This is a genomic window from Sutcliffiella horikoshii (assembly GCF_002157855.1).
GTDB classification, from domain to species: domain Bacteria; phylum Bacillota; class Bacilli; order Bacillales; family Bacillaceae_I; genus Sutcliffiella_A; species Sutcliffiella_A horikoshii_C.
The window spans coordinates 3,568,634-3,624,750 of sequence record NZ_CP020880.1; the positions used below are offsets into that span (position 1 = coordinate 3,568,634).

The 56,117-nt window shown below is 41.4% G+C and carries 61 protein-coding genes, 3 pseudogenes and 2 riboswitches (2 of these 66 running past the window's edge); of the genes and pseudogenes, 17 read left to right on the forward strand and 47 right to left on the reverse strand.

From position 1 onward, the window contains the following. From thrC to yutH, 4 genes are all read right to left on the reverse strand, one after another. Positions 1-857, reverse strand: partial view of a threonine synthase gene (thrC, locus tag B4U37_RS18365; protein WP_088020361.1) — the 5' portion only. 199 nt of this gene lie to the left of the window's left edge; 857 of the gene's 1,056 nt are visible here — the first part of the coding sequence; the start codon lies at positions 855-857; its stop codon lies off the left edge, out of view. Next, positions 857-2,155 (reverse strand): homoserine dehydrogenase, encoded by a 1,299-nt coding sequence (locus tag B4U37_RS18370; protein ID WP_088019402.1) that lies wholly within the window; start codon positions 2,153-2,155, stop codon positions 857-859. Before B4U37_RS18370 ends, thrC begins: the two co-directional genes overlap by 1 nt. 305 nt (positions 2,156-2,460) lie before the next feature. After that, on the reverse strand, positions 2,461-3,426 hold the full coding sequence (locus B4U37_RS18375; RefSeq protein WP_088019403.1) for a 2-hydroxyacid dehydrogenase: 966 nt from the start codon (positions 3,424-3,426) through the stop codon (positions 2,461-2,463). A gap of 101 nt (positions 3,427-3,527) precedes the next feature. Next, a complete protein-coding gene (yutH, locus tag B4U37_RS18380) occupies positions 3,528-4,535 on the reverse strand; it encodes a spore coat putative kinase YutH (RefSeq protein ID WP_157663827.1) in 1,008 nt (335 codons plus the stop codon). 299 nt (positions 4,536-4,834) lie between these two features. Between yutH and B4U37_RS18385 the strand changes: the two genes are divergently transcribed. Continuing rightward, a complete protein-coding gene (locus B4U37_RS18385) occupies positions 4,835-5,317 on the forward strand; it encodes a phosphatidylglycerophosphatase A family protein (protein ID WP_088020364.1) in 483 nt (160 codons plus the stop codon). Positions 5,318-5,405: 88 nt separating this feature from the next. On the opposite strand, the gene B4U37_RS18390 is transcribed toward B4U37_RS18385, so the two are convergent. From B4U37_RS18390 to B4U37_RS18400, 3 genes are all read right to left on the reverse strand, one after another. Further along, positions 5,406-6,176 carry a TIGR01457 family HAD-type hydrolase gene (locus B4U37_RS18390; protein ID WP_088019405.1) on the reverse strand — a complete coding sequence of 257 codons (771 nt, stop codon included), beginning with the start codon at positions 6,174-6,176 and terminating at the stop codon, positions 5,406-5,408. Positions 6,177-6,307: 131 nt separating this feature from the next. Next, positions 6,308-6,745 (reverse strand): DUF86 domain-containing protein, encoded by a 438-nt coding sequence (locus B4U37_RS18395; protein ID WP_088019406.1) that lies wholly within the window; start codon positions 6,743-6,745, stop codon positions 6,308-6,310. Positions 6,746-6,780: 35 nt separating this feature from the next. Further along, positions 6,781-7,941 (reverse strand): EAL domain-containing protein, encoded by a 1,161-nt coding sequence (locus B4U37_RS18400; protein WP_157663828.1) that lies wholly within the window; start codon positions 7,939-7,941, stop codon positions 6,781-6,783. 324 nt (positions 7,942-8,265) lie between these two features. Here B4U37_RS18400 and B4U37_RS18405 point away from each other — a divergent pair, with 324 nt between their 5' ends. Both B4U37_RS18405 and B4U37_RS18410 read left to right on the forward strand, forming a co-directional pair. Next, positions 8,266-8,532: a DUF3055 domain-containing protein gene (locus tag B4U37_RS18405; protein ID WP_088019408.1), complete on the forward strand. Its 267-nt coding sequence runs from the start codon at positions 8,266-8,268 to the stop codon at positions 8,530-8,532. A gap of 73 nt (positions 8,533-8,605) precedes the next feature. Beyond that, positions 8,606-8,911 (forward strand): cytosolic protein, encoded by a 306-nt coding sequence (locus B4U37_RS18410; protein ID WP_088019409.1) that lies wholly within the window; start codon positions 8,606-8,608, stop codon positions 8,909-8,911. A gap of 47 nt (positions 8,912-8,958) precedes the next feature. Here B4U37_RS18410 and B4U37_RS18415 read toward each other — a convergent pair whose 3' ends face one another. Then, complete coding sequence (locus tag B4U37_RS18415; RefSeq protein ID WP_088019410.1) at positions 8,959-9,252, reverse strand: YutD family protein; 294 nt, start codon at positions 9,250-9,252, stop codon at positions 8,959-8,961. 109 nt (positions 9,253-9,361) lie between these two features. Between B4U37_RS18415 and B4U37_RS18420 the strand changes: the two genes are divergently transcribed. Further along, on the forward strand, positions 9,362-10,051 hold the full coding sequence (locus tag B4U37_RS18420; protein ID WP_157663829.1) for a YhcN/YlaJ family sporulation lipoprotein: 690 nt from the start codon (positions 9,362-9,364) through the stop codon (positions 10,049-10,051). A 44-nt stretch (positions 10,052-10,095) separates the two neighbouring features. On the opposite strand, the gene lipA is transcribed toward B4U37_RS18420, so the two are convergent. Next, on the reverse strand, positions 10,096-10,992 hold the full coding sequence (lipA, locus tag B4U37_RS18425; RefSeq protein ID WP_060665476.1) for a lipoyl synthase: 897 nt from the start codon (positions 10,990-10,992) through the stop codon (positions 10,096-10,098). A gap of 256 nt (positions 10,993-11,248) precedes the next feature. Here lipA and B4U37_RS18430 point away from each other — a divergent pair, with 256 nt between their 5' ends. Continuing rightward, the gene (locus tag B4U37_RS18430) at positions 11,249-12,235 is read left to right on the forward strand and encodes a M23 family metallopeptidase (RefSeq protein WP_088019412.1); all 987 of its coding nucleotides are present in this window, start codon (positions 11,249-11,251) and stop codon (positions 12,233-12,235) included. Between the two features lie 450 nt (positions 12,236-12,685). On the opposite strand, the gene B4U37_RS18435 is transcribed toward B4U37_RS18430, so the two are convergent. The 4 genes from B4U37_RS18435 to B4U37_RS18455 all read right to left on the reverse strand — a co-directional run bounded on the left by B4U37_RS18435 (position 12,686) and on the right by B4U37_RS18455 (position 17,757). Then, a complete protein-coding gene (locus B4U37_RS18435; protein ID WP_010196622.1) occupies positions 12,686-12,790 on the reverse strand; it encodes a methionine/alanine import family NSS transporter small subunit in 105 nt (34 codons plus the stop codon). Continuing rightward, positions 12,790-14,325: a sodium-dependent transporter gene (locus tag B4U37_RS18440; protein WP_088019413.1), complete on the reverse strand. Its 1,536-nt coding sequence runs from the start codon at positions 14,323-14,325 to the stop codon at positions 12,790-12,792. The genes B4U37_RS18435 and B4U37_RS18440 overlap by 1 nt, the downstream gene beginning before the upstream one ends. 353 nt (positions 14,326-14,678) lie before the next feature. Beyond that, positions 14,679-16,244, reverse strand: coding sequence for a Na+/H+ antiporter NhaC family protein (locus tag B4U37_RS18445; RefSeq protein ID WP_088019414.1), 1,566 nt, complete (start codon positions 16,242-16,244; stop codon positions 14,679-14,681). A 141-nt stretch (positions 16,245-16,385) separates the two neighbouring features. After that, positions 16,386-16,577, reverse strand: a riboswitch (Lysine riboswitch). 97 nt (positions 16,578-16,674) lie between these two features. Beyond that, the gene (locus tag B4U37_RS18455) at positions 16,675-17,757 is read right to left on the reverse strand and encodes an HD-GYP domain-containing protein (RefSeq protein WP_342746486.1); all 1,083 of its coding nucleotides are present in this window, start codon (positions 17,755-17,757) and stop codon (positions 16,675-16,677) included. Between the two features lie 263 nt (positions 17,758-18,020). Here B4U37_RS18455 and B4U37_RS18460 point away from each other — a divergent pair, with 263 nt between their 5' ends. Further along, entirely contained in the window at positions 18,021-18,158 is a 138-nt protein-coding gene (locus B4U37_RS18460) for a hypothetical protein (RefSeq protein ID WP_198317047.1), read from the forward strand. Here B4U37_RS18460 and B4U37_RS18465 read toward each other — a convergent pair. The 3 genes from B4U37_RS18465 to B4U37_RS18475 all read right to left on the reverse strand — a co-directional run bounded on the left by B4U37_RS18465 (position 18,153) and on the right by B4U37_RS18475 (position 20,754). Further along, on the reverse strand, positions 18,153-18,455 hold the full coding sequence (locus B4U37_RS18465; protein ID WP_088019418.1) for a YunC family protein: 303 nt from the start codon (positions 18,453-18,455) through the stop codon (positions 18,153-18,155). The genes B4U37_RS18460 and B4U37_RS18465 overlap by 6 nt on opposite strands. Positions 18,456-18,523: 68 nt before the next feature. Beyond that, positions 18,524-19,891 carry a bifunctional metallophosphatase/5'-nucleotidase gene (locus tag B4U37_RS18470; protein WP_088019419.1) on the reverse strand — a complete coding sequence of 456 codons (1,368 nt, stop codon included), beginning with the start codon at positions 19,889-19,891 and terminating at the stop codon, positions 18,524-18,526. Between the two features lie 14 nt (positions 19,892-19,905). Continuing rightward, complete coding sequence (locus B4U37_RS18475) at positions 19,906-20,754, reverse strand: DUF72 domain-containing protein (protein WP_088019420.1); 849 nt, start codon at positions 20,752-20,754, stop codon at positions 19,906-19,908. A gap of 117 nt (positions 20,755-20,871) precedes the next feature. On the opposite strand from B4U37_RS18475, the gene B4U37_RS18480 reads away from it, so the two are divergent. Beyond that, positions 20,872-21,525 carry a VC0807 family protein gene (locus B4U37_RS18480; RefSeq protein ID WP_088019421.1) on the forward strand — a complete coding sequence of 218 codons (654 nt, stop codon included), beginning with the start codon at positions 20,872-20,874 and terminating at the stop codon, positions 21,523-21,525. 67 nt (positions 21,526-21,592) lie between these two features. On the opposite strand, the gene B4U37_RS18485 is transcribed toward B4U37_RS18480, so the two are convergent. The 4 genes and pseudogenes from B4U37_RS18485 to B4U37_RS18495 all read right to left on the reverse strand — a co-directional run bounded on the left by B4U37_RS18485 (position 21,593) and on the right by B4U37_RS18495 (position 25,065). Beyond that, positions 21,593-22,672 (reverse strand): Ger(x)C family spore germination protein, encoded by a 1,080-nt coding sequence (locus B4U37_RS18485; RefSeq protein ID WP_088019422.1) that lies wholly within the window; start codon positions 22,670-22,672, stop codon positions 21,593-21,595. Next, the gene (locus tag B4U37_RS22470) at positions 22,662-23,159 is read right to left on the reverse strand and encodes a GerAB/ArcD/ProY family transporter (protein WP_245840012.1); all 498 of its coding nucleotides are present in this window, start codon (positions 23,157-23,159) and stop codon (positions 22,662-22,664) included. The genes B4U37_RS18485 and B4U37_RS22470 overlap by 11 nt, the downstream gene beginning before the upstream one ends. Positions 23,160-23,202: 43 nt before the next feature. After that, a pseudogene (locus tag B4U37_RS22620) lies at positions 23,203-23,751 on the reverse strand (GerAB/ArcD/ProY family transporter); the annotation flags it as partial. Then, positions 23,732-25,065, reverse strand: a pseudogene (locus tag B4U37_RS18495) (spore germination protein). The pseudogenes B4U37_RS18495 and B4U37_RS22620, both read right to left, overlap by 20 nt. A 205-nt stretch (positions 25,066-25,270) precedes the next feature. Between B4U37_RS18495 and B4U37_RS18500 the strand changes: the two are divergent. From B4U37_RS18500 to B4U37_RS18510, 3 genes and pseudogenes are all read left to right on the forward strand, one after another. Next, positions 25,271-25,700, forward strand: a pseudogene (locus B4U37_RS18500) (DUF2975 domain-containing protein). 30 nt (positions 25,701-25,730) lie between these two features. Further along, complete coding sequence (locus B4U37_RS18505) at positions 25,731-25,934, forward strand: helix-turn-helix domain-containing protein (protein ID WP_088019423.1); 204 nt, start codon at positions 25,731-25,733, stop codon at positions 25,932-25,934. A gap of 4 nt (positions 25,935-25,938) precedes the next feature. Continuing rightward, on the forward strand, positions 25,939-26,778 hold the full coding sequence (locus B4U37_RS18510) for a DUF817 domain-containing protein (RefSeq protein ID WP_088020366.1): 840 nt from the start codon (positions 25,939-25,941) through the stop codon (positions 26,776-26,778). 45 nt (positions 26,779-26,823) lie between these two features. On the opposite strand, the gene sufB is transcribed toward B4U37_RS18510, so the two are convergent. The 6 genes from sufB to B4U37_RS22085 all read right to left on the reverse strand — a co-directional run bounded on the left by sufB (position 26,824) and on the right by B4U37_RS22085 (position 32,614). Beyond that, positions 26,824-28,221, reverse strand: coding sequence for a Fe-S cluster assembly protein SufB (gene sufB / locus B4U37_RS18515; protein ID WP_010196644.1), 1,398 nt, complete (start codon positions 28,219-28,221; stop codon positions 26,824-26,826). A gap of 75 nt (positions 28,222-28,296) precedes the next feature. After that, the gene (sufU, locus tag B4U37_RS18520) at positions 28,297-28,731 is read right to left on the reverse strand and encodes a Fe-S cluster assembly sulfur transfer protein SufU (protein ID WP_010196645.1); all 435 of its coding nucleotides are present in this window, start codon (positions 28,729-28,731) and stop codon (positions 28,297-28,299) included. Then, positions 28,721-29,941, reverse strand: coding sequence for a cysteine desulfurase (locus tag B4U37_RS18525; protein WP_088019424.1), 1,221 nt, complete (start codon positions 29,939-29,941; stop codon positions 28,721-28,723). The genes sufU and B4U37_RS18525 overlap by 11 nt, the downstream gene beginning before the upstream one ends. Next, positions 29,941-31,233: a Fe-S cluster assembly protein SufD gene (gene sufD / locus B4U37_RS18530; RefSeq protein ID WP_088019425.1), complete on the reverse strand. Its 1,293-nt coding sequence runs from the start codon at positions 31,231-31,233 to the stop codon at positions 29,941-29,943. Before sufD ends, B4U37_RS18525 begins: the two co-directional genes overlap by 1 nt. Before the next feature lie 15 nt (positions 31,234-31,248). Then, positions 31,249-32,031 carry a Fe-S cluster assembly ATPase SufC gene (gene sufC, locus B4U37_RS18535; RefSeq protein WP_088019426.1) on the reverse strand — a complete coding sequence of 261 codons (783 nt, stop codon included), beginning with the start codon at positions 32,029-32,031 and terminating at the stop codon, positions 31,249-31,251. Between the two features lie 442 nt (positions 32,032-32,473). After that, positions 32,474-32,614 carry a YuzK family famiily protein gene (locus B4U37_RS22085; RefSeq protein ID WP_198317048.1) on the reverse strand — a complete coding sequence of 47 codons (141 nt, stop codon included), beginning with the start codon at positions 32,612-32,614 and terminating at the stop codon, positions 32,474-32,476. Between the two features lie 250 nt (positions 32,615-32,864). On the opposite strand from B4U37_RS22085, the gene B4U37_RS22090 reads away from it, so the two are divergent. Beyond that, on the forward strand, positions 32,865-33,023 hold the full coding sequence (locus B4U37_RS22090; RefSeq protein ID WP_157663833.1) for a hypothetical protein: 159 nt from the start codon (positions 32,865-32,867) through the stop codon (positions 33,021-33,023). A 149-nt stretch (positions 33,024-33,172) separates the two neighbouring features. Here B4U37_RS22090 and B4U37_RS18540 read toward each other — a convergent pair whose 3' ends face one another. The 12 genes from B4U37_RS18540 to B4U37_RS18595 form a co-directional block, all read right to left on the reverse strand. Beyond that, entirely contained in the window at positions 33,173-33,544 is a 372-nt protein-coding gene (locus B4U37_RS18540) for a carboxymuconolactone decarboxylase family protein (protein WP_088019427.1), read from the reverse strand. 127 nt (positions 33,545-33,671) lie between these two features. Next, positions 33,672-34,505 (reverse strand): MetQ/NlpA family ABC transporter substrate-binding protein, encoded by an 834-nt coding sequence (locus B4U37_RS18545; RefSeq protein WP_088019428.1) that lies wholly within the window; start codon positions 34,503-34,505, stop codon positions 33,672-33,674. A gap of 18 nt (positions 34,506-34,523) precedes the next feature. Then, complete coding sequence (locus tag B4U37_RS18550) at positions 34,524-35,180, reverse strand: methionine ABC transporter permease (protein ID WP_010196658.1); 657 nt, start codon at positions 35,178-35,180, stop codon at positions 34,524-34,526. Continuing rightward, on the reverse strand, positions 35,173-36,198 hold the full coding sequence (locus B4U37_RS18555; RefSeq protein ID WP_088019429.1) for a methionine ABC transporter ATP-binding protein: 1,026 nt from the start codon (positions 36,196-36,198) through the stop codon (positions 35,173-35,175). Before B4U37_RS18555 ends, B4U37_RS18550 begins: the two co-directional genes overlap by 8 nt. Before the next feature lie 135 nt (positions 36,199-36,333). Beyond that, a riboswitch (SAM riboswitch) is annotated at positions 36,334-36,446 on the reverse strand. 105 nt (positions 36,447-36,551) lie between these two features. Continuing rightward, positions 36,552-37,436: a diacylglycerol/lipid kinase family protein gene (locus B4U37_RS18560; protein WP_088019430.1), complete on the reverse strand. Its 885-nt coding sequence runs from the start codon at positions 37,434-37,436 to the stop codon at positions 36,552-36,554. Between the two features lie 68 nt (positions 37,437-37,504). Further along, the gene (locus B4U37_RS18565) at positions 37,505-37,840 is read right to left on the reverse strand and encodes a hypothetical protein (protein ID WP_088019431.1); all 336 of its coding nucleotides are present in this window, start codon (positions 37,838-37,840) and stop codon (positions 37,505-37,507) included. Positions 37,841-37,961: 121 nt separating this feature from the next. Further along, entirely contained in the window at positions 37,962-39,233 is a 1,272-nt protein-coding gene (locus B4U37_RS18570; RefSeq protein WP_088019432.1) for an MFS transporter, read from the reverse strand. Between the two features lie 392 nt (positions 39,234-39,625). Next, positions 39,626-39,949: a thioredoxin family protein gene (locus tag B4U37_RS18575; RefSeq protein ID WP_088019433.1), complete on the reverse strand. Its 324-nt coding sequence runs from the start codon at positions 39,947-39,949 to the stop codon at positions 39,626-39,628. Between the two features lie 23 nt (positions 39,950-39,972). Beyond that, positions 39,973-40,320 carry a toprim domain-containing protein gene (locus B4U37_RS18580; RefSeq protein ID WP_010196671.1) on the reverse strand — a complete coding sequence of 116 codons (348 nt, stop codon included), beginning with the start codon at positions 40,318-40,320 and terminating at the stop codon, positions 39,973-39,975. A 153-nt stretch (positions 40,321-40,473) separates the two neighbouring features. Beyond that, on the reverse strand, positions 40,474-40,719 hold the full coding sequence (locus B4U37_RS18585; protein WP_010196674.1) for a YusG family protein: 246 nt from the start codon (positions 40,717-40,719) through the stop codon (positions 40,474-40,476). Positions 40,720-40,778: 59 nt separating this feature from the next. Then, a complete protein-coding gene (gene gcvH, locus B4U37_RS18590) occupies positions 40,779-41,162 on the reverse strand; it encodes a glycine cleavage system protein GcvH (protein WP_010196676.1) in 384 nt (127 codons plus the stop codon). A gap of 74 nt (positions 41,163-41,236) precedes the next feature. After that, on the reverse strand, positions 41,237-41,593 hold the full coding sequence (locus tag B4U37_RS18595) for an arsenate reductase family protein (protein WP_088019434.1): 357 nt from the start codon (positions 41,591-41,593) through the stop codon (positions 41,237-41,239). Positions 41,594-41,798: 205 nt separating this feature from the next. Between B4U37_RS18595 and B4U37_RS18600 the strand changes: the two genes are divergently transcribed. Beyond that, the gene (locus tag B4U37_RS18600) at positions 41,799-42,500 is read left to right on the forward strand and encodes a Crp/Fnr family transcriptional regulator (protein ID WP_088019435.1); all 702 of its coding nucleotides are present in this window, start codon (positions 41,799-41,801) and stop codon (positions 42,498-42,500) included. Between the two features lie 51 nt (positions 42,501-42,551). Here the strand turns inward: B4U37_RS18600 and B4U37_RS18605 are convergent, their stop codons facing one another. The 3 genes from B4U37_RS18605 to B4U37_RS18615 all read right to left on the reverse strand — a co-directional run bounded on the left by B4U37_RS18605 (position 42,552) and on the right by B4U37_RS18615 (position 48,303). Then, entirely contained in the window at positions 42,552-44,336 is a 1,785-nt protein-coding gene (locus tag B4U37_RS18605; RefSeq protein ID WP_088019436.1) for an acyl-CoA dehydrogenase FadE, read from the reverse strand. 196 nt (positions 44,337-44,532) lie between these two features. After that, a complete protein-coding gene (locus B4U37_RS18610) occupies positions 44,533-45,711 on the reverse strand; it encodes an acetyl-CoA C-acetyltransferase (protein ID WP_010196686.1) in 1,179 nt (392 codons plus the stop codon). Between the two features lie 207 nt (positions 45,712-45,918). Continuing rightward, positions 45,919-48,303, reverse strand: a complete 2,385-nt coding sequence (locus B4U37_RS18615; RefSeq protein WP_088019437.1) for a 3-hydroxyacyl-CoA dehydrogenase/enoyl-CoA hydratase family protein — start codon at positions 48,301-48,303, stop codon at positions 45,919-45,921. Positions 48,304-48,537: 234 nt separating this feature from the next. On the opposite strand from B4U37_RS18615, the gene B4U37_RS18620 reads away from it, so the two are divergent. Then, the gene (locus B4U37_RS18620; protein WP_010196688.1) at positions 48,538-48,684 is read left to right on the forward strand and encodes a YuzL family protein; all 147 of its coding nucleotides are present in this window, start codon (positions 48,538-48,540) and stop codon (positions 48,682-48,684) included. 41 nt (positions 48,685-48,725) lie between these two features. Here the strand turns inward: B4U37_RS18620 and B4U37_RS18625 are convergent, their stop codons facing one another. Then, on the reverse strand, positions 48,726-49,643 hold the full coding sequence (locus tag B4U37_RS18625) for a proline dehydrogenase family protein (protein ID WP_088019438.1): 918 nt from the start codon (positions 49,641-49,643) through the stop codon (positions 48,726-48,728). Positions 49,644-50,043: 400 nt separating this feature from the next. On the opposite strand from B4U37_RS18625, the gene B4U37_RS18630 reads away from it, so the two are divergent. The 3 genes from B4U37_RS18630 (at position 50,044) to B4U37_RS18640 (ending at position 51,521) form a co-directional block, all read left to right on the forward strand. Then, positions 50,044-50,325: a hypothetical protein gene (locus B4U37_RS18630; protein ID WP_088019439.1), complete on the forward strand. Its 282-nt coding sequence runs from the start codon at positions 50,044-50,046 to the stop codon at positions 50,323-50,325. An 18-nt stretch (positions 50,326-50,343) separates the two neighbouring features. Further along, on the forward strand, positions 50,344-50,682 hold the full coding sequence (locus tag B4U37_RS18635) for a spore coat protein (RefSeq protein WP_010196697.1): 339 nt from the start codon (positions 50,344-50,346) through the stop codon (positions 50,680-50,682). A gap of 197 nt (positions 50,683-50,879) precedes the next feature. Then, positions 50,880-51,521 (forward strand): hypothetical protein, encoded by a 642-nt coding sequence (locus tag B4U37_RS18640; RefSeq protein WP_088019440.1) that lies wholly within the window; start codon positions 50,880-50,882, stop codon positions 51,519-51,521. Between the two features lie 48 nt (positions 51,522-51,569). On the opposite strand, the gene B4U37_RS18645 is transcribed toward B4U37_RS18640, so the two are convergent. Genes B4U37_RS18645 through B4U37_RS18665 form a run of 5 tightly spaced genes read right to left on the reverse strand, consistent with a single transcriptional unit; the run spans position 51,570 to position 55,509 of the window. Beyond that, the gene (locus tag B4U37_RS18645) at positions 51,570-51,821 is read right to left on the reverse strand and encodes a YusU family protein (RefSeq protein WP_088019441.1); all 252 of its coding nucleotides are present in this window, start codon (positions 51,819-51,821) and stop codon (positions 51,570-51,572) included. Between the two features lie 46 nt (positions 51,822-51,867). After that, positions 51,868-52,620: an IucA/IucC family C-terminal-domain containing protein gene (locus tag B4U37_RS18650; RefSeq protein ID WP_157663834.1), complete on the reverse strand. Its 753-nt coding sequence runs from the start codon at positions 52,618-52,620 to the stop codon at positions 51,868-51,870. Beyond that, positions 52,617-53,435 carry an ABC transporter ATP-binding protein gene (locus B4U37_RS18655; protein ID WP_088019442.1) on the reverse strand — a complete coding sequence of 273 codons (819 nt, stop codon included), beginning with the start codon at positions 53,433-53,435 and terminating at the stop codon, positions 52,617-52,619. The genes B4U37_RS18650 and B4U37_RS18655 overlap by 4 nt, the downstream gene beginning before the upstream one ends. A gap of 17 nt (positions 53,436-53,452) precedes the next feature. Continuing rightward, on the reverse strand, positions 53,453-54,508 hold the full coding sequence (locus B4U37_RS18660) for a FecCD family ABC transporter permease (protein ID WP_088019443.1): 1,056 nt from the start codon (positions 54,506-54,508) through the stop codon (positions 53,453-53,455). Further along, complete coding sequence (locus tag B4U37_RS18665) at positions 54,505-55,509, reverse strand: FecCD family ABC transporter permease (protein WP_088019444.1); 1,005 nt, start codon at positions 55,507-55,509, stop codon at positions 54,505-54,507. Before B4U37_RS18665 ends, B4U37_RS18660 begins: the two co-directional genes overlap by 4 nt. 178 nt (positions 55,510-55,687) lie before the next feature. Between B4U37_RS18665 and B4U37_RS18670 the strand changes: the two genes are divergently transcribed. Then, on the forward strand, positions 55,688-56,117 hold the 5' portion of the coding sequence (locus B4U37_RS18670) for an ABC transporter substrate-binding protein (RefSeq protein WP_088019445.1). It continues 557 nt past the right edge of the window; only the first 430 of its 987 coding nucleotides appear in the window; the start codon lies at positions 55,688-55,690; the stop codon falls past the right edge of the window.

Consider the following 56,117-nt stretch of genomic DNA (forward strand, 5'->3'; position numbering starts at 1 on the left):
GCAGGTTCTGCAAACACTCCTTCTGTTTGAGCAAGTAGTTTATAGGCATACAGCATTTCCTCATCTGTGACAAAATCAATTTTCCCTTTGGAATCCTCTGCCGCGCGGACCGCATGTTCCCAGCTAGCAGGGTTTCCGATCCGAATGGCTGTCGCGATTGTTTCCGGGTTAGGAATGATTCTGTTCTGTACGATTGCAGCGGCTCCTTCCGCTTCAAAACCACGCATTTCGGGCAATCCCGTTCCGCGGTCTTGATGGTATTCTTGAAACCCGCGCCAATATGCTGTGATGTTCCCTGCATTTCCGACAGGCAGAGCGAGGACATCTGGTGCTTTTCCGAGTTGGTCGCACACTTCAAATGCCGCCGTCTTTTGTCCTTCAATTCTGTATGGATTAAGCGAGTTTACGAGCGTGATAGGAAGTTCTTCTGATAATTGTTTGACCATCTGCAAGGCTTCATCAAAATTTCCGTCCAAGGAATAGATTTCTGCCCCATACATGACAGCCTGAGCAAGCTTTCCTTGCGCGATTTTACCGTCGGGAATAACGACAATGCACTTCATTCCAGCTCTTGCTGCATAGGCAGCCGCAGATGCTGAAGTGTTGCCTGTAGAGGCACAGACAACTGTTGTACTTCCCTCTTCTTTTGCCTTCGCCACTGCCAGAGCCATTCCTCTGTCCTTGAAGGAGCCGGTTGGGTTTGCTCCCTCCACCTTAACATGTAGCTCCACTCCCAACCTTTCAGAAAGGTTCTCGAGGAAAAGCAATGGCGTATGCCCTTCCTGGAGGGAAACGTTTGGTGTTTGTTCAGTGACTGGTAGGTATCTGCTATATTCCTTGACTAGTCCTCTCCACATCATACCGCGACTTCCCCTTCCACCCGATAACTGCTTTTGATTTCTTTCACATATTGCATATCTGCCAGCTCTTGAAGGAGATTGTCATAGCGCTCTAATGAGGCGTGATGTGTCACTACCACCACTTCTGCCAACGCTTCTTCTTTTAATGGCAGCTGGAGAATTTTTTCAAAACTGACTCCTTTTTGCGAAAATAGATTCGTAATATGTGAGAGTACTCCTACTTCATCCTGTACATGTACACGGAGGAAATGCTTTGCCTGAATTTCTTCTTTTTCTTTGAGTGTTGTTTGGAATTGCGGGGAAACCATGCTTTTACCATTCACGCCAAGACGCATGTTTTTCATGACTCCCACAAGGTCGGATACAACCGCTGTTGCTGTAGGCAAGCTGCCTGCGCCTGGACCGTAAAACATCGTTTCTCCTACCGCTTCACCGTACACATACACCGCATTGTATTCGTTTTGCACACTTGCCAATGGGTGTGCTTGCGGGAGAAGTGTAGGCTGAACGCTGACCTCAACCTTTTCCTTTTCACGATGGGCAATGCCAATCAGTTTCATTGTATAGCCAAGTTTTTTGCTATAGTTCAAATCTTCTTCTGAAACGGAACTGATTCCTTTCACTTGAACATCTTTGAGTTCGATATTCATCGAAAACCCTAGCGTGGAGAGGATGGCCATTTTTCTTGCCGCATCTATTCCTTCTACGTCTGCGGTTGGATCGGCTTCGGCAAATCCAAGTTTTTGCGCTTCTTTGAGCACTTCTTCATAAGAGGAACCCTCATTGTTCATTTTTGTCAGGATGAAATTGGTCGTTCCATTTACAATTCCCATCATTTTCGTGATTCTGTCTGAGGCAAGCCCATCAACCAAACCTCTGAGGATCGGAATGCCTCCTGCCACGCTCGCTTCATAAAACAGGTCGCAATTGTTCTGAGCCGCCGCCGCTAACAGTTCTGATCCGTATACGGCCATCAGGTCTTTATTTGCAGTAACAACATGTTTCTTATTATGAAGTGCCCTTAAAATATGATGACGAGTCTCTTCGACTCCCCCCATTACCTCAATGACCACATCAATCTCCGGATCGTCGAGAACCTCCTCCGCATGTAGGGTCAACAACTCAGGATTCAAATCCACCAACCGCTCCTTATGCAAATCCTTCACAAGCGCCTTCTTCACCCGAACCGGACAACCAACCTGATGCATCAACTTATCCTGATGCCCCTCCACAATCTTCACCACACCACAACCAACCGTACCCAACCCCAATAAACCAACCGAAATCACCTTCACTGCGCTCCACTCCCTTGAAGGGGTCTGACCCTCAGCGCGTTAAAGGATTAAAGAGGGGTCTGACCCTCACTCCTCTAAAGCACTAAAGAAATCTCTTCCCCTTATTCTTTTTGTCTTTTCTGCGTGTACATTTGTTTTTATATAATGGACATTATAGTAGGGTTTGACATGGTTGACAAGGGGGGATTTTTGCATTCTTCCGAGTGTAAGCGCTTAACGTATTGGGGGAGTAATCAGAAAAAAATAAAAGGCCGGATCTCTCCTCCACACTTATTTGTGTAGAAGAGATCCGGTCTTCATTTGACTCAGCTGACTATTGTTTTTGCTTTGTTTCCTTGCAGTACCGCAACTATATTATCTTGGCATAGTTTTATCATCATTGTCCTTGTTTCTACACTTGCACTTCCTATGTGAGGGATTGTCACTACCTGTGGAAAATGAAGCAATGGATGGTCCGCTCCAATTGGTTCCTCATAGAAAACGTCCAGACCCGCTCCGGCAATTTCATTTTGATGTAATGCGGCGATGAGTGCTTTCTCATCCACCACTTGCCCTCTTCCTACATTTATAAGGAATGCAGATTCCTTCATGCGCTTGAACGCGTCATCATTGAACAGATGCCTTGTTGCGTCTGTTAAAGGAGTTAAGCAGACAACAAAATCGGATTGCTCTAACAACTGTTCAAAGCTGCGGTACGCCGCCCCAAGCTCCTGTTCAGCTTCTATATGGCGGCTTCTATTATGATAGAGAATCTCCATACCAAACCCCATTGCCCGCCTAGCAACGGCTTGTCCTATTTTACCCATGCCGACAATACCGATTGTTTTATGATGCACATCGGCTCCTGCAAGCAGGTAGGGACTCCAGCTCTGCCAGCGCCCCTCTTTTACAAATTCTTGAGACTCCGTTATTCTTCTTGCCGTGGCAAGCATCAATGCCAAGGTAAGATCTGCGGTTGTTTCGGTCAACACATCAGGTGTGTTGCAAACAGTCACACCTCTATCTGAAGCTGCCTTCACGTCGATATTGTCATATCCTACTGCAAGGTTTGCCACTACCTTCAGGTTCGGGGCGCTCTCTAACAGTTCTTCATTCACTTTATCTGAGAGCATCGTCAAAAGAGCTGTGGCTTTTTGAGCTTCTCTTAACAACATCTCCCTTGGAACCGCCTCGCTTTCACTCTCCCACATCTTTACATCCGCAATTTCCATAAGCGGAGCGAATAATTCTTCTTTAAGTTTTCTTGTAATAAACACGTACGGCCTTGTCATCTGTCTCTCTCCCTACATCTTGTTGTCTGGAATAGTTACTAAGCTACCTGTTATTTTATCACTCATAGCTTTTCCAAAACATACAAATATAGGGCAAGCGCTTATTTTTTCACCCAATCCAATACGGGGATTCCATAACTTTTCGCAGGTACACCTGCAAGGTCATAAAAATTCCCAAGAAGCTGCTCATAGTGAGTGGAGGATTGCAGAATTGTTTTCATCCGGTCTTCATGCCATTTTTTATCGGCAACAGGCCCGCTCGTATAGTAATCTTCTACACATTCAAAATAGTGGATAGGGAAGGTCAATCTCGCATACAAGAGTCGCCATGAAAAGCTTGAAAGTGGCGATACCCGTTCATAGTCTTGTAAAAAAGCTTGGATTTTCGCATGGTTCATGTCTTTGCCTTTTCGGCATTCCACCCGTATCCATTCTGAAAGATCTCTGCTTGCATGATCAAAAATCCAATCTGTAGGGAGCTTCATCCACTGCGCCTGCTGCCATGTGAGATCTGTGAAGCGGTGGTGGCAGAGGGTAGCAGCGTCATTCATCATAGGGCTATCATCAAGCTCTGTATCAACAAGATACTGAATGGCATTTTCGGTCAAACCTAAATAGTAAGGAAAAGATTCGACAAACTGGGTATCAAAAACATCAACAGGATTGCTTCTGACCTTTTCCCTGAAAAAGCTCTCCATTTGGTCAACCCTTTTTACCCATAAGCTTTTCCATTGGCCAATCCGATTTATGGCTGTCACTTTTGCAGGATAGTTTCTAGCATGTGTATGGAAGGCGGCAAGTTCTTTTCCAACCACTAATTGTCTTGAACTATAATCATAAGGCATCCGAAATAGAGCCATTTGACGGCCTTCTATCTCCGTTGTATACGTTTCATTCTTATTTTTCACAAAAGAACTAACATATATATCTTTATGCGTGCGTATCATATAGTCACTTATCTTTTGAAGCTCATCGATTTCCTCTGCTTCCAAGTGAGCAACAGGTACCATGATATACAGTACGCGATTAGACCAAAAAGCATCAAACTGTCGTACCCTTTGCTTCCTTTCCACCCTTAAATCATATTGATCATAAATTATCTGCTTCAACTCTGTTCCCTCCTTCTCCCTAGTACCAACTATATGAAGAAAACAGAGAAAACTTGTTAACAATAGCTATCTTCCTAAACTTTATGCCCAAAAGCTATTAATTCCTCCAAATAAGGGCATAAAGGGTAGATAAAGAAACAAAAAATGAAAGAGAAAGGGGTCTGACCCTCACCGCTCTAAAGTGTTAAAGATCTAAAGAGGGGTCTGACCCTCACCGCTCTAAAGTACTAAAGAGGGGAGCAAATCCGCCTCGACTATATTTTAAAAGATGGGTGAGTTGTATGAAGAATTTTGAGAGTATGGATGATGTGGAGAAGAAGGCGCGGGAGTTGTTGGAGGAGCGTGGGGTGACGATGGATGATATTGCGGAGTTGGTGTATTTCTTGCAGTCGAAGTACCATCCTGCCCTTGAGCGTTCTGAGTGTCTGGAGAATGTGGACCGTGTTCTTTCTAAGCGTGAAGTTCAAAATACCGTTCTTACAGCTATTGAATTAGATATACTGGCTGAACAAGGCAAAATTCAAGAGCCTCTCTTAAGAATACTGCGTGATGATGAAGGATTGTATGGGGTAGATGAGGTTTTGGCATTATCCATTGTAAACGTTTATGGCTCCATCGGCTTCACCAACTACGGGTATATCGACAAACTAAAACCAGGCATACTCGAACATCTTAATGACAAAAGCTCCGGAAAAGTTCATACCTTCCTTGATGATATCGTCGGAGCCATCGCTGCCGCAGCATCAAGCCGTTTAGCACATAGAGCAGCAAATACCGAATGACCTTTTAGACTATAAAAAACCAGGCCTCCGCTAAACTAGCTAGTTGCCTGGTTTTTTCCGTCCCTTAACATTATTGAGATTGCTTTACTTAAATTTTTTCAATCCACTCTTCCAATGAATCCACCGTATAAGTCGGCTGCTCCTCATATGTTTCTAAATGAGCCTTTGTCGTCACACCTGTATGCACAAGCAACGTATCCATGCCGGCATTCATTCCCGCCTTAATATCTGTATGGTAGTTATCCCCCACCATCAGCGTTTCTTCACGAGGTACACCTAATACTTTCAGTGCTTGCTCCATGATTACCTTTTCAGGCTTACCGATGAACGTTGGCTGTGTTTCCGTTGAAACCGTCAGTACGGAAGTTAATGATCCGTTACCAGGAAGAAGTCCTCTTTCAGTCGGAATGGCAATGTCACCGTTAGTGGAAATGAAGCGCGCACCATTACGAATATTAATCGCTCCAAGTGCCAATTTCTCATAACTAATCGAGCGGTCAATTCCGCTTACTACGACATCTGCTCCCTCTTCCACCAATTCAAATCCCTTTTCCAGTAACGCCGTTCTGATTCCTTCCTCTCCAATCACATAGATTTTCGCCTCAGGCTTATAATCATAAATATAATTGGCCGTGGCGTTACTTGTTGTAAAAACTTGTTCATCCAACGTTGGTATTCCAAAGTCCCTTAATTTTTGCGCAACCTGCTGGGGAGTTCTGGAGGAATTATTCGTTACAAAAAGGTACGGTATCTTTTTATCATAAAGTGCTTTTACAAAATGGCTTGCCTCTTCAATCTTTTCTTTTCCTCGGTACATCGTTCCATCCAAATCAATTAAATAACCTTGGTACTTTTTCATCTATCTTCACACTCCACTATAATCATTTCATTAGTTTAGGTTTCTTTTAACCTGTTCATGTTAGCACATTTTACTAGCCCGATAAAAGCAAGAAAGAACGCTCTCCTAAAAGAAAGCGTTCCCAACTGAAATTAATTTCTAAAAGCCGAAACAGGCCCTAATTCATTTTCCAAATAAATGCGGACAGCACCACAGAATCCAACAACGGTTTCCTGCACTTCCGCCAAACACGCTTCTACCTCTTCATGACGGATAAGTAGATAGTCTTGCACTAGTGTTTTACGAAGTCGCACAAGGTTTTTTAACTGTTTAGCCATGTCACCTGTTACTACTTTTTCATCTTCGAGAATGTCTATGATGTCCTCATAGCTGCCAGGGTCCCGCATGATAAAACCGTCAATCATGGCATTTCCGACATCCAATATGCCCTCAATGATTGCTACTGCAACACGTTCAAGAGCCTTCTTTTCAATGGAGGAATTCCATGAGGCATGCTCTTGATACAATGTAATATTTTCTTCAATATAAAGTAAAGTCTGCTCAATTTTTTCTCGATCCACAAAGTACATTCTGCATTCTCCTTTGTATGTCATCTTGGCTGTTGTTATGTTATCGGTTGCAGCAGTTTAGGCCTAGCATAAAAATAACCTTGCGCCATGTCCACTTTATGTTTGGAAAGAATCTGAACCTCTTCTGGACGCTCAATTCCTTCTGCAACCACAAGCGAACCTGTTTCATTTGCTATTAACAAAAGTCCCTGCAGCATCTTTTCTTTGACCGTATTCTTATCTATATCTTGAATAACAGAACGATCAATTTTTATTATATCAGGCATAATTCTATTGATGGTATGAAAACTCGCATAACCGGCACCGGTATCATCGACGGCGATTTGAAATCCCAGTTCCCTGAGCGCGATAATGTTCCGTTCAAAATTCTTCAATCCATCGATAGAATCTTGCTCTGTCACCTCAATAGCGATATTCTGCGGAATAATCTCCGGATACTTTTTCAATAGGACCAGCATCTTCTCAATCAACTCTACCTCGTTTAAAGTCGTAGGAGTAAAATTGATAAAAATCGCTTCCTTCATTTTACATTGATAGATAAGTTGAAAAGCCTTTTCCAATATGAGTAATTCCAACATAAATAACTGGTTGGTCTGTTTGGCGATGGAAAATAACTGCAGTGGATTTTCCATTAATGATCCTTTAGGGCCGCGAGTCAGTAATTCCCACGCCTTGATTCCGCCTTTAGATACATCCATAATCGGCTGAGCCAAAAGAGTGATATCTTTAAAAGCTATGATTTGATTTATTTGAAATTTTAATTGCTGGTACTGTAATTTGTCCTGTTTTTCTGCCATGGCCATCGCTTGTACATGAGCTTTAAGCATGCATTCAGATAACGTATATTTCCCTGACTCTAAGAAAACATAACCAGATTGTACGCACAAATGCTGGTTATCCAGTTGTTTATACTTCCGGCCTTCTATTACAGTCTTTACGCTAGTAAGCTTGTCCTCAAGTTCTGTGGTACTGTGGAACCTTGCATCCACCCTTAACAACAAGGAAATCCCATCACTGTATTGTTCATGTAAGCATACAATTTCTTCTTCTGTGAACGTCTGTCCAATGACTTTTCTAAGCTGGGCCTTTATCACTTCTCGACATGCTATATACTTACGTCTGCCTATTTTTGAGATGATATTCTCCAAATCCGGAAAATAAAAGGAAATCACCGCAACCTGATATCCTTTTTTCAAGGTATGTGTCACCCTTTGTTCAATCGGATTCCTCAGAACATAGATCGGCGGATAATACCGCAGATATTTGGACGGAAGCAATATTTTTACTAGATGTGAGCCATTCTTTTTATAGTATCTCTTTATGCGATTCCAGCTTCGCCCCATGAAGTGGCTCCCTTCTCTCTAGACAAAATCAGCAAGTTGTATTTCTTTTATTTTAGCATAAAAAATAAGAAAATTGTCCCATTTCTTGCACAGCTTAAATATATTTGAAAATATCTAACAACAAGAATGAGGTTGTATTTGTTATACTAGAAAAAGATGCAAGAAGGAGGTTTCAATATGGGAGAAAAATTCTTTTTATATGATGATACAGTCGATACCAAAACCCGTTTTGTTAGCTTTATGGGGGAGAACAGCCGCTTTGATTTGGCAATAGTCAAATCTGATCGCTATTATGGAAAAAGTCTTGTACTTGATATACAGGGCAACCGTTTTGCCATCATCGGCAGTGATGATTTGGACGAGCCAGGCTATCTTGAACATGCATATCAGTTATCTGAAGAAGATGCAGCAGAATTGCGCTCTTTTTTATATGAGGTAGTCTAAACCCTGATATTCATAATAATCCCCTATTGTCTCGGTAAAACTAACTTTACTCTAAGACAAAGGGGATTATTTTATGTTTATTGACGAAAAGGATAAAGAGGAAGGGCAGTATACCGACTTCTCCAATGTAGAAACGCAGCAAGATTATTTAATACCTGAAACATTACCCGAAGGTCCTTATGGCTCTCCCCGCGGCAAAGACACACCCGTGGAGAACAAAAGTACTCCATGGCGTGAAGGTCAGCGTTATTATAGTGCCTTTAATTATGAAAATAAAAACCTTCATCAGGATATCCCAAGACAGCATCCTGGTGCCCATCCGACCCATGATGACAAGACTATGAACGAAGAGCCTCCATATGGGAATGAGAAAGACTAACAAGTAAGACCCCATCATCGCGAATGGGGTCTTTTTAAGGCTAAGCTTCACTTCGCCTCAGCAGTAGGTTTCTTCACTTTTTTTAATACAAAGTAAGCACAACCGAAGTTACAATATTCCAATATGTAGTCAGGCAAGGTGCTTATCTTTGTGTCATGTGTGGATTTATGATTTTGGTCTTCAAAAAATCCTCGTAAACGCAATTGGTTATAGCCCCAATCACCGACAATGTAGTCGTATTTGTTTAAAACATCAATATATCTTGCGCGAAAGGTTTCTTCGTTGAAGCCGTTTCGGTTCTCTTCCAACAGTTCGTAGCAATGGTTTCCAATACAGATCATTTTCCGCTCCTCCATTTCTGCTCTTATTTACATTATAGACCATTCTCCACTAATTTCTAAGTCAAAATTTTTTTCAACGGGCAATCCTATGTGTAAGGAGGTGTTTCCATTGAGGAAAACAATCAAAATTCTTGCAGCATGTAGTTTAGTTACTGCTTTTACTTCTGCCTGTTCCTTTGACCCTACGCCAGAGGAACGACAAGCCAGAAGCGCTATTTATGGGCGTGACGGGCAGCCAATGAATACAAATACAGGTCACCGATACGATATGTATGATGTAAGAGACAGCAATGACCATGATCAAACTCGTTTCGGGTACGTTCGCGACCAAGCAGAGCCAGTGAGGAATTCACAGCGCTACAATGAAAATATCGCTGCCGTGGATTACGGTGAAATTGCCAATATCATCAATAAAATGGTGGTTCAATTACCTGCAATAGAAGATTCCGCTACATTGGTAACGGATGAAGAAGTTCTTATTGCATATGAAACAAACAGTGAAGACCGAAAGCTCACAGCTGACCAGGTAAGTAAAACGGGATTATCCATCGTTCCACGTTACTACCATGTTTACATTTCTGATAACCCAGAAATGATTCATGATATCGAGCGCTTTCGTTCCCTTGGCGTGACAAGCCCTAGAGTGGATGAAATATTAGAAACCACGATAAAAGAAATGCTCAAATCTCCGCAAGGCAAACAGCTGAATTCTGGCGAAAACGGCAATGGAGAAGCAGACGGTGAAATGAACGAAGAATCAGATAAAAGTGAGTTCCGCAAACAAATGAAAAACGATTAACAAAAAAAGGTACAGCCCATACGCGGAGCTGTACCTTTTTTGCATTAAGCCTGTGCTTGTCTTGCTTTAGAAGCTTCGTTTACCTGCTCATCGGCATGATAAGAAGAACGAACAAGCGGACCAGCTTCACAATGACTGAACCCTTTTGTCATCGCAATTTCCTTCAACTCTGCAAACTCATCCGGGTGATAATACTTTTGCACCTTAATGTGTTTCTTAGAAGGCTGCAAGTATTGACCAATCGCCATAATATCCACATTATTGGCACGAAGATCATCCATTGTTTCAATAATCTCTTCTTTCGTTTCCCCTAGTCCAATCATGATGCTTGATTTTGTTGGGATGTCAGGTTGTAATTCTTTCGCACGACGTAATAGTTCTAGAGAACGGTCATATGTTGCTCTTGCACGAACTCGTGGTGTTAAAGAACGAACAGTTTCAATGTTATGGTTAAGAATATCCGGTCTTGCTGCCATAAGCATTTCAATATTTTCATAAACCCCACCCATATCAGATGGTAATACTTCAATAGTCGTAAAAGGATTTTCACGGCGAACGGCTCTAATTGTTTCAGCAAAAATGGCAGCACCGCCATCTTTTAAATCATCACGGGCAACCGCCGTAATTACAGCATGCTTTAAATTCATTAGTCTAACGGATTCTGCTACGCGTTCCGGCTCTTGTGTATCCAGTTCTGTTGGCAATCCTGTCTTGACCGCACAGAAACGGCACGCACGCGTACAGATGGCACCAAGAATCATGAAAGTAGCGGTACGTCTTACTGCCCAGCATTCATGGATGTTCGGACACTTGGCCTCTTCACATACTGTGTTAAGGTTGTGCTCTCTCATCAATTTTTTAAGTCCTGTATAGTTTTCATTCGTATTCAGCTTGATTTTCAGCCAATCTGGTTTACGTATGTACTCCTCTTTTTTAGCCATATGATCAACTCCAACTTGTCTTATTTTCAAGATGACTTCATCAATAATTTATCTGTATATTTTCACTATTCTAACTTATCTAATAGGGAAAACGACATATTCACACCTGTCACTTTATCAAACATCTGGTAAAGAAACAAGTCCAAAACCTTCCACGGACATACTCCTGACAATCTTCCATGAATTAGTATTTATGAAATGAGGAAAACTTACCAAACTAACAGTAGGAAAAGAAAGAAAAGGAAGGAGTGAGGACTTGATACGGCTACTTTTGTGCGTAATTATTCTATTTAGCATAATCCCTGCAGATACTTTTGCTGCCGAAACAAACTTAACTGACGAACAAATCTATGCTAAAAGGCAGGAACTATATAATCGAATGCAATCTGTCACACAGATTCCATGGTACTATTTCGCAGCTGTTGACCAATATGAAAGAAATGTCCGCAGAGTAAGAAAAGATATTCCAAAAGCCAAAGGTGTAATCGGCATTTACTACAAACCTGAGGTATGGGCAGGTCCTTTAAACCCCAATGCCCAAGACAACAATCCTATGAGCATTCAATTCTTCGGCGGAATGGGAATGGATGGGAATGGGGATGGAGTCGCTGATTCCACGAATGATGAAGATGTATTATTTACATTTGCTAATTATCTTCAGCCTTATGGTACTGACAAAGAAAATATCAAAATTGCCTTATGGGAGTATTATCAGCGGGATAAAACGGTCGGGCTTATCATGAACCATATGAAGCTGTACAGTACGTATAATACGCTTAAGCTGGATACACACGCTTTCCCTCTTCCAATCCGTTCTAATTTCAGTTACCGCAATACGTGGGGAGATGCACGGGGGTGGGGTGGGAGAAGAATGCATGAAGGCACAGATATTTTTGCTAGCTATGGTGTTCCCGTCCGTTCCACTTGTTATGGAGTCATTGAGATCAAAGGGTGGAACAAATTCGGCGGGTGGCGTCTTGGCATTCGTGACATTAATAATACCTATCATTATTTTGCTCATTTAAACGGCTTTGCCAAGGACCTTGAAGTAGGTCAAGTCGTGGAGCCGGGGCAGATTATCGGGTCTGTCGGAAGCTCTGGCTATGGACCGCCTGGGACTGCGGGGAAATTCCCTCCGCATCTTCATTATGGCATGTACAAAGACAACGGCTACTCTGAATGGTCCTTTGACCCGTTCCCACACCTAAAATCCTGGGAACGCGGCGATAGAAGGAAGCGTTAAAGTTTTTAGTGAAAAACATTAGTTAGTGGGTAAACGCCGCTGTTCCTTTCCGCAAATGGCTTCGCTTTCCGCGGGACGGTGTTTGAGCCTCCTCACAACGCTTCAGGGGTCTCAATCTACCGTTACTCCCCCGCAGGAGTCTTCGCCATTTGCTCCAATCCACAGCTAGAAATTTCGTTTTAATAAAAAGTTTATGCTAATCCAACTAACTCGTTAAGATACCTTTCTTGAACCTTTTGGTAAGTGAAATTACCTCGTTGATCGGAGTGGGAGGCGTAGACACCCGCGGGAGGAAGGGACAGGTGAGACCCCGCAAGGCGAAGCCTGAGGAGGCTCACGGCCCCGCCCGCAGGCAAGCGAAGCGCCTGGAACGGAGATCAACCGGATTATTTTCTTTCTTATACCTAAAAAAACTGCTGACCGATTTACTCGATCAGCAGCCTTTTTATTTTATGCTTCCTTACTCTTCTTCATAGCCCACAGGATACTTCCAGCCAGGCCACCCCAAATGATGACAATACCGACAACCATCATGATAATCGCACTTGTTTCCATTATTTATTGACCTCCTTCGACGAGGAAACCGGAAGTTCCAACGTGTCTTTTTTCCATTTAATAAGGGAGAAGGCAATACCTACAAGCAATGCAAGCACTGCGACAACCACACCATACTGAATCGTGAAGATACGAGTATACCCGTCAGCCGCTCCGTACACTTCCGCAATATTAGTACGGATCAAGTCAAACATCATATATCCAAGTACAATCGGAGTGATGACTGCCAAGGATAATTTCCACCATGAGCCTAAGAAACCAGTTAATTTAACATCAGAAATCTCATTGGCATGACTCTGCAACGGTTTCAATTGTCTTGCGAACCAGACAACCACGATTACTTGCACAAGCCCTGCTAGCGCCACACCAAATTGGTTGATGAAGTAATCTGCAACATCAAGGAAGTTCAAACCGCCTTTTGTAGCAAACAAGATGGAAACCAAAGCAGATAAACCACCACCGAAGGCAACTGCCTTTGTACGGGATACTTTGAATTTATCTTGCACCCCGGCAATGAACGTCTCTACGATTGAGATTAATGAAGATAATCCAGCAAGTACAAGGGATCCGAAGAACAAGAACCCGAACAATTCCTTAAAGGCCGGGAATTCATTGATGATTTGCGGGAACACAACGAATGCTAATCCGACACCGCCTGCTACCACTTCATCGACTCCAACACCTTGCTGAACTGCCATAAATCCTAGGATACTGAATACCCCAATACCTGCTAATAATTCAAATCCGGAGTTACTGAAACCAGTAATAAATGCGTTATTTGTAATATCCGCTTTTTTAGGCAGATAACTGGAATACGTGATCATGATGGCAAATGCAATAGATAAACTGAAGAAAATCTGTCCATATGCAGCCACCCAAACCTTACCGTCTGCAATCGTGCTCCAGTCAGGCTTGAAGAATGCGTTAAGTCCTGTTCCAGCTCCTTCTAGAGTCAGAGCGCGAACAACGATAATCAAGAACAAAATAACTAGTGCTGGGATAAAAATCTTATTCGCTACCTCTACACCCTTTTTAACACCTTTGAAAAGAATTCCTAGTGTCACTACCCAGACGATTACTAATGGTAGTAATACGGAAGGAACAAGCCCACCAATCTCACCTGGTGCAGCTACCTGAAGGTATTCTCCAATCAGGAATCCGCCTGTATCTTCTCCCCACTTAAGATTCAGTGAGAACACGGAGTAGGACATGGCCCAAGCAATGATGACGGCATAATAAGTAGAAATTACAAATGCAATACCAACTTGCCACCAGCCAAGCCATTCATACTTTTTATTCATTCTTGCATAAGATAGTGGTGCAGATCCACGGTACTTATGACCCATAGTGAATTCAAGGATCAATAGTGGAATACCTGCTGTCAGAAGAGCGAATAAATATGGTACAAAGAATGCTCCTCCTCCATTTTCATAAGCAGTTGCTGGAAAACGCCAAATATTTCCTAACCCGATGGCCGATCCAACCGCCGCTAAAATAAATCCTGCTCTTGTCCCCCATTGCGGTCGATTTTCCATTCTCTTTCTCCCCCTACTCAGACTCTTTTTTTACCAAAAAATAGATGAAAGAGTCCAAATGTTTTATTTTTTCTGATTATTTAATATAATTTATACATAGTATAACTAGACTTTATGACTATGTCAAAACAAACTTTCACACTATATTAATCGACACCATATGACAATCCTCTACAATGTATTTTTATTCTATTAATATGACTAAAAAGGCTGTATATATTGATAGATAAGTGTTATATCATGAATATTCATTCATTTATTTTCCCAAAAGAAAAACACCTCTCTTTTTACCACTTAGTTAAAAGTAGATAAAAAGGAGGTGTTTATTACTTTCTTTGAAAAGTATTATTGGATTATTCTGCTGTTTTTAAAGACTTAAAACTGAATCCAATAATAACAAACGCTACAACCACTACCAATAGACCAAGTAATGTACTTCCTGTCAGACCTAATACGATATAACCTACAATCGAAACAGCGGCACATATGAGCGCATAAGGGAGTTGCGTCATCACGTGATCGATATGGTTACATCCTGCACCAGTGGAAGAAAGGATCGTAGTATCGGAAATTGGTGAGCAGTGATCTCCGAATACTGCTCCAGCTAGAACGGCTGCTAAAGCAGGCAGTAGAATGGAGACATCTGTTGCAGCCGCAATCTGACCTGCTATCGGCAGAAGTAATGTGAAAGTTCCCCATGATGTTCCTGTCGCAAGTGCAGTGAAACCAGCAATGATAAAGATTACAACCGGCAAGAACGCGATGTTCATGTTGGAATTTTGCACCTGTTCCGCAATGTATTCACCTGTTTGAAGTTCTCCAATTAATCCGGCTATCGTCCAAGCAAATAGAAGAATGTAAATAGCTGGAAGCATTGATTTTGAACCTTCCAAAAAGCCACGACCTACTACTTTATTAGATACTCCACCTTTAGAAATTTGACTAAATAATAATACAAGAGATACTATAAGCGCAAATAATCCACCATAGAACAACGCTGCTGATGGGTCTGTATTTTCAAAAATACCTAATAGTGTAACTTCTCCTTCAAGTGCTGAAGCACCTAACCAAAGCATTGCACCGATTACACCGACGAATAAAGCCACAATTGGCCATACTAGGTTTCCAATAGTTCCTTTTGTGCTAGTAGGCAATTCATCAGAAAGTTCCCCTGGCACTTCTTTATTTGGATCATATAATTGACCCGTTTTCATTGCAAGGTCTTCATGTTTTTTCATAGGACCGATATTAAAATTAAAATAACTTACCAGAAAAATCATAATTAAAGCAGAAAAAACGTATAAGTTCATCGGTATGATTTCCATAAATGCCCCAATAGCTGTCATACCACTAATATTTTGCTCAGCAATGACATTTGTGCCGATTATTCCGATAATAACCGCTCCCCAGCTAGACACTGGTGAAATGACGCAAATAGGTGCAGAGGTAGAGTCAATTAGATATGCCAGCTTTGCACGTGATACCTTATAACGATCTGTTAAGGGTCTGCTGATTTGACCTACTGCTAACGCGTTGAAATAATCATCAATAAAAATAATGATACCAAGTATTGCAGTTAAGAATTTGGATCCTCTTCTAGTCTTGATTTTTGTTTGTGCCCAGTCAGCAAAAGCTCTGCTTCCACCAGTAATAGAAATATAAGCAGTAATAATACCTAAAATTAGTAGGAAAGCAAGAATATAAATGTTCCATAAGTTCAGTTCACTGTCGTCTACAGAATAGAATAAACCTAACACTGTGTCCCAAATTAAAGTGACTGTTGCTACCGGATTAAAATTTGCCACAAGTAATGCAGCTGCCAGAATACCTACTCCAAGTGAAAGCAAAACTCTTCTGGTCAAAATAACCATCAAGATCGCAAGCACTGGAGGAATTAAAGAATAAATTGTTCCTTCCATAACAAAAAAACCCCCATTAAGCTGTAATATGTTTGACTGGCATCAAACGGTTTACAACAATGGAAGGCGCTGAAAGAAAACAAAATAAAAAGTAATGATAGAAAATAACTATCATTACCTATGTAATGTGTTATCCTCCATCCGATCAGTAGCCCTCCATTATAAAAACCGTCCGTACCGGTCATAATGGCAGTGTTATCCTTATTCAAGATAACCCCAGCAACATGAGTTCGACCGCTCATATTGCTTCGGCACAGCATCCTTTCTTTCTACCATCTAAGGTGTCAACCTCCAGTAGTTTTACTCTTATGCTATGCAGCCTCTACCTCATCGTATGATAAGGGAAGTATATTATTTTATGATTTCACTATAACATATATCCTGCTATAGGACAAAGGAAATATATTTCTTTTTTCTCTACTCTTTCCTTTTAGCTGACTGCTGCTATTTTCTCAAGGGAATCGCAGTCAACAATCGCTAAACTAAGATGGTCTTTTAAATTTATATCGTAAGGTGTTTCCAACTCTTCCCCTTCTTCTTCGACAACCCTGATGACAGGTCGTTCCGTTAGGTCTTTATTTTGCCCGACAACAAGCCCTTTTCTTCCATCATTCAATGTAACCATCAAGCCGTATGGATAGATGGCAACCGATTTGCGGAACGCTTCAATAATCTCTGGTTCATACAACGAACCAGCACCTGCATATAAAATTTCTAGGCCCTCATGTGGCAGCATGGCACTACGGTATATCCGGTGGGAAGTAACAGCATCAAAAACGTCCGCTACTGCTAGGATTTTTCCAAACAGATGAATATCATCCGACTTAATACCGCGTGGATAGCCACTGCCATTTAGACGCTCATGATGTTGGAATGCACAGTGTGCAACCATTAATGGAATCGTCTGCATGTTGCGGAGGATATCATACCCATAGGTCGCATGCCGCTTCATTTCAGCAAATTCATCACTTGTAAGTTTCCCAGGCTTAAAGAGAATGTCATTTGGAATCAACATTTTGCCGATATCATGAAGAATTCCACCAAGTCCTAATGTTTCTAAGTCTTTTTGTGACAACCCTAATTTTAACCCTATGGAGAGGGAATAGAGGGTCACATTTAACGAGTGGGTAAACACGTAATTATCGTGAACATACACATCTGTTAACAGGGCGGACACTTCTTCGTTTGATTTCATGTCTGTTAGCAGGTTTTGGATAAGTGACTTGATGCTTTTGGATGATTTGTCCATCACAAACCACTTACTTAATTCTTTTTCATGTTCGATGGATTTGAAGGTATCAGTAATTGTCTTTACTGCTTCCTTACGGGTTTTGTCCGAAATAATAGTCGGCACTTCCATCCCGCTTGTCCGTGCATCTTCTATATATACATAGGTTACATTCAATTGTTGCAAACGAGTAATCATGCGTGAAGTCACAGAGATCCCTTCACTCAACAGTACTCTACCAGAATCATTGTAGATTGACCTGGCCAACACCATTCCCGGTTTCATTGATTTTGTAGGTAATAGTCTCATAACTTCTCCTATCTTCACATTTCGACAAAATCTATATATTTCCTATTATAGTAAAAATTCCGGGATAAAGCTTGCTAATATAGAAAAAAGTTTTGAAAAGTTTATCGCAACAATAAATAGTTAGGAATACAACCAGTTGATTGAAGTGGAAGGCGCTTGACTCCTCGAAAATGCTAACGCATTTTCTTCGTGCGGTGAATAGCTGCCGTAGCCTTCCTTGTCCTGCGGGAGGAAGGGACATGGAAGACCCCACAGGCGCAAGCCGAGGCGGCTTCCGGACCGCCCGCGGAAAGCAAGCGCCTGCAACGGAAATCAACCGCAATTTAAAAATACCACCGGATGAGCACGATGGTATTATATATTGGTGTAAACTATAGCATTTTTAATAAAGCCTCTTTGCCCGGCATCCCAACCGTAATGCCCACATTCTCTGCCTCATACGTAATGGATTCCAAAGGGGCCTCTATTAATTGCTCGATGGTACGTACTCCAACTGCCCGGCCCGCAATGATCTTTCGGTCCTTCAGCTTGGCATTCAATAAGCCGACATCCAACGCTCCGCACATGATATACCCTTTATCACTAGTTACCGCCAAGAAATTAGTCTTTGGCAATCGCACCGTAATCGCCGTAAACGTATGGCCTTCGATTGTAATTGGTGTCATTTCAATCATAGATAATTGTCACGCTCCCTTCCCATATCAATTTATGGTTTGCGCGTGGAAAGGGTGTAAAAAATAGGTCAATTATCAGAAAATGAATGTGCTAATACATCCCGAAGCAGTTCCGGCAGAAAAAACTTCTTTTCTTTTGCCCGGATGATGCTTGGATACATTCTACCAAAAGTAAACATATCAATGGTCCCGACCGTTACACTGTCTGTTGCATTTAACCGTTTACCTCCAATATAAATATCTGTCACCTGAACGCTACCGTCTTTAATCGGCTCTGTGTCGAACCTGACACCGCTGAATGCCATACGCCCCATCACCTCACCACGGAACCCAAGACCTTTCACTCTCAAGTTTTCCATATCAGGGTGCAGAGCTTGTTGGACGACTTCCCTTAACTCCTCACCAGTCAACGTCACCCTGCAAGGATTAATAGGATGAGGACAAATACGATGGAGCATTCCAAGTGTGACCTCTCCTTTTTCAAGTCCATCAAGCAATACACCCGAATTGACCATCCCGATATCAGCCTCACACCATTCTCTTAACTTATCTGCAAGCAAATCTGGAAAAATAGAAGATGCAAACCACTCTACCTGTAGCGATGCTTCCAAACTTCCTACCTTTTTATTCAAATGCTTCTCCGCTACTTGTTCCATGTCTTTAATCCGCTCTGTTACTTGTTGATCCGGTTTATAGAGTTCCAACTTATGAAGTGTGGCAGTAGAATGAGTCAGTACTTTTAACTCTTGGTCATATCCAAGATCTATCTGCCCTATGTATTGCCCATACTTCCCCGCTCCACAAATTAATGTATTTCCAATCCGTCTTCCTTCAGGCAGAACATGATGGGTATGTCCGCCAAGGATAACGTCTATCTCAGGAAACCTCCTTGCCATCTCCTCATCATCAGAAATTCCCAGATGTGAAAGTACCACAATAACGTCGGCCTCTTCTTTTAAAGCCGGTAGGTATTTTTCCAAAATAATATAAGGGTCTTCTATTTTCCAACCGAGCAGCGCATAAAAATGCTGATAAAAAACTGTCACTCCAATAAAAGCAACCTTAATATCACCCATGGTTTTCACATCATAAGGCTTTACCCAATCCGGATAATCGCCATTTGCTTCGAATAGATTGGCAGCTAAAATAGAAAATTCCGCATCCTCATAAAGCTGTGATAATCCCTGATAGTCCAATGTTATTCCTTCATTATTTCCGAACGTGGCATAGTCATAGCCAAGCATGTTCAATAGACTTGTATTGGCCTTGCCACCGGTAGCTTCTGTAATAGGGTGAAAACGGTCCATATTATCCCCAATATCGACAAGGGCCGATGGCAGTGTGGAATCCTTCTCCTTTAGAAAAGTAGCAAGTTTGGGATAGGCATCAAAATGACTATGAATATCGTTTGTATGTAAAATTCTAATTTGTTGCACGCCGTTTCTCTCCTCTAAAATAAATCTAATTGCCTTGGTGCCAATCCTGTGTATTCGACACCCAATAGGTCAATCATCTGTTTGGCATTTCCAGCTGCATGGCCTCCAGAGTTATTGTTGAATAACATATAGATGTTACTAGATGATGGAGTTAACCTTTCTAGATTCGCCTTCCATTCCATTAGTTCGTTAAGGTTATAATCATACAAATAGCGAACCTCTCTCCATTCCTTTCCTGATGCAGGCTTTGTCCAACCATGAACGTTCCTTCCATGCAGGCGTATTAGAGTATTGTCTGGATCTGTAGGATGCAGGACGGTCGGAATAGACCCTGTTCCCGCTTGTGGTTCATCACAAATACTATGAATCCACCCTTCCTCTTCCATAAACTTCAGCGTTCTGTCATGATAGGCAGACTGAAACCAAGTCTGGTTACGGAACTCCAAGGCCACTTTCGTATCTCCCATTTGCTCTTTACACCATCTTAAATAATCGACATTCTCCTTCTTGCATTCAAACCATGGTGGAAACTGAAAAAGAACCATCGCCATTTTTCCAGCCTTTTCATAAGGCTCAATAGATTCCCTAAAAGCTGTAAACATTCGTTCTTTTGTGTCAAAAGGTATCTCACCACGCTGATGACCAGTCATTCCTTGATATGCCTTTACTATAAACTGAAATCTTTCCGGTGTATCCGCAACCCATTTTTCTACGTTCTGTTTCGGTTGAATGGCATAAAAGGAAGCATCCACCTCTACGGTAGGAAAGTGGGCACCATATTCCAGCAGTTTGTCCCTAGGTGCAATACCCGCAGTATATAACGAATCATGATCTCCCCAGCCTGTCACCCCAACATAAATCATCCGCTTCACCTCATTTTTTACATTTTATCATAACTGAAGGTAATTTCTCATGTTTATAGTGCAGAATATGGGAGTAATTGGTATGATGAATGTATCATTGATACTTTCGGAGGCGCTATGAAAAATAAGATTGTTGTTTTTGACTTACTATTCTATTTGGCTTTACCTTATCTGATTTGGAAATTTGGACAAGAACCGCTTGGAGACTACTATGCAATATTGCTTTCCACTGCGCCGGGATTTGTCTACACCATAGTCCGTTTCGCTGTTGAGAGGCAGTTTAATGTGACAGGGATATTTATTATGGTTTCTCTTTTAGTGAGCACGCTGGTTGATATCCTTTCAGGTGATGCCTTTACTATGCTTCAAAACTCGGTATATGTATCTGCTGGATTTGGCATATTGATTCTCGGTACCATGCTTATTAAAAAACCTTTAGCACTTTATTTTGGAGCTGACATTGCCTATTTACAGGGTCATAAGCGAGAAGAAAGCTTAAAGCTTTATCGACACAAAACCATTCTGCCTACCTTTTATTTTATTACTGCTGTATGTGCACTAAGAGGTCTTGTGGGTGCAGGATTAAAGTATTATCTTATCGGTGTTTATGGGGTGGACGGGTATGATAGAATACTATTCTTTATGAAGGTAAATGGCTGGATATTTGGTGCATTAATTGCTGCAGGATTCATATATTCGAGTTTGAAAATAAATGATTATTTGGAAAAAACGAAAGTCGTGGATACCATTGATAATGATTTAGTAGGGTAAATTACTCCCTATGGGAAAAATAAATGCCTGCAAGGGAAGTATGGATTTGCAGGCATTTACATATATCTTAGGAACCCTCGTCCGCTGGCATTCTTAAATTCCCTTCGTTTTGGATATTAATTTTGATATCTTGTGTAAATACGAGCTTTGGATAATATTTTGAACGCCAGTTTTTTAATTTCTCTCTAGATAACTCTTTTCGAAAATACTGTCCAATTCCGAGGATATCAGCTTCACTTGATTGAATTTTTGAAAACATCTTATCGTACCTTTCCAGAAGCAAGGCTGTCAACGCCTTTCTTATTTCCTCTCTCGAAGCATCTTCCTTAGTTTCTAAAACCATCACATTCAACCGTAATTCGGAATGAAAGTATGGCCTTCCATCTACTATTTTACTATCATGATTCATTCTGTTTCCTAAAATCATGACACTTCCTTCATTCATCACTTCAATTTTTCCTTGATTGCTTTCATCATTAAAGGCATTGTAAAGCAACGTTTCATCGGAGTCTATCATATCAACCATTTTCCCGTTTTTGATGACTGCCCCTCCGACAAATTCACATAGAGAATCTTCCCCTTTGCTTATCATGGCAATGGAAACGTCTTTCGTATAGGAATGAATGCTATGATAGACATGCCATACCCTTGTAATCGGAATTTGCGGATTCCAGCCTGCATTTTTTTCAAAGAAATCCAACAACACCGTTTCTTCAGAATGCTCCTGGTTTTCCAGTGCGGTAAATAATTCCTCTATATCATTCTGGCTAATGACCATTAACGCTTTGGAAGGAACATCCCTTGACCTCATGAAACCAGATATTAAATCCTTCATTCCTTCCTCAGCCAAACTTCTGTCGACAATGATGACTTTGGCATGTAAAAGATCTACGTTGCTCTCCAAATTTGCGCTCATCTTATCAATAATTTGGTTAATCGTGCTACCCGTCTCTCTCACGATAGTTGTTCGTACTTGTCCCCTTGCTGCCTGAGGTACTTGCAAGAACAGCTTATATTCTTCTTGGTTCTTAGTAATCCCAAGAACCACTGGCATCGTTCTATGATTAATGTCTTTATTATCCCAACATCCTGCTAGGCTAAGAACAAACACAAACATTATACAAAGTCCAAGCTTTTTAAGCACCATGCTTCTTTCCTCCCTTTGAGAGCATCCCCATGCACAATAATGATAATGGTACGGTAATCAGGACGTAAAATCGAAAAAAGGTATTCCAGCTAAAGAGTTCTTCTACATCACTCCAGTTAGGAATCAAGAGACATATTAGAAAGATGCTCAAAGTAAAAACAAGAGCCAAATAAGATGGTTTTACAATGGGAATAAACGAGTGGGCGATTCTTACTGCCTTCCACATTACTAATGAAAGGAACAGCATGATGAAGGTTATTAAACTCAATAAGAAAAATATAGTGACGCGATCAAACATCAGCCATGTGATGTTGATTGCATCCAATGTCATGACAAAAGGAAAGAAAAAAGTAGAGGCAGTAGCCTGACCATAAGTAAGGATTGGGACATAGACTGAAAGAAAGAAACATGGAACAACCAAAGCAATTCCCCAAAAAACCATATTTTTCTTGTAAGAAAAATATGGTTGTACAAAACCAAGAAACAAAAAACCCTCCACCTATAGCAAAAAAGCTATTTAAGAAATCCTGTTTCTTTAGGAAGGAAAAGTCAGAATTCCAAACAGGGTAGAGGTAGTTCCAATCCACATTTTGAAAAGAAAAAAACATGACAAAGATAATGAGCGGCAAAAAAAGATAGGCAATTACCACCCCGGTCCTAAAGATGGCTTCTACCCCCTTGATGGCCATATAACAAGTGATAACCAATAATAAAAGCATAATGGCCCAGAGCGGTGTATTGGATAAAAACACTATGGTTATGATTTCTGAATATGCACGGACGGAAATAATCATCGCCATCATAAAATACGCAAAAATCGGAAGAAGGAAGAGTACCTTTAATAACTGTCCTCCTTGTGTGTAAATTTCAATGATATCCTTACCAGGAAAAAAGGCCAAACCTTTCAAATACAAATAAACAACACAAATATGAAGCAGTACACCTAGCAAAATAGGTATCCAGTGGGACTCATTAGAACTACCTATAATATTGGCTGGGTAGAGAAAGAAAATTAGACCAAGATGAGTCAACAAATATATGAAAATTACCTGCCAGCTTTTATCCACTATTAATATCATCCTTTGAAAAATCCATATTTAAATACGGGACGCCAAGCGTATTTATACTGGCAAAATATCCACAAATCAAAAACACTCCTGCCATGATACCTAGAACACCGAATATAGACGCTAAAATCAAAATGGTATACTTCAACATCCGAATGGTGATCAAATTCTGGTAGCCAATGACGGTTGCGTTGGCAATGGTTGTTGCCGCCAACACTATAATGAGAAGATTGCTGACCAATTTAGCCTCAACAGCTGCTTGACCAAGGATAATCCCCCTACCATGGTAATGGTTGGTCCGATACTTTGGGGCAACCGGATACTTGCTTCTACAATTAATTCCAAAATCACAAGCATTAGAATGATTTCCACCAACGCAGGATATGGAACACCATTTCGGCTTTGTGCAATCGATAAGGCCAATTCAATCCGTAAGACCTCCGGGTTGACCGCAACCAGCGCAACATATAACCCAGGGGCAATTAACGCAATCAACACTCCGATTAATCTTAATGCTCGAATGGAAACGGTAATTGGCATAGGAAAGTTTTTATCATTTTCTAAAATAAAAATATCCCAAAAAGTGCTCGGCAGTATATAAGCAAACGGAAAACCATCGATAAAAACAACCACTTTCCCTTTCACCAAACAACTAGCGGCTTGTTGGGGTATTTCTGTAGCATGAATTCTACCAACTGCACTCCATGGGGATAGTTTTAGTACTTTCATTAAATCCTGTATCGATTGTAATTCTATCTCTGATCCGTTCTCTAACAGTTCTATTGTTTTTTGTAAAAGCATTTTATTTACACTTTTGGCATCGTAGCTGATTGATACATTTTTCTTCTGTCTTTTCCCTATCAAAAAATCTTTCACTCGCAGCTGATCAGATACCAATCTTTTTCTGAGTATCCCAATATTCACTAACCTTTCTTCATTGAAAGAGTTTAATGGACCTTGCAATACACTGCCATTCGTAGGCTTTTCCACCGGTCTGCTTAATGACACTCTTATCGGTTCTAAACTTACCACGAAATTTTCACAATCTTCTAAGACTAGTATCAATTCACCTTCTAAGACAGCAGTGATTATTTCATGTTCCTTGCTTATTTTCTTTCCATTACTGATTAAGTAGTCCAGCACTCCTTTATGCATGAGGGTCGCTGTCGTCACATGTTTTTCAATTAGTTCCAATGATTTGGCTATATCAACTAGACTCCGTACACCAATAATCTCAAACTTGGTCTGATTGAATTCCTCTTCTATTACAAAGAAATCATCACTATCACTTAATTTATCCTTTAAGGAGCCTAATAGAGAGCTCATATCATGCTTCCTTTCACCTTTTTTAGGATATCCCACTACTCCCCTATTAGTGTTTCCTTGAAGAAATTATATATGTAGACTCTCCATTTATTGGTACAGGTAGAATGAATAAATGCTTCCTCAAAGTTCTAGTTTTACTAATAATTTATTGTTTAACAATAAATTTTATGTTATATTCAATAAATCATATGTTAATTGGGGTGCTATCATGCTTCATAAAACAGGATTTTTAAAGCTAGAAGTATTGCTTATCGGGACCCTGTTCCTTGCTTTTTTTATCTTCTTGCTGCCGTCTCTTACTAAAGAAGCAGCCGAACAATATTCTAAACTAGCCTTTTTGCAATATCCCTTTTTGATTGGTTTTTTTGCATTATATCAAGCATTAAAACTTTTAAGCTATTTTGACAAAAACAATGCATTTTTCGAGCTACCTGTAAAAGCGTTAAAGACAATCTAATATTGCGCAATGACCATCAGCTCCTTTTACGTCCTATTTCTTCCGCTCCTTACATCATCGGAGAAGAGACGACACTCGTGGTATCATTCTACTCTGTCTGTTCATCATTTTCGTGATGATTGCGGTATATGCAGCCGTTCTTCAAAAGCTCCTGAAGAATGCCATTGATATAAAATAAGAAAAAGATTTAACGGCCTGAGGTGAGAACATGGCGATTATTATAAATGTAGATGTAATATTGGCAAAACGAAAAATGAGTGTAACAGAACTATCAGAGAGGGTAGGGATAACGATGGAAAACCTATCAATTTCAGAAAATGGTAAAGCGAAGGCTATCTGCATGGCGTTGGATTGTCAGCCTGGAGATATTTTAGAATATCGAAGTGAAAATGAGGAATCCCAAAATGGATAAGAAAATGGAAATTGGCTCAGGGAAAAAGAAGAACGAATGGTCCATCTTTGGCGCATTCAAACAGCTCGTCCGTTTCGGTTGGCAACAGGCATTATCCTGCGTGTTTCCTGTCGTTATTTTTGCTTCCCTAGGCATAACTCAAGTGATTCCTCTCCCCTTCCTTCCACGGTATGATTGGCTTCTGGTTATCTGCATTCTGATGCAATGGTGGATGTTACGATCTGGTTTGGAAACGCGCGATGAATTAAAAGTCATCACTTTGTTTCACGTTATCGGATTGGCACTTGAGATCTTCAAGGTACACATGGGGTCTTGGTCCTATCCCGAGGAAGGCTACTCCAAGCTTTTTGGGGTGCCATTATACAGCGGGTTTATGTATGCAAGTGTCGCGAGTTATCTTTGCCAGGCTTGGAGAAGAATGAATGTGGAGCTTGTTGACTGGCCTCCTTTTTGGGCTGTGGTATCGCTCGCAGCAGCCATTTATTTGAACTTTTTCACTCATCATTATTGGATCGATATTCGTTGGTGGTTATCTACTTTAGTCATTATTCTGTTTTGGAAGTCTTGGGTACGGTATGAAGTTGGTGAAAAGAGTTACCGTATGCCCATCGCCCTTTCATTTGTCCTTATCGGATTTTTTATTTGGATCGCTGAAAATATCGCAACTTTCTTTGGAGCTTGGGAATATCCGAATCAAACAGAGGCTTGGAGTCTTGTCCATTTAGGAAAGGTCAGCTCTTGGTTATTGCTCGTAATTGTCAGTTTTCTTATAGTGGCAACCTTGAAGCGTGTGAAGGGGAAAGGTTCAAATAACTTAAATAATCAAATAGCACTCCATAAATAAAAACCTTGGCATGCAAGCACGCCAAGGTTTTTTTATAACTAAATGTTACCCAATTGAACCTTCCATCTCGAACTTGATCAGACGGTTCATTTCTACTGCGTATTCCATTGGTAGTTCTTTTGTGAATGGCTCGATGAAGCCCATTACGATCATTTCTGTTGCTTCTTCTTCAGATAAGCCACGGCTCATAAGATAGAACAGTTGCTCTTCGGATACTTTGGAAACCTTTGCTTCGTGCTCAAGAGAAACGTTGTCGTTGAACACTTCGTTGTAAGGGATCGTATCAGAAGTAGACTGATTATCCATAATTAGTGTGTCACACTCAATGTTAGAGCGTGCGCCAGAAGCTTTTTTACCAAAGTGTACGATTCCACGGTATGTTACTTTACCACCTTGCTTGGAGATGGATTTAGAAACGATAGTGGAAGACGTGTTTGGTGCAAGGTGAATCATTTTCGCCCCTGCATCCTGGTGCTGGCCTTTACCTGCTAATGCGATGGAAAGAGTCATACCACGAGCGCCTTCACCTTTAAGGATAACCGCCGGGTATTTCATCGTTAACTTGGAACCAATATTCCCGTCAATCCACTCCATCGTTGCATTCGCTTCACACACTGCACGTTTCGTAACTAGGTTGTAAACGTTGTTCGCCCAGTTTTGAATCGTCGTGTAACGGCAGTAAGCATCCTTCTTGATGATGATTTCAACTACCGCACTGTGAAGAGAGTTTGTTGTGTAAACAGGTGCAGTACAGCCTTCAACATAGTGTACATGTGCGCCTTCGTCTACGATGATAAGCGTACGCTCGAATTGACCCATGTTCTCAGAGTTGATTCGGAAGTATGCTTGTAGTGGAGTTTCCACTTTAACACCTTTTGGAACATAGATGAAAGATCCACCAGACCATACTGCAGAGTTCAATGCTGAGAACTTGTTGTCAGTTGGCGGGATTACTTTTGCAAAATGCTCACGGAAGATGTCTTCGTTTTCTTTTAATGCTGTGTCTGTGTCTTTGAACACTACACCAAGATCTTCTAAGTCTTCTTGCATGTTGTGGTATACAACCTCAGATTCATACTGAGCAGATACCCCTGCAAGATATTTTTGTTCTGCTTCAGGAATACCTAATTTGTCAAACGTCTGTTTGATTTCTTCAGGTACTTCATCCCAAGAACGCTCAGACTTCTCAGAAGGTTTTACGTAGTACGTAATTTCATCAAAGTTCAAGCTGTTTAAATCGCCGCCCCATTGTGGCATTGGCATGTTATAGAAATGTTCTAATGATTTAAGACGGAAATCCAGCATCCATTGAGGCTCTTCCTTCATACGAGAGATTTCTTCAACGATCTCTTTCGTAAGACCACGGCCGGAACGGAAAATGGAAACGTCTTTGTCCTTAAAACCATACTTGTAATCGCCGATTTCAGGCATTTTTTTAGCCATTTTATTCCCTCCATTCAAGAGGTGAGCAACAGTGCGGCGTATATTGCCGCACTATCACTCCCTATCTTGCCTTGCTTATTCCGATTTGACTCCCTTTTCCATGGCTTTCCATGCAAGAGTGGCACATTTGATACGTGCCGGGAATTTTGCCACACCTTGAAGTGCTTCGAGATCCCCTAAGTCCATCGCTTCGTCGTCATATTCTTTGCCTAACATAATATCATAAAAGATCTGAGATAGCTCGAGCGCTTTTTCCACTTCTAACCCTTTTACTGCTTGGGTCATCATGGATGCAGATGCCATGGAAATGGAACATCCTTCGCCATCAAACTTTGCATCCGCTACTTTTCCATCTTCCACTTGAAGTGTCAAATGGATGCGGTCACCGCACGTAGGGTTATTCATGTCGACAGTGATGCTATCAGACTCGATTGTACCTTTGTTGCGCGGATTTTTATAATGATCCATAATCACTTGACGATAGAGAGTATCTAAATTATTAAAAGACATTACTAAAGTACTCCTTTGTTTTCACTAATGATGCTACTAGCTTATCAATTTCTTCCTCTGTGTTGTACAGGTAAAAACTAGCACGTGCAGTGGAAGAAACGTTTAGATACTTCATTAATGGCTGTGCACAGTGATGTCCCGCACGAACAGCAATTCCTTCAGCATCCAGCACTGTAGCTACATCATGTGGATGTACGTCGTCTATATTGAATGTAACAAGTCCTGCTCTTTTTTGTGGACCGTAAATGGTGATTCCTTCGATTTCGGACATGCGGTTCATCGCATAATCTGCAAGTTTATGTTCATGGGCAAGGATATTGTCCATTCCCACCTGCTCCAGGAAGTCAATTGCTGCGCCAAGTCCGATCGCACCCGCAATAATTGGGGTACCACCTTCAAACTTCCACGGCAGCTCCTTCCAAGTGGATTCCTGCAGTCCGACAAAGTCGATCATTTCCCCACCAAACTCAATAGGTTCCATGTTCTCAAGCAGGTGTTTTTTCCCGTATAGAGCTCCAATTCCCGTTGGAGCACCCATTTTATGACCAGAAAGTGCGAAGAAGTCGCAGTCTAAATCTTGTACGTCCACTTTCATGTGTGGAGTACTTTGGGCACCGTCGACCACCATGATTGCCCCATTTTTATGGGCAATTTCAGCGATCTCCTTGATCGGGTTGATGGTTCCTAATACGTTAGAAATCTGCATGATGGAAACAATTTTCGTGTTTTCCGTGATGGTAGCTTCCACATCTGATAAGGACAGGCTTCCGTCCTCTGTCAGCGGGATATATTTTAAAGTAGCGCCAGTGGCTTTTGCCGCCTGTTGCCATGGAATGATATTACTATGATGCTCCATGTAGGTGATAACTATTTCGTCGCCTTCCGTTAGGTTAGTGCGTGCATAGCTGCCAGCTACAAGATTCAGAGCGGTCGTTGTTCCACGAGTGAAGACTATCTCTTCCCTGTGGGCTGCGTTGATAAAATTCTTTACTTTATCGCGTGCACCTTCATAACCGTCTGTCGCTCTCGTACCCAAAGTATGAACTCCTCGATGAACATTGGAGTTATACCCTTTATAGTACTTCTCCAACGCCTCAATTACCGCTAGCGGCTTTTGAGATGTAGCAGCACTATCCAGATACACAAGCGGATTTCCATTGACCTCTTGATGCAAAATCGGAAACTGCTGACGTATCTCCTGGATATTCATTACTTCACTTTCCTTTCAATTACATCAATCAACTGGTTTTTAACCGACTCGATTGGCAATTGATTTACTACAGGAGCCAAGAATCCGTGGATTACTAAGCGCTCTGCTTCCTTCTTGGAAATTCCGCGGCTCATTAAGTAGTAAAGCTGAAGTGGATCAATGCGGCCAGCTGATGCTGCGTGGCCTGCCGTTACATCATCTTCATCAATTAGAAGAATCGGGTTTGCGTCTCCACGAGCTTTTTCACTAAGCATTAACACGCGAGATTCCTGTTCGGCATTAGACTTGGATGCACCATGCTCAATTTTACCGATACCGTTAAATACAGAGCTAGCGCTGTCTTTCATCACGCCGTGCTTAAGGATTTGACCGTCAGAGTTTTTACCAAAATGTACAACTTTCGTCGTAAAGTTTTGCTTTTGCTCTCCACGTCCAACCACTACTGTTTTTGTATCTCCAACAGAGCCGTCACCCATAAGGTTTGTTACGTTTTCTGAAATAGTGTCGCCATCATTCATCAGACCTAATGCCCACTCAAGAGTCGCGTCACGTCCAACTACTCCGCGGCGGTTAACGTAAGTTGTGACACCTTTTCCAAGGTTGTCTACAGCGCCGTATTGCACTTTAGAGTTTCCGTTAGCGATAACTTCTGTCACGATGTTGAAGATGGAACCATCCCCATCATTATTGGACAGATAGTTCTCTACATAAGTAACCGCACTATTGTCTTCTGCAACGATTAGTACATGGTTAAACACTGCTTCTGCTTGGTCTTGAAGGTAGATCGCTTGGATCGGCTCTTCAATGACAACGTTCTTAGGAACATAAAGGAATGCTCCGCCGTTCATTAATGCAGCGTGTAAAGCGGACAGCTTATGCTCATCAACTTTAACACCATCTTGCATGAAGTACTTTTTCACAAGGTCACTGTGCTCTTTTGCAGCAGTGATGATATCTGTGAAGATAACGCCTTGTGCTTTTAGTTCTTCTTTAAGAGTAGATACCACTGGTGTGTTATCCACTTGAACATATATATTTTCTCCATCTACTAACGCCTTTACCTCTTGAGGCAATTGGTCCACAGAAGTAATGGAAGTTTCTACAGTGTGCTTCTGGAAGTTTGTAAAATTCCAGTTTGTAATCTTCGTCTTATCAGGCTTAGGTAATGGCAGCTCTTCTGCCAAGGAATAAGCTTGTAAGCGAAGATCTAACAGCCACTGAGGCTCCCCTGACTCTTTGGAGTAGTTAGTAAGGTAGTCTTGATCAAACGGTAATTTCGTCTCTAACGTCATGATAATCCTCCTTGCTTACGCTTCTTGACCGACTGTTTCGTCTTCGATACCTAGTTCTTGCTTAATCCAATCATAACCTTCTGCCTCTAAACGTTGTGCTAATTCCTTGCCACCGGACTTCACGATGCGGCCTTGCATCATTACGTGAACGTGGTCAGGAGTGATGTAATTCAATAAACGTTGGTAGTGAGTGATGATAAGGCAACCGAAGTCGTCTCCACGCATTTCATTGATTCCTTTAGAAACTACTTTCAATGCATCGATATCAAGACCAGAGTCAATCTCATCAAGGATCGCAATCTTAGGCTCGATCATCATCAATTGAAGAATTTCGTTACGCTTCTTTTCCCCACCGGAGAAACCTTCGTTTAAGTAACGCTGTGCCATTGCTTGATCCATTTCCAAGAAATCCATGTTTTTGTCCATTTTACGGATGAATTTCATTAGGGAGATCTCATCGCCCTCTTCACGGCGAGCGTTGATAGCAGAACGCAAGAAGTCCGCGTTTGTTACACCACTGATCTCACTTGGGTATTGCATTGCAAGGAATAAGCCTACTTGCGCGCGCTCATCCACTTCCATTTCAAGAACATCTTCCCCATCAAATGTGATGCTTCCGCTTGTTACTTCATATTTAGGGTGTCCCATGATTGCAGAAGAAAGCGTTGACTTTCCTGTTCCGTTAGGACCCATGATTGCGTGAATCTCTCCGCCTTTTACTTCAAGATTTACACCCTTTAAAATCTCTTTATCATTAATGGATACATGTAAATCTTTAATCGTTAACGTTGAACCCATAACTGTAACCTCCAATGTTCTTGTGTTCCTATATGAAAACACATTCTTGTTTTAATTCTCATTTTATTCTCATTACAATCTTATAACAAATAGAAAGTGATAGCAACCTTTTCCGCCTTGTGTAAGATACCCTCAAATTATAACGAATATAAGGGGGGAAAGTCGAATTTTCTAAGGAAAATTATTTAATTTAACTCCCGGTTAATTTCCGTTCCAGTTATTCGCTTTCCGCGGGGCGGTGCTTAAGCCTCCTCACAACGCTTCAGGGGTCTCAACCTACCGCTACCTCCCGCCGGAGTCTCATAACTTGCACTACAATTAACCGGGGATATCTAATAAACAACAAAAAGGGTCTGCGTTATTCTCATTTGGTAGAGAATAACACGAACCCTTTTCTTCTATATTATATGGTCAACCTGTCAGTTTGCTGCTGTTTCAGGTTTTATGGGCGGAAATTACGGTCTACTTCTTCAACAATCTTCAAGCTTCTTTGGTAATCCTTTTCTCGTTTCTGCTCCACTTCTAAGAGTTTTGAGAGCTTATTTGAGTACTCCTCATAACCAAAACCATAAGCTTGATACATTGCCTTCTCCATTTCACCTGTGTACTTTACGTGTACCTGATGGATAATAAACCATTCCCTTCCTATTTATAAGTGTTGATTTTTCGTACCAGTTTTCTGATACCCTCAAAGTATTTGTAGTAAACACCTTATTAATCATAGCAGGGGTGGTTAAATTATCCAAACGAAGTATGGAGCGATTACTGGGGATATTGGTGGTTGTGGGGTAATTAGGGAAGGTGGTTGATAGGAGACTTAGAATTCCTCTTGAATGCTAGGGCGTTCTGGTTGTCCTGATGTAATCGATGCTTTTGGTCTTGTTTTGATGTTAAATCTGGATACTGGTGGTGCATGTTGTGATTGGCAATTAACCTCTGCAGCACAATTGTCCGAACACCCTAGTAAAATAGAAGAAGAATGTCCGAACTGATGTAAAAATTGACCGAACCATTTTAAGCAAGTTTAAAACAGTGACATTTCTTTAGTTTTCATGCAAAATCCCCACAAAAATCATGTAAAAACCTTTTTCAAATAAAAAAGCCCAACCCCAAAAGGTCAGACTCTCCACTAATCAATGCTTCAATTCTTCAATTCATTAAAATCACTAATACAAGACTGCACCAACGTCACGGATTGGCTCATTGCCGCGCCGCCTCCAAATGCCGCTGTCACGCCACAAACTTCCAGGATTTCCTGCTCTGTTGCACCTTGATCTAAGCAACCTTTTGTGTGATAAACAATGCAATATTCATCTTGGGAATACACACTCACACCAAGAGCAATCAATTGTTTCTGCTTTTTATCGAGTACGCCTTCTTTAAAACAAGCTTCTGTAAACTCGTTGTAGTGATGCGCAAGCTCTGGCATTTTTTCAGAAAATACACCTAGTCCTACTTTATAATCATGAAGTGCTGCTTCTGCATAATTTTTCGGCTCGTAATGTTGTTCCATTGAAGACAACTCCCATCCTTATTTTTCACAAAGTTAGTATTTGTTTAGGTGGGAGGTTCGTATTCAATTATTACAAAAAAAAATAACTCCGAACCATAAATATAGTCCGGAGTTATTTATTCAAATCTTATTCTTCATCAGATGCCTTTGCAGGAAGCACAGATCCTTTGTATTCTTCTTCAATGAATGCTTTGATTTCATCAGATTGAAGCACTTCTACCAATGCTTTGATCTGTTCATTATCTTTATCTTCTTCACGAACAACGATAAGGTTTACGTAAGGATTGTTTTCGCCAGATTCCAAAGCAATTGCTTCTTTTTCCGGATCGATATCAGCGCCAAGTGCATAGTTACCGTTAATCAGTACTGCATCTCCGTCGCCGTTCAAGTATGCTTGCGGTAAGAATGCCGCTTCAAACTGAGTATTGAACTCAAGATTCTTAGGGTTCTCTTCAATATCATCTACAGATGCAGATGTAACTTCTACACCTTCTTTTAACGTAATTAGTCCTTTTTCTTCAAGCATTGCAAGGATACGGCCATGATCGGCAACGGAGTTACTCATTAAGATTTCTGCACCCTCAGGTAGTTCTTCTAGGCTGTCATACTCTTGGGAGTACACACCGATCGGTTCAATGTGAACGCCACCTGCACTTACAAATTCGTAATCATTTTCTTCGATTTGGCTTTTCAAGTATGGCTCATGTTGGAAGAAGTTCGCATCAATGTCTTTATCACGTAACGCTTGGTTCGGTATGATGTAATCTGTATACGTTTGAATGTCTAATTCAATACCCTGTTCTTCTAATAAAGTTTTTGCTTCTTCAAGGATTTCTGCATGAGGTACATTTGATGCACCTATAACCAGCTTACCTTCCTCGATTCCTTTTTCACCGCCGCCACATGCAGCAAGTACTAGCACTAATAATGACATTACAGCGAAACTTAAAACCTTTTTCATAATTTAGTCCCCTCTTTCTTATCGTTTGTCTAGTTTGTTGGTTATTAAATCTCCAATAAATTGGATGATAAATACAATGATTAAGATGATGACTGTACATACAAGTGTTACTTCCCAATTGTTACGCTGGAAACCATCTAAAAATGCAAGGTTACCCAACCCACCTGCACCGATGATTCCTGCCATTGCTGTGTAACTTACAATAGCAATTGCCGTGACCGTTATACCGGAAACCAATGCTGGCATCGATTCCGGAATCAATACTTTCCAGATGATTTCTGAAGTTTTTGCGCCCATGGAACGCGCTGCTTCAATGACACCTTTGTCGATTTCACGTAATGCAATTTCCACCATTCTTGCGTAGAAGGGTGCTGCTCCTATGATCAGAGCTGGCAATGCCGCGTTGGCACCAATAATTGTATCCATAATGAACCTTGTAAAAGGAATAAGTAAAAATATTAAAATGACAAATGGGATCGAACGGAAGATATTAACAAAAGCAGCAACCAATCCATTAACTAATCGGCTTTCCCATATGTTTCCCTTAGCTGTTAAAAACAATAATAGTCCTAAAACAATTCCTAAAATGAACGTAGCGACAACCGATATACTGCTCATATAAAGAGTTTCTAAGGTTGCTTCCCACATCTTGTCCCAATTAACTCTCTCAAGCATGTGTCATCACCTCCAACTCCACTTGCTGCTCACGGATAAATCTCAATGCCTCTTGAACTTGCGTTTCTTCGCCATCGAGGTGCACAAATAGTGTGCCATATGCTCCATTTTGAGTCTGCGAGATTTTCCCTTGAAGAATGTTCACTTCAATTGGAAATCTGCGAATTAAATTCGTAATTAATGGCTGTTCTGCCGAAGTCCCTACAAATGTTAGTTGAATTACTTTTCCTTGTGGGAATTCAGCCAACAAGTGCTCCACTGTTTCTTGCGTATCTTCTGGTTCTGTCACCTGTTTTACGAATCGTTTTGTAATTGGCTGTTCTGGCTTTCGGAAGACATTTAGTACATCTCCCTGCTCCACAACCTTACCATTTTCCATCACCGCTACTCGATGACAGATTTTCCGGATAACATGCATTTCATGTGTGATTAGTACGATAGTAAGAGATAAACGCTTATTAATATCGACTAAGAGGTCTAAGATTGAATCTGTAGTCTGTGGATCCAATGCAGAAGTAGCTTCATCACACAAAAGAACTTTAGGATTATTTGCAAGTGCTCTTGCTATTCCGACACGTTGCTTTTGTCCGCCGCTTAGTTGAGATGGATAGGAGTCTCCTCTTCCCTCTAATCCTACAAGCTTGATGAGTTCATCCACTCGCTTGTTTCGCTCTGACCTGCTCACTCCCGCAATCTCAAGTGGAAATGCGATATTTTCTTTTACTGTTCTTGACCATAAAAGATTGAAATGCTGGAAGATCATACTGATTTCCTGGCGTGCTTCTCTCAGTTCCTTGCCCTTAACTTTTGCAAGATTTCTTCCTGCTACATCCACCACTCCGTCAGTTGGTGTTTCCAGTCCGTTCAGCATGCGGATCAACGTACTTTTTCCTGCACCACTATACCCGATAACACCGAAAATCTCTCCTTGGTTGATGGATAAATCTATATTATCAACAGCTGTCACTATTCCGTTTTTCGTTTTAAATACTTTTTTTACACCCTGAAGTGAAATCATGTTCGCACCTACCTTCTTACTTTTCCTTGTTTTAGCTTACCCAATTAAGTTTAAACAAACGTTTGTTTAATCCTTGAAAATAAAAAATCCCTTCTGCAACAATGAGCAGAAAGGATTAAATGAGAAAAGTCCTTTCTCTCATCTATCAAAGCAAAATGCTTTGTGTGAATTGGCACCAATTTCAACAATTCCATGTTGACGGTTGCCGGGTTTCATAGGGCACGTCCCTCCACCTCTCTCGATAAGAGATAAACATATATAATTAAAATTAAGTATTTGGGCAATTCGAATTAACGAGTGTTATCGTATCACGGTAATAATTAGCCTGTCAATTAAAAACTTTTTTTCCTTATTTAAAATATCTTTAAAGCATTCTCATCCACGCTAAAATCAGCTGTTTTATTTTGAACGATTTCTCCGTCACACTGCATGACCATGGAGGAACTTGGGCTTATTTTAATGGATGCGCCTCTAAACATCGTGACATTTCGGTGTTTAATATGTCTCCCTCTAAAAGCAAGGGGAAACACAAATAATAACTCCCATCTTCCAATACCAGAAACCACACATATATCCAATTCTCCATCAGTTCCACAGGCATCTGGGCAGATCATGATTCCCCCTCCATAATAAGGGAGGTTGGCTACTGCTATCAGCCAAACATCCTGAAACTTATAAAACTTTTCATCTACTTCAATAGAAACATCAGACGGTTGGTAGGTGAAAAGAACTCTGAAAATATTCAGCACATACGACAAGTCGCCTAAACCTAATTTGTTCAAAAGACGTTTTGACCTTGACCTATTGGTTACTTCTGCAACCTTTCCGTCAAACCCAAGTCCCGCAATTGAAATATAATGCTCTTCTTCTACTTTCGGTACATCTATCAGTTGATAGGAACCCTTTAAGATCCTAGACAATGCACCTTCCACAGCAAAAGGGACTCCAAGGCTTCTTGCCAAGTCATTTCCAGAACCGGCAGGAACAATCCCGAGAGCCACTTTTTTATGAACCAATTTATTTACCACTTCATGAATGGTACCGTCTCCTCCGACTACCACAACAGCATGAATCAAATTCTCATCTATATTTTCTATCAATTCACCTGCATGACCTGCATATTCAGTAAAAGAAACGAGATAAGTTACATTTTTCTCTTCTAAGTACTTCTCCGCTTCTTTCCACATACGAAGTCCTTTTCCGTTGCCAGCCATCTTGTTGACAATAATATGATACACTCTCCTACACCGCCTATAAATTCTCTTTATCTAACTACTTTAATTCGTTATAGGCGAGGACAATTCCTTTAAGATACCTCTTTTCTTTCTGAGCGGTTTACAAGCGTAAATAGGGAATCCATAAGCAAGAAATGTCTGAAGGATCCTTTAAATGCCAAACCTTTCACATCTCTCATCTTCGTTCCGTTCAATAGTTCCAATATTTCTTCTTTTGTTCCTTCTATCACAATATCAGCCACCGTTGCATCTTGCACCAGTTGCATTTGGTTTTTACTTAGTGAAAAAAACGACCTTTCCCCTTGGGTGACTATACAGCAGCGCAGACTGTAGTATGGCAAAATCTCCATGACATGCAACTTACTTTTGGCTTTAAGAAGAAACATTTCCAAGTTCTCTACTACCATTACAAACCAGCCCCCTTTGCTATTAATTTCCCTGTATATCAGCCTAATCCCTGCAATAAAAAAAGAACAATTACCGCGTATTGCCGATAACTGTTCTTCATTTCCCAAGAAATATGTCAGACTATGATGTCTTTACCATAGTCTTTTGGTAACTTGCCGTCGTTTTTTCCCTAAACATCATATAAAAGAAAATAGAACTTGTCAGATAAAGCACAGCCGTGATGGAGAATACAATCGAATATCCCCAATATTCCCCGTACAAAAGAACAATGGTCATGGAGACCGGACCCATACTTGCCCATCCGAGTGAGAAGACCATTTGATTAATGGAGTTTGCAAAACCCTTCAAAGAGTTATCAACTTTTTCCATCATCATCGAAGAAATAATCGGATTGGCCGCATTCATCAATGCTTGCCTAAATAAAAATCCGAGGGCAGCGAGCCAGAAAATCTGTGTAAAGGCGGTTAGTAGCATAAATGGTAAGGAAAGAAGCTGTAAAATGACTACCGCTCTCATCTCCCCTACTCTCCTTACTACCGCAGGTCCAATAATCATTGCAACTGCAGTGACTGCCTGCCCTAGGGAAAGAACTAAACCAATGGTAGAATTTGATGTTCCAAAACGGTCTGCAAAGTACATATTCAAGTAAGGAATGACCAATCCTGACCCGAACCCTACCAAAATAGAGGCAAAAGAGAAAGCAAAGATAAGTTTCCATTGGCCCTTTGGTATGGAGGCTTGGAAATTTTTAAAGGTAAATGCTTTATTCTCTTTCTCTCTTGGTACTTCCGTAGTTTTTAATAAAGGGATGATTCCCATCATGAAGATGAGACTTCCGAGTAGAAGTGTCAGCCTGATACTCCAAACAGGACTCAGACCTACGACGTGTAAAAGCAAATCAGTTAGTGTCCCTCCTAAAAGATTTCCAACAACGTTTGCTCCCATTATAACAGCAAAGTGATAGCTAAAGAGTTTAACTCGTTGTTCTTTAGTCGAACTTTCTGCAAGCCATGGAACTGCTGTCACTTGAATGAAAGCCATCGCTATCCCTGCAATAAAAGCACTGACCAAAAGCAGTGATTCTAACTCGAAGATACTTCTCAAAAACATAAAGATCCCACTAAAAAACACACCAAATATCATCATCTTCTTTCGGCCAATCCGATCGCTTAATATACCAGCCGGAATCAAGATGATCGCCGCTGCCAGTGAGGAAGCCGCGATGACATTACCATTTACAGTCTCGGCAAACCCAAGCTCCCTTATATAAAAATTATAGACAATCATAAAAATCCCAAGCCCTATTTGCGTAAGGATATTAACAATGAACAACTTCTGGATATTATGATCATACCGTTTAAATGACTGAAACCAGTTTGCATTTTTCAACATATATGTACCCCTTGTTTGTATGTTTGAAAATATATTTCGTCTCCCTAAACAAACTTACCCCTTTTTCAGAAAAATGGCAATAGGTGATTCTGTCGAATATGAAAAAATATGCAGTAACCTTGTTGATTGGAGTGGAAGGCGAAGACTCCTGAGGGAGATAGCGCTAGGTGGAGACCCCACAGGCTAAGCCGAGGAGGCTCCAGCAGCACCCTAGAAAAGCGAAGCCATTTGCGGAAATCAACAGCGGTGTTAAATAATTTCTAAAATTAAATACTTCTTCAATGGCCTTCACCAAGTTAGGAGGCTCCCCGACCGGCCGCAGGCAAGCGAAGCGCCTGGAACGGAAATCAACAGTTTAAGGATTCCATAAAAAAAACACCACTAGGGTGCTTTTAATTCACTGACTTTCCATCATACTGTTTAATGAGCCCATATAAATACTCCACAGAACGAAAAGCATAAATTTTTTCCTTTATCTCACCATTTTCGAAAATCATCATACAAGGAACACTTTCGATTTCCCATGTCATAGCAAGATCCTGAATATAATTCACATCAAGCATCCCAAAAGGAAGATGCGGAAAAAGCTCTTTTGTCACATCCATCATTCTTTTAGCAACCTGACATGTCCCACACATAGGAGTGTAAAAATAAACCACACTTCGCTTATTTTTGTTAATTTCCTGTAAAAGCTCTTTCTTCGTCCAATCCTTCATTCTCTCATCCTCATTACACCTTATTACAAATATTCTGCATGAATATCAATGTTTGCACTTAACAACACCGTAGCTATATGGTGATATGGCGCTGATGCCACTTCTCGGTACATTTTGTCTATATAGAGGTGCTCCGCCTCTGGAAACTCCCTTTTAAAAAGCTTTCGCAATTTTTCACCGGAACTATCTGCATCCACCAAGATATAAACTTCTTTGTCCATAATATCTTCCATTAATTCATCAAGTTTTGTGACACTGATCGTTCCATTCGTACATATGATATGAACTGGCTCATTGATGACTTCCTGAACACGTTTCTTATCTGATTTCCCCTCAACTATGATGATCTTTTCCTCATGTATATAATCCATATCCATCACCTGTTCTAAAAAGATGTATAAAGATAAATTGCTTTATACTATAACTATTCCGAATAGTGGTAATGTACACATATAATTAGAAATAAGGGCGCTAATATATAAAAATAGGGGCGGAACTAAATTAAGTCCCAACCCCACCGATGGTTAACACCATCCATTTTCGTAGTCGCAATCTACATATTTGGCATCTTTTTCAGAAGGCACTGAAACCTGTTGGAAGATCTTGCTTCCTTCTTGTTCATAGCCATTTTTCAATGCGTATTGGTTGCCTTGATCGGTAAACGTCACTTGCCCGATGGATTCATTTTCCACGTAAAGCTCAAAACCTTGGTTTGTCAACTTACCGTTTACTCGGTCGGTGATGTCCAACCTTTTGTTATCCAACGTCATTTAAGGTCACCCTCTTTAGTAAAAGTTAACTAAAGTTAGGTTGCCCCTCGTGTTAATTATTAGTCTTCTTTTGTCATTTCCTCATATTGCTCAGCAGTCATTAAATTGTCAACTTCGCCAGCATCTGCAGGTTCCACCACAATCATCCATGCTTTTTCATATGGTGATTCGTTAACAAACTCAGGGCTGTCATTTAAATCTTCGTTAACTTCTACTACTTTTCCGCTTATAGGAGCGTAAAGTTCAGAAACTGTTTTTACAGATTCTACACTTCCAAATGGCTCATCTGCAGAGATTTCATCTCCAACTTCAGGAAGTTCAACAAACACGATATCGCCAAGCTCGGATTGTGCAAAGTGCGTAATCCCCACTCGTACTTTTTCTCCTTCAACTTTTACCCATTCATGCTCTTCGGAATAACGTAAATCTTTAGGTGTGCTCATTAATAATTCCCTCCATCAAACTAGTTTATTTTAGCTCTTCTAATAGGGGTTACCCAATAAAAAGAGAGCCTTTCCTATTTCCATGTTTCTTCGAACTGCTTTTCATTAAATCCAACTGTTACTTTGCTGCCGTCCGTAGTAATCGGGCGTTTGATCAACATGCCGTCCGTTGCAAGAATATCAAGCAACTCCTCATCGGATGCTGTTTTCACTTTATCCTTCAATCCAAGCTCACGATATTTCATGCCGCTTGTATTAAAGAACTTCTTCAGTTCGAGACCGCTTTTTTTGTACAGCTCCTCTAACTTTTCACGTGATGGTGGATTTTCGACAATATGTACTTCTTCTACCGCTACACCATTCGCCTCAAGCCACTTTTTAGCATTGCGGCATGTGCCACATTTAGGATACCAATAAAACGTTACTGTCATAACCTTTTTGCACCACCTTAGCATACATGATTTTACTCATATATTGTAGCATAACAGAAAGCCTGCGCCTAATTTTCAACACGCTATTTTCTATAATTCGACGTCTTTTTCTATTTTCCTTTTTGACGAGAGACAATTTCTGTAGACCATAGATTTTGAAGGGTATTACCGTTAAAATAAACCTATAGTAGGAACGTCGGAAAGGATGAGCTCTGTGACGGAAAAATTATCAAAAGAACTTAAAGAGTTTTTGTTCTCTTCTTTTGAAAAGAAATTGGCTGTCAAAAAGAGAGCTTATTTATTTCAAGAGGGCATGGTGGCCTCTGAGATATATTTAATTTTGAACGGAAGCTTTAAAATAAGCAAGGTGACACCTGATGGCCAGGAGCTTACTTTACGGCTGTGCAGCGAGGATGACCTTGTGGGAGAACTGACTTTATTTTGTCCAGGAGCAATTTATATGCTCAGTGCTAAAGCAATGGATGATAAAGGTAGTGTGCTTGTCATCCCTAAATTGGAATTGGAACGGAAACTCGCAGAAAACGGCCAGCTTGCTTTGGAGTTTATGAAGTGGATGAGTCTTCACTATCGTAAAACACAGACAAAATTCAGGGACCTAGTATTAAACGGTAGAAAAGGCGCCTTATACTCGACTCTGATTAGGATGTCTAATAGCTATGGGATCTTAAAAGAGGAGGGTATCTGGATTGACCTCCCCTTAACCAACCAGGAACTGGCCAACTATTGCGGAACTTCACGGGAAGTAGTGAACAGGATGCTTTCGGAGTTGAAAAAGAATGGCGTTGTATCCGTTGATAAGGGGAGAATCACTATTCATGACTTGAATCATCTGAAGGTGGAGATTCATTGTGAAAATTGTCCGGATGAGTTGTGTCGGATCGACTAGTGAATATTTAAAAACCCAGGCTCTCCATTAAAGAGGCCTGGGTTTTCGTTATCATACAGTATATTTCTGTGTATCCAATACAACTGCTGCAATTTCGCGCTTCTTCGCAACCACATTGATTGGTGTGTGACGAGTAAATTTGCGAAGTGCAGAGATCATCATGCGAAGGGTATCACCAGTTTCAGCAGCTACTAATGTTTCTCTTGCATCCGCTTCGATTTGGTTGAACGCTTCTTGACAGAACACTTGCGTGTAAAGTACTTTCAATTTGTTTTTATCTTCGCCGGATTTTGCAATCGCTTTTTCTGTACGTAGAACAGCAGATTCCATGGAGTAAACATTGCTAATGATATCTGCAATGTTAACAAGCAACTCTTGCTCTCTTTCCAATGCTTTTCCGTATTTTTGAGCAACAAGACCTGTCATTAAGATAGCAATTTTCTTAGCATTTTTCACAAGATATTTCTCTTGCTCCAATACTCCATCGCCAACTTCTTCAGGCATAAGCATCATTAACTCTTCTTGTAGGCTTTGCGCTTTTTGGATAAGTGGAAGTTCGCCTTTTAATGCTTTACGCAGGTAAGTTCCTGGAACCAATAAGCGGTTAATTTCATTTGTTCCTTCGAAAATACGGTTGATACGGGAGTCGCGATACATTCTTTCTACTTCATACTCTGCCATAAATCCGTAACCACCATGGATTTGAACTGCTTCATCCACTACATAGTCAAGCGTTTCAGAACCGAATACCTTGTTCAAAGAACACTCGATAGCATATTCAGAAACTGCTTTTGCCACTGCATTAGGATCTTTCTCTTCCTCTTTCGTCAAGCGGCCCATGCTGTCTTCAAAAAGACCAACTGTACGGTAAACGGAGCTTTCCGTTGCGTATGTTTTAACAGCCATGTTTGCAAGCTTCTCTTGAATAAGGGAGAATTTTGCGATAGGTGTTTTAAACTGTTGGCGTTGGTTTGCATACGTTGCTGAAAGCTCGATTCCACGCTTAGCTCCGCCCACTGTCCCAACAGCCAATTTGTAACGTCCGATGTTAAGAATGTTAAACGCGATAACGTGCCCGCGTCCGATTTCACCAAGAAGGTTTTCTTTTGGTACTAACGCATCTTCCAAGATCAATGTACGTGTGGAAGATCCTTTGATACCCATTTTCTTTTCTTCCGGTCCAGTGGAAACCCCTCCAAACTCGCGCTCTACGATGAATGCGGAGAAGTGTTCGCCATCGACTTTTGCATAGACAACGAATACATCAGCAAAGCCTGCATTTGTAATCCATTGTTTTTCACCATTCAATACATAGTGTGTGCCTTCGTCATTCAACTTAGCTGTCGTTTTCGCTCCAAGTGCATCAGATCCAGAACCTGGCTCTGTTAAAGCGTATGCCGCAAGCATTTCACCTGAAGACAGTTTAGGAAGGTATTTTTGTTTTTGGTCTTCATTACCGAAAAGAACGATAGGAAGGGACCCGATTCCAACGTGTGCTCCGTAGGATAAGGAGAATCCGCCAGCTCTTGAGAATTTTTCTGTAATTAAGGATGAACTGATTTTATCAAGTCCAAATCCGCCGTATTCTTCTTGTACGTCTGCTCCTAATAGTCCTAGTTCTCCTGCTTCTTTTAAAAGTTTAACGGAGATATCGAAGTTGTGGTGTTCGATTTCTTCTAGGTTTGGTACTACTTCGTTTACGACGAATTCTTCTGTTGTTTTGGCGATAAGTTTGTGTTCGTCTGAGAAGTCTTCTGGTGTGAAGACTTTTTCTGCGGCGATGTCGTCAAGTAGGAAGCTTCCACCTTTGATTATGTTTTCTAATGTGTTTGACATTTTGTTTTCCTCCTGTTTGGTTACTATATTAGAATCACTCTTACACCGCTGTTGATTTCCGCAATGGGCTTCGCTTTCCTAGGGGCGTTGCTGGAGCCTCCTCACTGCGTTACGGGGTCTCCACCTAACGCTATCTCCCTCAGGAGTCTTCGCCCTGTGCTCCAATCAACAGCTAAGTTATTTTTTGAAAATAAATTTAAGCCAGTAGTTCGAATACGCCTGCTGCGCCCATTCCGCCGCCGATACACATGCTGACGATACCGAACTGTTCGTTGCGGCGTTGCATTTCGTGTAGGAGGGTCAGGGTGAGTTTTGAGCCTGTGCATCCAAGTGGGTGTCCAAGGGCTATTGCTCCACCGTTTACGTTTACTTTGTCTTCATCAAGACCCAGTTCGCGCATGACTTGGATTGCTTGAGATGCGAATGCTTCGTTTAACTCTAGTAAGCCGATATCGGAAAGTTCCAAGCCTGCCAGTTTAAGTGCTTTAGGAATCGCTACAACCGGGCCTATTCCCATTACTTCCGGTGGTACGCCGCCTACAGCGAAGGATCGGAATTTAGCGATTGGTTTTAATCCAAGTGCTTCCGCTCTTTCTCTTTCCATCACAAGGACAGATGCTGCTCCGTCACTTGTTTGTGAAGAGTTTCCTGCTGTTACGGAGCCTTTGACATTAAATGCCGGACGCAGTTTGCTCAATACTTCCATGGAAGTGCCTGCTCTTACTCCTTCATCCTGGCTGAAAGTGAATGTGGACTCTTGCAGTTTGTGATTTGCTCCAACCTTACGCATGGTTACATCCACAGGTACGATTTCATCCACGAATTTCCCTTCTTGAATTGCTCTTGCAGCGCGCTCATGACTGCGAACAGCGAATGCATCCTGGTCTTCACGGCTCACTCCGTATTTCATTGCTACTTGTTCTGCTGTGTGACCCATTCCCATGTAGTACTCAGGTGCGGAGTCAACAAGTCGTGCATTTGGTCTTACTGTGTGCCCTACCATTGGTACCATGCTCATGGATTCTGCACCACCTGCGATGATGGATTCAGAGTGTCCTAGCATGATTCGCTCTGCTGCATAGGCAATAGTTTGCAAGCCTGAAGAACAGTATCTATTTATTGTGATTGCAGGTACGCTTGATGGAAGTCCTGCCAATCCGCCGATGTTTCTTGCCATATTGAGTCCTTGTTCTGCTTCTGGCATGGCACATCCGAAAATCAGGTCATCGATTGGACCATCGTAATTGCCTGCTCGTTTTAGTGTTTCTTTTACTACTAATGCCCCTAGATCATCTGGTCGAACTGTAGCTAGTGATCCTTTTCTTGATCTTCCGACTGGTGTTCTTGCACCAGCAACAATAACCGCTTCTTTCAAAGTGCTCCCCTCGCTTTTCTAGTAGTTTAGTAGATTTCCTTTTAACACCGCTGTTGATTTCCGCACATGGCTCGCTTTCCTAGGGGCGCTGCTGGAGCCTCCTCGGCTTCCGCCTGCGGGGTCTCCAGCTAGCGCTATCTCCCTCAGGAGTCTACGCCTTTTGCTCCAATCAACAGCTAAGAAATTTATCTATCATTATGAATTGGTTTAGTTACGTAATGGCTTTCCTTTTACAAGCATGTGTTGCATGCGTTGTTGGGATTTTGCTTCTCCAACTAGGCTTAGGAATGCTTCGCGCTCAAGGTCTAGTAGGTACTGTTCATCTACTTCTGTTCCAAACGGTACATTTCCGCCTGCGATAACGTAGGCAAGCTTTTTAGCGATCTTTAAATCGTGCTCGGAAATGAATCCGGAGTATTGCATATTGTGTGCTCCAAGCATTAAGGTTGCATAGCCTGTTTCCCCCACTACAGGGACTTTTCTGCGAACAGGTGCTGTGTAGCCTGCATCATATAGGCTTGTTACCGCCTGCTTTGCATCATGAATCAGGTGGTCCCCGTTGAAGCTGATTTGATCTTTATTATTCAGCAAGTGCAGATCTCTTGCTTCCGCTGCAGAAGTAGAGACTTTTGCCGTCGCAATTTGTTCGAATACTTTGTTCGCAACCTTTTGCAGGTCAAATTCAAGGCCTTGTGGCATGCTGCTTAAATGCTTCATGTAAAGCTCTTTATTTCCGCCTCCACCAGGGATCAATCCGACTCCGACTTCTACAAGGCCCATATACGTTTCACTGGATGCCTGCAGTTGGCTTGTCGGCAGGCAGATTTCTGTTCCTCCACCGAGTGTCATGCCAAATGGAGCAGCCACAACCGGCTTGGAACTGTATTTAATATTCATCATGGCTTGTTGGAAGTGCTTCACAACCATTTCTATTTCAAAATAATTGTCGTCTTGTGCTTCCATCAGAATCATCGCAAGGTTTGCACCTACACAGAAGTTCTTTCCTTGGTTTCCGACAACAAGTCCCTTATAGTTTTTGTCCACTTCTTCGAGCGCGTAATTCACCATCTGAATGATATCAAGGCCAATCGCATTGTTTGGAGATTGGAACTCAAGTAGTGCCACATCGTCTCCAAGATCGATTAAGCTTGCACCTGAGTTTTTCTTGATAACACCTTTTGTTTCTTTGAGAGTTTTTAAGTGTACAACTTTCGGGTTTACTTCTAGCGCTTTGTAAGTACCGTTGTCATAAAACAGCGTGGTCCCGCCATCTTTTTGGTAGAAAGAACGATGACCGTTCGCTAGCATTTCGTCGACCCATTTCGGAACAGCGATTCCATCCTCTTTCATTTTCAGGACCGATTCTTCTAAACCGATGGCATCCCAAGTTTCAAATGGTCCATGATCCCAGCCGAAGCCCCATTTCATCGCTTGGTCAATTGCCACGATATCATCTGCGATCTCACCTAATAATTCAGCGGAATAGCTTAACACTGGTGCAAGAATGCTCCAGATAAGATTTCCTGCACGGTCGTCCGCATATACAAGCGCTTTCATTTTATTGCTGTAACCTTTTGCTTGTTTGCTCATTTCAAGAGCAGGAGTTTTCAACTTTTTACGTGCATCATATTCTAATGTTTCTGGGTTAAGTTCTAGAATCTCTTTCCCTTTTTTCAAGAAGAAACCTTGACCGGACTTGGAGCCCAACCAGCCTTTTTCCTTCATCTTGTTCATAAAGTCAGGAATGCGGAATACTTCTTGTTCCTTGCCCTCTACTTTTTCATAAACATTGTTGGCCACATGGATGAATGTATCCAAGCCTACCACGTCAAGTGTACGGAATGTTGCGCTCTTCGGTCTGCCGATTGCAGGACCAGTAACAGAATCCACTTCCCCGACACTATAGCCGCCCTCAAGCATTTCATTTACTGTAACAAGTAAGCCATACGTTCCGATGCGGTTTGCAATGAAGTTTGGCGTATCTTTTGCAAGTACGATGCCTTTTCCTAACACATCTTCACCAAACGTTTTAATGAAGCTAACAACTTCGTGACTTGTGTCTTTAGTTGGAATCACTTCAAGCAATTTCAAATAACGCGGTGGGTTAAAGAAATGCGTTCCAAGAAAGTTCTTTTTGAAGTCTTCCGAACGTCCTTCCGCCATCGCTTCAATGGAAATACCAGATGTGTTGGAACTGATGATGCTTCCTGGTTTCCGGTGTGCATCTACCTTTTCGAATAGTTGCTTTTTGATTTCTAGGTTTTCAACGATTACTTCAATGACCCAGTCACAATCTGCAATTTTCGCAATATCATCCTCTAGGTTTCCTGCTTCAATTAGAGCAAGATTAGATTTGGATGTAAGTGGAGCTGGTTTTTGCTTTAATAACTTTTGTACTGCTGTATTGGTAAATTTGTTTCGGATTGCTTTATCAGAGAGTGTTAAGCCCTTTTGTTCTTCTTCACTCGTTAATTTGTTAGGAACGATATCTAACAAGATTGTAGGAATTCCAACGTTTGCTAAGTGTGCGGCAATGCCGGATCCCATAACTCCCGATCCGATTACAGCAGCCTTTTTAATACTTTGTTTCATTCTTCCTCCCCCTTGATAGTTGGTTTTAAAAGTAAGCAACAATTTTTGAATGAATGCTCATTCATTTTTATCACAAAAAAATATCTCCTTTGTAAGAAGTTCCCTTGGTTTTAACTATAAAGTATTTTGAAAATTTTCGCAATAAATAAATAGGATTTTTCCATATTATTTTCTAATGTACGCTGCATGTCGCTGGATGGTGTGGGAAAAATGTAGGTGTGGAGGTGAGACATCATGGCAAAGTTAAAAAAACAACCTTCTCAGGCAGCTAAAAGTGCTGCGAGTGTAAAAGGAAACGCAGGTCCTACTATGGAGATGGACTATAGCGGCAAAAAGACGAGCAACAATCAGCAGTACGGAAAGCAGAACATGCAAGACTAGAGTTATAAACGTAAAGAGCGTGCATTTCGCACGCTCTCTTATTATTTCTTTATGATTCCTTTTAGGACGAACGCGACGTTTGCTGGGCGTTCTGCTAGGCGGCGCATGAAGTATCCGTACCAGTCTGTGCCGTATGGAACGTATACCCGCATTTTGTAGTCTTCTTTTACGAGTTCCAATTGGCGCTCTGGGCGGATACCATATAGCATTTGGAATTCAAATTGGTCTTTGGAGATGCCATGTTTTTTCACGAGTTCTTTTGTGTATTCGATCATCGCATCGTCATGTGTTGCAACTGCAGTGTAGTTTCCGTTTAAAAGATGCATTTCAATGATTTTCTTGAAATTATCATCCACATCTTTTTTTTCTGGGAAAGCAACTTCTGGTGATTCTTTGTAAGCGCCTTTCACTAGACGGAGATTCGGACTGTACTGATTAAGGTCTTCCATGTCTTTAACGGTTCTGTACAAGTAAGCCTGTATGACAGTTCCGACATTGTCAAACTCTTCTCTCAGCTTTTTGAATACATCTATGGTTTTCCCGCAGCGGGAGTAGTCTTCCATGTCAATCGTGACAAATACACCGTATTCCTTTGCTGCATCAAGGATTCTACGCATGTTCTTCATCACAACTTCTTCAGAGATATCAAGCCCCATGGATGTCATTTTCAAAGACAATTGAGAATCAAGGTTCTCGGTGCCGATTGCGCGAATCGCTTCAATAGAATTGTCAGCCATTTCATTCGCTTCTTTTTCCGTATCAATAAATTCACCCAAATAGTCAATGGTGACACAAAGGTCTTTTTGGTTAAGTTCTTGGATACACTTTACCGCTTGATCGATTCTTTCCCCTGCAACAAAACGGCCAGCACCGAAACGCAATCCGTACTTTCTTGCCATTTTGGTTAATGACTTGCTTTTGGATAGATACAAAAATGTATTGCGCATTACCTGTTCCATTTGATATTCCTCCCGCTTCTTCTTGGTGTCCCTCTCCGATTGCTTAATTCTATTTTTCTGATACTGTCGCTCTTTTCATTAATGTGCATTAGACATTACTGCCATTTTAATGGTGTGTATGCAGTAAAAAGTCCAAGTGCCGACTTTTTTCACAATGTCTGCAACAAATCTTATTGAAAAGAGCTTTTATAGTAAACGCTTTCATTGAGTGTAAAAATAAAATTACACCCTCATTTTATCATCTTTTCAAATTTTTGAATACAAATTATTTGTCGGGAAATAGTGTTGATTTTTGTCGCTCAATTAGTCATTCTGCGTTTGACGAGTTTTCCGATTCGTACATATTTTTTTAGCCATAAGGATACTCTACATTTGATAGATTATGATAGGAGGTCGTTGTATGCAACAGCAGCAACCACAGCAAAATACTACTCAACAGACTGGCTATTACCCACAGCCGCCAAACGTTGTTACGACTAAAGATTCTTTATACTTTGCAGATATGCTTTCTTGGAATTTACTTGCGATGAAGAAAGCGCACTTTTTTGCAAGCCAATGTCAGGATCAGGATGTCGTCAATGCGATTGAAAAAGCCGGCCAAATGCATCAGAGACATTATCAGAAGATCTTGACTCACTTACAAGGTCAAACTCAAATGCAACAACAGCAGCCACTTCAATAGATAGGAGGACAAACCTAAATGACTCAACAGAAAATCCAAAATCCTGAAACGCAGGTTGCCAAAACACCACAAATGAATGAGCGTGATTTCATTAACGATATGCTCGCGACGGAAAAATATATGACTGACTCTTACAGTACTGCACTTAATGAAGCAAGCAACCAACAGATTTATACTGATGTGTTAGCTATTTTTAACGAAACGCAAAACTGTCAGCGAGAGCTTTACAATGTGATGTTCCAGAAAGGTTGGTACGGGCTAGAAGCCGAAGACCAAACGAAAATACAACAAACGTACCAGCAGTTCCAAGGTTATTCTAATCAGTTTCCTTATGGCAATAACGGTATGATGCAGTAAAAATTAAAGCGACGAAGCCCCTGAGAATTCGGGATCTTTCGTTGCTTTTTTCGTTCAAGCAATGGCTTAAAAAATCGTATCTTCCCCTCTACCCTTCAGTATATTTTCCGAAACCCGAAGCTTTTAAATTAATGAAAATTATTCCATTTATTTGTGGTAAAATTAAACAAAATGTTTATTATTCTAGGGGGAATTATGTGAAACGTGTAGTCACTTTATTTTTGGTAGGAGTATTATTTAGTGGTTGCTCTAATACAGATGTTCATCAAGAAAAAGTAACCGAGTTTGAAGAGGAAATAGCGGAAGTCTATTCGCAACTGGAAGAGAAAGAAATGGAGATAGAAACACTTTCCCAACAGTCTGCGGAAGAGGAATCAGGAGAATTTATCATGATTCCAAAAGACCAAGTTCCTCGTTTGTGGGGAGATGCTGATGCACAACTTTGGGATTACTTGATAGATGATTCGCTAGCGAAAGAGAACGGCTGGGAGAAAGGCGTTACAAATTGGCGTGAGTGGAATGGAGAATATGATCAGGCTCTAGGGACTCCCAATCAAACTTGGGAAGCACCGGGACTGCTAATGAATGCATGGATGTTGGATGTAGCGACCAGCAACGGACTGGGTATGGATATATGGGAAATTAACACTAGGATTGATTTTAAGGATGCGGTTAAAGCAGAAGGGTATATCATGAGTTATGGCATGCGGGATGATTCTGTGGCCGGAAGCGATATAAAGCTCACGATGTTGAAAGAAAATGAATTCTGGTATGTGGAGAAGGCGGAAGTCCGGTATAGGTGTTCACGTGGTGTTAGTGAAGATGACCTCTGTTTGTAGTTAAGCAAAAGAGCCTTGATTTGCAAGCTAGCAATCCAAGGCTCTTCCTTACTTCCCACTTTTCGCACGGTGGGCGTCATTCAATTCTTTAATTTCTTTAATCAGTGCCATCATATCTTGCTTTGCGTCTGGATATTGCTCATTCCAATGCTTAACAAGTGGTGGCATTGATTTTGCGATGTATGTATAGAGCACCCATGCTTTGACATTTTCTTTGTGCTCTTCTGTCACTTCCCCTAGGAGAAGTTCCGTGTACTTTTCTAATAAACCGTCCAATTGCTGATCGAGTTTTTCATTCATTAGTAGAACCTCCCCTCAAGCTTTTGTTCCATTATAGTGAAGTCAATCACACATTACAATTCAATGGACAGGTAGAGCATCGGGCTCCTTCACTGTTGGTTTTATAATAGTAGCAGCAGGTAGTTCGCATTCTCATCTCAGCTTGGTGCAGTTCTACAAAAGTTTTCGGGTTATAGAAAGTTGCCGCTGGGTTTCTTTTCATCCCAAATAAGGCTGGATCTGCATCCAATAAGCTTTGAAAATCTTCTTCCTGGTATGGCGCATCCAACTGCTGGTTAGGAAGAATGGACTCATACATCCAGTAGATATAAAGCACAACATTTTCCCATAATGTTTGGCGGGATACCTTTGCCTCTTTGGACATACGTTGAATTAACGGGGCAAACACTCCGTTGAAAAGCTCATTAAAATGTTGAACTCTCCACTCTTCACGCGTTTCAAATGCTGTTACCTCCACCGCTTGCACCTCTGTATAACGAAGCTTCGGCAGCCACACATCATTTTCTACATAAGAATCAATCCAAATGTTGGCTGGATCCAATTTCAGTGTTTTGTTAAATGCCGTCATGGAGAGCAGGCAGTTTACCGCAAGGAATCCCAGTCTTTTCATGAGAAGCGATGACGCAACGTCCATTTCGTCTGTCCCCAATGCAGCTTTAACCTTCGTCAAATAATCTTTTGTTCCATCATGAATAAGGGAATGAAGCGAGATTGTATCCTCTACCTGTGCCTCCCCGGCTACAAAACGGCAACTCTCTTCTAGAAAGCGAAATTCCTGTTTGGTTAGCGTGCTTATCATGCTCTTAGCCCTTCTAAATTGGGAACCAAGCATCTGCCGCGACCGTGCGGAATACACAATGGCGTTCCAAAAAGAGGGTCTGTTGTTACTTGGCAATTCATATCAAAAACATTTTTGACAAGATCGCAGTTGATTACTTCCTCAGGTTTGCCTTGTGCATATATTTGCTTATCGCGAATGGCAACAAGGTGATGTGCATAGCGGCAGGCAAGATTAAGGTCATGAAGTACCATAATGATGGTGCGGTTTTCTTTTTCATTCAATTCAAAAAGAAGGTCGAGAATTTCAATTTGATGGGTAAGATCCAAATAGGTTGTCGGCTCATCCAACAAGATGACATCCGTTTCTTGCGCAAGCGTCATCGCAATCCATGCACGCTGACGCTGTCCACCTGATAGGGAATCGACTGTTCTTTCTGCAAATTCTTCCATTCCTGTTGCACGAAGCGAATCCCAAACTACTTTTTCATCATGTTCCGACCATTGCTTTAACCATGATTGATACGGGTAGCGGCCTTGTTTTACCAGTTGCAGCACCGATAAGCCTTCCGGTGCAGTCGGTCCTTGTGGAAGAATGGCAAGTTGCTTGGCAATGTCCTTTGTGGATTGGCCGGAAATTGCCTTTCCTTCAAGGAGCACATTTCCTTCTCTAGGCTTTAACAAACGAGCAAGTGAACGGAGCAAGGTGGATTTCCCACAGCCATTTCCACCGATAAAGACCGTAATCTCCCCTTTTGGGATTTGCAGATCTAATTCCTCAATAATGATGGATTCACCATAGGATAATGTAAGTGACTGGGTTTCTAAAGCATTCATGTTACTTCCACCTCTCGTTAAGAATTTCTCGTTTTATAAAGTAGATAAATAAAATACGGTGCTCCTATTGATGCAGTAAATACGCCGGCCGGAATTTCAAGTGGCGAAAATAAGGTTCTGCCTATTAAATCAGCCAACATGACAAGAAAGGCTCCAATTAATGCGGAAGTGGGAATCAGTACGCCAAACGAGGAGCCAACAAGCCTGCGTGCGATATGAGGAGCCATCAGCCCTACAAATCCGATTCCTCCTGCAAATGCAACCGCGCCGCCTGTCAGTGCCGTACTCAGGAAAAGCAAGCCCATTCGGTGTTTGTTGACGGCACCACCTACACCTGTTGCGACTTCATCTCCAAGTTCTTGTATATTTAATTGTCTTACTGCCATAAAGCTGACAATGACAAGTAAGACAGTCCAAGGTAATAAAATTTTAACATGACTCCAGTTTGAGCCATACACCGTACCCGTAATCCAGATGTTCGCTTGGCTTGCACGATAGATCGGACCAAGTAACATAAACAATGTTGTTAAAGCTTGCATCAGTGTGGAAATACCTATTCCAATCAAGACAAGTCTGATTGGAGATAAACCGTTTTTCCATGCAAGCGAATATACAATGATTGCGATAGTCGTCGCACCGACAAATGCGCTTAATGGAAGCCACTGAATGCTAACGGTCAACGAATTATTGCTGTCGCTGAAAAGAGCGAGAAACAGGACAACCGCTGTCGATGCCCCACCAGTCAATCCTATAATATCAGGAGATGCAAGTGGATTCCGAATTATGCCCTGTAAAATGGCTCCGGCTACCGCTAGAGAAATTCCGACAAGTAAAGCGATGATGATTCTCGGCAGGCGGAAAGATTCAACAACTAGTGTTTCCATGGAATCTCCTTGGCCCAAGAATACTTTTATAACATTCCATGGAGAGATTTTCATATCCCCCATACCTGTACTTAAAATAAACAACACTATGACTGCGAGCGCTAACCCAAAAATAGTAAGTATCGCTTTTTTATCCATAAAGAAGGATAAGCGCCCTTTGCCAAGTCGAAACGTTTTATAATTCTTCATTTTCCGTGGAACCCCCTTCTCGCGATATAGATAAAGAATGGAGTTCCAATTACAGCTGTCATGACTCCGACAGGTACCTCTTGCGGCATAATCACATAACGCGCTCCTATATCGGCTATAAGCAGAAGAATGCCTCCGAGTAGACCGCAGTAGGGAGCCAGCCAGCGATGATCGGTGCCGACCAGATATCTCGCAACATGCGGGATAACTATTCCGATGAAAACAATTGGTCCCGCTATCGCGACCGATCCCCCTGCAAGCAAGATGATAATGATCGCGGCCGTTATTTTTAGAAAGCCGATTTTCACACCAAGGCTTGTTGCGACGTCATCCCCCATTGCAAGCAGGTTAATCTTTTTTCCGATGAAAAAGGAGGCAAACCATGCAACTGCAATATAAGGAAGTACAGCATACACCATATCAAGACTTCTGCCCTGAACAGAACCTGCCAACCAGAAAAGCACTTGATCAAGAGCCGTCTCGTTCACAACGAGCAACCCCTGTGTAAGTGAGGAGAACATAGCAGCAAAAGCCGCCCCGGCAAGTGTCAGTTTCATCGGAGTCAAGCCTTCACGCCCAATTGATCCGATAAAATAAACCGCAAACGCAGCAAGGGCTGCACCGGCAAAAGCTAGCCATGTGTAGGTTTGTAGAGATGTCACAGAAAAGAAAGAAACCGCGACTACCACAAAAAAGCTAGCTCCGGCGTTGATGCCGAAAATCCCAGGGGAAGCCAACGGATTTTTGGTAAGTGCCTGCATCCAAAGTCCTGCAATCGCTAAGCTCCCGCCTACCACTGCAGCAATGATTGCCCGCGGCAGACGTACTGATTGAACAATAATATGTTCATTCGAACCGTCGAAATTGCGGAATGCGTCGATTGCAAGCGAAAAGCTTGTATCTGTATATCCATATATGATGCTCGCCACAAAACTGAGTAATAATAGAAGAAACCCGATTAATAATCCAAATACTTTGTGGGTATTTTTACGAAGTAGCATAATGTGTACCTTCAATCTATATAACTTTTTATCTATATACAAGTTTAGGAGAATTAGGAGGAAGTGTCAATGACTTTGAAAATCATTCTCATAAAAGTATTGACAACTATTCTCGTCAGGAGTACTATTTATCTTGTGAATGAAAATCATTATCATTAATATACGGGGGCTACATATTATGTTGAAAAACAAAAAGCTTTTTTCATTATTTTTACTTACTTTAATTACATCGCTTGTTTTAGCTGCTTGTTCCGGCAATAATGGCAATAATGCAGGGCAAGAAGAAGATGCTTCAGGTGATACTCCAACGGAAGACACTTCTTATGAAGTAGAGCATGCAATGGGTACAGAAACAATTGAAGGTACACCAGAAAAGGTAGTTATTCTTACAAACGAAGGTACAGAAGCATTACTTGCAATGGGTGTAAAACCTGTCGGAGCTGTTCAATCTTGGTTAGGCGACACTTGGTATGATCATATCAAGTCTGACATGGAAGGCGTAGAAGTTGTTGGTACGGAAAGTGCGGTAAACCTAGAAGCAATCGCGGCTTTAGAGCCTGATTTGATTATCGGTAACAAACTTCGTCAAGAAGATGTATATGAGCAAT

What these genes read in the sequence shown, in the direction of transcription:
- B4U37_RS18375 (WP_088019403.1), bottom strand. Translation starts at nt 3,426, where the DNA reads ATGACAAGGCCGTACGTGTTTATTACAAGAAAACTTAAAGAAGAATTA.
- B4U37_RS18385 (WP_088020364.1), top strand. Translation starts at nt 4,835, where the DNA reads ATGGATGATGTGGAGAAGAAGGCGCGGGAGTTGTTGGAGGAGCGTGGG.
- B4U37_RS18390 (WP_088019405.1), bottom strand. Translation starts at nt 6,176, where the DNA reads ATGAAAAAGTACCAAGGTTATTTAATTGATTTGGATGGAACGATGTAC.
- B4U37_RS18395 (WP_088019406.1), bottom strand. Translation starts at nt 6,745, where the DNA reads ATGTACTTTGTGGATCGAGAAAAAATTGAGCAGACTTTACTTTATATT.
- B4U37_RS18405 (WP_088019408.1), top strand. Translation starts at nt 8,266, where the DNA reads ATGGGAGAAAAATTCTTTTTATATGATGATACAGTCGATACCAAAACC.
- B4U37_RS18410 (WP_088019409.1), top strand. Translation starts at nt 8,606, where the DNA reads ATGTTTATTGACGAAAAGGATAAAGAGGAAGGGCAGTATACCGACTTC.
- B4U37_RS18415 (WP_088019410.1), bottom strand. Translation starts at nt 9,252, where the DNA reads ATGATCTGTATTGGAAACCATTGCTACGAACTGTTGGAAGAGAACCGA.
- lipA (WP_060665476.1), bottom strand. Translation starts at nt 10,992, where the DNA reads ATGGCTAAAAAAGAGGAGTACATACGTAAACCAGATTGGCTGAAAATC.
- B4U37_RS18435 (WP_010196622.1), bottom strand. Translation starts at nt 12,790, where the DNA reads ATGGAAACAAGTGCGATTATCATGATGGTTGTCGGTATTGTCATCATT.
- B4U37_RS18440 (WP_088019413.1), bottom strand. Translation starts at nt 14,325, where the DNA reads ATGGAAAATCGACCGCAATGGGGGACAAGAGCAGGATTTATTTTAGCG.
- B4U37_RS18445 (WP_088019414.1), bottom strand. Translation starts at nt 16,244, where the DNA reads ATGGAAGGAACAATTTATTCTTTAATTCCTCCAGTGCTTGCGATCTTG.
- B4U37_RS18455 (WP_342746486.1), bottom strand. Translation starts at nt 17,757, where the DNA reads ATGAAACCGGGAATGGTGTTGGCCAGGTCAATCTACAATGATTCTGGT.
- B4U37_RS18460 (WP_198317047.1), top strand. Translation starts at nt 18,021, where the DNA reads ATGGAAGACCCCACAGGCGCAAGCCGAGGCGGCTTCCGGACCGCCCGC.
- B4U37_RS18465 (WP_088019418.1), bottom strand. Translation starts at nt 18,455, where the DNA reads ATGATTGAAATGACACCAATTACAATCGAAGGCCATACGTTTACGGCG.
- B4U37_RS18475 (WP_088019420.1), bottom strand. Translation starts at nt 20,754, where the DNA reads ATGATTTATGTTGGGGTGACAGGCTGGGGAGATCATGATTCGTTATAT.
- B4U37_RS18480 (WP_088019421.1), top strand. Translation starts at nt 20,872, where the DNA reads ATGAAAAATAAGATTGTTGTTTTTGACTTACTATTCTATTTGGCTTTA.
- B4U37_RS18485 (WP_088019422.1), bottom strand. Translation starts at nt 22,672, where the DNA reads ATGGTGCTTAAAAAGCTTGGACTTTGTATAATGTTTGTGTTTGTTCTT.
- B4U37_RS18505 (WP_088019423.1), top strand. Translation starts at nt 25,731, where the DNA reads ATGGCGATTATTATAAATGTAGATGTAATATTGGCAAAACGAAAAATG.
- B4U37_RS18510 (WP_088020366.1), top strand. Translation starts at nt 25,939, where the DNA reads ATGGAAATTGGCTCAGGGAAAAAGAAGAACGAATGGTCCATCTTTGGC.
- sufB (WP_010196644.1), bottom strand. Translation starts at nt 28,221, where the DNA reads ATGGCTAAAAAAATGCCTGAAATCGGCGATTACAAGTATGGTTTTAAG.
- sufU (WP_010196645.1), bottom strand. Translation starts at nt 28,731, where the DNA reads ATGTCTTTTAATAATTTAGATACTCTCTATCGTCAAGTGATTATGGAT.
- B4U37_RS18525 (WP_088019424.1), bottom strand. Translation starts at nt 29,941, where the DNA reads ATGAATATCCAGGAGATACGTCAGCAGTTTCCGATTTTGCATCAAGAG.
- sufD (WP_088019425.1), bottom strand. Translation starts at nt 31,233, where the DNA reads ATGACGTTAGAGACGAAATTACCGTTTGATCAAGACTACCTTACTAAC.
- sufC (WP_088019426.1), bottom strand. Translation starts at nt 32,031, where the DNA reads ATGGGTTCAACGTTAACGATTAAAGATTTACATGTATCCATTAATGAT.
- B4U37_RS22085 (WP_198317048.1), bottom strand. Translation starts at nt 32,614, where the DNA reads ATGTATCAAGCTTATGGTTTTGGTTATGAGGAGTACTCAAATAAGCTC.
- B4U37_RS22090 (WP_157663833.1), top strand. Translation starts at nt 32,865, where the DNA reads ATGCTAGGGCGTTCTGGTTGTCCTGATGTAATCGATGCTTTTGGTCTT.
- B4U37_RS18540 (WP_088019427.1), bottom strand. Translation starts at nt 33,544, where the DNA reads ATGGAACAACATTACGAGCCGAAAAATTATGCAGAAGCAGCACTTCAT.
- B4U37_RS18545 (WP_088019428.1), bottom strand. Translation starts at nt 34,505, where the DNA reads ATGAAAAAGGTTTTAAGTTTCGCTGTAATGTCATTATTAGTGCTAGTA.
- B4U37_RS18550 (WP_010196658.1), bottom strand. Translation starts at nt 35,180, where the DNA reads ATGCTTGAGAGAGTTAATTGGGACAAGATGTGGGAAGCAACCTTAGAA.
- B4U37_RS18555 (WP_088019429.1), bottom strand. Translation starts at nt 36,198, where the DNA reads ATGATTTCACTTCAGGGTGTAAAAAAAGTATTTAAAACGAAAAACGGA.
- B4U37_RS18565 (WP_088019431.1), bottom strand. Translation starts at nt 37,840, where the DNA reads ATGGTAGTAGAGAACTTGGAAATGTTTCTTCTTAAAGCCAAAAGTAAG.
- B4U37_RS18570 (WP_088019432.1), bottom strand. Translation starts at nt 39,233, where the DNA reads ATGTTGAAAAATGCAAACTGGTTTCAGTCATTTAAACGGTATGATCAT.
- B4U37_RS18575 (WP_088019433.1), bottom strand. Translation starts at nt 39,949, where the DNA reads ATGAAGGATTGGACGAAGAAAGAGCTTTTACAGGAAATTAACAAAAAT.
- B4U37_RS18580 (WP_010196671.1), bottom strand. Translation starts at nt 40,320, where the DNA reads ATGGATTATATACATGAGGAAAAGATCATCATAGTTGAGGGGAAATCA.
- B4U37_RS18585 (WP_010196674.1), bottom strand. Translation starts at nt 40,719, where the DNA reads ATGACGTTGGATAACAAAAGGTTGGACATCACCGACCGAGTAAACGGT.
- gcvH (WP_010196676.1), bottom strand. Translation starts at nt 41,162, where the DNA reads ATGAGCACACCTAAAGATTTACGTTATTCCGAAGAGCATGAATGGGTA.
- B4U37_RS18595 (WP_088019434.1), bottom strand. Translation starts at nt 41,593, where the DNA reads ATGACAGTAACGTTTTATTGGTATCCTAAATGTGGCACATGCCGCAAT.
- B4U37_RS18600 (WP_088019435.1), top strand. Translation starts at nt 41,799, where the DNA reads ATGAGCTCTGTGACGGAAAAATTATCAAAAGAACTTAAAGAGTTTTTG.
- B4U37_RS18605 (WP_088019436.1), bottom strand. Translation starts at nt 44,336, where the DNA reads ATGTCAAACACATTAGAAAACATAATCAAAGGTGGAAGCTTCCTACTT.
- B4U37_RS18615 (WP_088019437.1), bottom strand. Translation starts at nt 48,303, where the DNA reads ATGAAACAAAGTATTAAAAAGGCTGCTGTAATCGGATCGGGAGTTATG.
- B4U37_RS18620 (WP_010196688.1), top strand. Translation starts at nt 48,538, where the DNA reads ATGGCAAAGTTAAAAAAACAACCTTCTCAGGCAGCTAAAAGTGCTGCG.
- B4U37_RS18625 (WP_088019438.1), bottom strand. Translation starts at nt 49,643, where the DNA reads ATGGAACAGGTAATGCGCAATACATTTTTGTATCTATCCAAAAGCAAG.
- B4U37_RS18630 (WP_088019439.1), top strand. Translation starts at nt 50,044, where the DNA reads ATGCAACAGCAGCAACCACAGCAAAATACTACTCAACAGACTGGCTAT.
- B4U37_RS18635 (WP_010196697.1), top strand. Translation starts at nt 50,344, where the DNA reads ATGACTCAACAGAAAATCCAAAATCCTGAAACGCAGGTTGCCAAAACA.
- B4U37_RS18645 (WP_088019441.1), bottom strand. Translation starts at nt 51,821, where the DNA reads ATGAATGAAAAACTCGATCAGCAATTGGACGGTTTATTAGAAAAGTAC.
- B4U37_RS18650 (WP_157663834.1), bottom strand. Translation starts at nt 52,620, where the DNA reads ATGATAAGCACGCTAACCAAACAGGAATTTCGCTTTCTAGAAGAGAGT.
- B4U37_RS18655 (WP_088019442.1), bottom strand. Translation starts at nt 53,435, where the DNA reads ATGAATGCTTTAGAAACCCAGTCACTTACATTATCCTATGGTGAATCC.
- B4U37_RS18660 (WP_088019443.1), bottom strand. Translation starts at nt 54,508, where the DNA reads ATGAAGAATTATAAAACGTTTCGACTTGGCAAAGGGCGCTTATCCTTC.
- B4U37_RS18665 (WP_088019444.1), bottom strand. Translation starts at nt 55,509, where the DNA reads ATGCTACTTCGTAAAAATACCCACAAAGTATTTGGATTATTAATCGGG.